The sequence below is a fragment of the Rhodonellum sp. genome, from assembly GCF_030656585.1.
Taxonomy (GTDB): domain Bacteria; phylum Bacteroidota; class Bacteroidia; order Cytophagales; family Cyclobacteriaceae; genus Rhodonellum; species Rhodonellum psychrophilum.
The window spans coordinates 1-57671 of sequence record NZ_JAUSPP010000053.1 but is presented as its reverse complement, the minus strand read 5'-3'; the positions used below and the strand labels follow the sequence as shown (position 1 = coordinate 57671).

The 57671-nt window shown below is 42.4% G+C and carries 34 protein-coding genes (1 of these 34 running past the window's edge); 18 read left to right on the top strand and 16 right to left on the bottom strand.

Annotated features, from left to right (window positions below; genetic code table 11):
* The 4 genes from Q7J63_RS12950 to Q7J63_RS12935 form a co-directional block, all read right to left on the bottom strand.
* On the bottom strand, positions 1 to 4627 hold the 5' portion of the coding sequence (locus Q7J63_RS12950; protein WP_304886696.1) for an ATP-binding protein. The gene continues 878 nt to the left of window position 1, outside the view; the window shows 4627 of its 5505 coding nt (coding positions 1-4627); the start codon lies at positions 4625 to 4627; the stop codon falls past the left edge of the window.
* Between the two features lie 40 nt (positions 4628 to 4667).
* Complete coding sequence (locus Q7J63_RS12945; RefSeq protein ID WP_026333761.1) at positions 4668 to 5228, bottom strand: AraC family transcriptional regulator; 561 nt, start codon at positions 5226 to 5228, stop codon at positions 4668 to 4670.
* 526 nt (positions 5229 to 5754) lie between these two features.
* Positions 5755 to 6669 carry a YihY/virulence factor BrkB family protein gene (locus tag Q7J63_RS12940; RefSeq protein WP_304886693.1) on the bottom strand — a complete coding sequence of 305 codons (915 nt, stop codon included), beginning with the start codon at positions 6667 to 6669 and terminating at the stop codon, positions 5755 to 5757.
* 108 nt (positions 6670 to 6777) lie between these two features.
* Complete coding sequence (locus Q7J63_RS12935; protein WP_019598996.1) at positions 6778 to 7230, bottom strand: PA2169 family four-helix-bundle protein; 453 nt, start codon at positions 7228 to 7230, stop codon at positions 6778 to 6780.
* Between the two features lie 182 nt (positions 7231 to 7412).
* Between Q7J63_RS12935 and Q7J63_RS12930 the strand changes: the two genes are divergently transcribed.
* From Q7J63_RS12930 to Q7J63_RS12920, 3 genes are all read left to right on the top strand, one after another.
* The gene (locus Q7J63_RS12930; protein ID WP_304886690.1) at positions 7413 to 9926 is read left to right on the top strand and encodes a cation-translocating P-type ATPase; all 2514 of its coding nucleotides are present in this window, start codon (positions 7413 to 7415) and stop codon (positions 9924 to 9926) included.
* Between the two features lie 371 nt (positions 9927 to 10297).
* The gene (locus tag Q7J63_RS12925) at positions 10298 to 10660 is read left to right on the top strand and encodes a hypothetical protein (protein ID WP_304886688.1); all 363 of its coding nucleotides are present in this window, start codon (positions 10298 to 10300) and stop codon (positions 10658 to 10660) included.
* Positions 10661 to 10833: 173 nt separating this feature from the next.
* A complete protein-coding gene (locus Q7J63_RS12920) occupies positions 10834 to 10992 on the top strand; it encodes a hypothetical protein (protein ID WP_304886686.1) in 159 nt (52 codons plus the stop codon).
* Positions 10993 to 11202: 210 nt separating this feature from the next.
* On the opposite strand, the gene Q7J63_RS12915 is transcribed toward Q7J63_RS12920, so the two are convergent.
* Complete coding sequence (locus Q7J63_RS12915) at positions 11203 to 14100, bottom strand: two-component regulator propeller domain-containing protein (RefSeq protein WP_304886684.1); 2898 nt, start codon at positions 14098 to 14100, stop codon at positions 11203 to 11205.
* A 244-nt stretch (positions 14101 to 14344) separates the two neighbouring features.
* Here Q7J63_RS12915 and Q7J63_RS12910 point away from each other — a divergent pair, with 244 nt between their 5' ends.
* The 6 genes from Q7J63_RS12910 (at position 14345) to Q7J63_RS12885 (ending at position 23023) form a co-directional block, all read left to right on the top strand.
* Positions 14345 to 17425 carry a TonB-dependent receptor gene (locus Q7J63_RS12910; RefSeq protein WP_304886682.1) on the top strand — a complete coding sequence of 1027 codons (3081 nt, stop codon included), beginning with the start codon at positions 14345 to 14347 and terminating at the stop codon, positions 17423 to 17425.
* 5 nt (positions 17426 to 17430) lie between these two features.
* Positions 17431 to 18900, top strand: a complete 1470-nt coding sequence (locus tag Q7J63_RS12905) for a RagB/SusD family nutrient uptake outer membrane protein (protein ID WP_019598988.1) — start codon at positions 17431 to 17433, stop codon at positions 18898 to 18900.
* 11 nt (positions 18901 to 18911) lie between these two features.
* Positions 18912 to 20405: a PKD domain-containing protein gene (locus tag Q7J63_RS12900; RefSeq protein ID WP_304886679.1), complete on the top strand. Its 1494-nt coding sequence runs from the start codon at positions 18912 to 18914 to the stop codon at positions 20403 to 20405.
* Between the two features lie 13 nt (positions 20406 to 20418).
* Complete coding sequence (locus Q7J63_RS12895; RefSeq protein ID WP_304886678.1) at positions 20419 to 21537, top strand: glycoside hydrolase family 16 protein; 1119 nt, start codon at positions 20419 to 20421, stop codon at positions 21535 to 21537.
* Positions 21538 to 22075: 538 nt separating this feature from the next.
* The gene (locus Q7J63_RS12890) at positions 22076 to 22726 is read left to right on the top strand and encodes a DUF4230 domain-containing protein (RefSeq protein ID WP_304886676.1); all 651 of its coding nucleotides are present in this window, start codon (positions 22076 to 22078) and stop codon (positions 22724 to 22726) included.
* A 147-nt stretch (positions 22727 to 22873) separates the two neighbouring features.
* Complete coding sequence (locus Q7J63_RS12885; RefSeq protein WP_304886674.1) at positions 22874 to 23023, top strand: hypothetical protein; 150 nt, start codon at positions 22874 to 22876, stop codon at positions 23021 to 23023.
* On the opposite strand, the gene Q7J63_RS12880 is transcribed toward Q7J63_RS12885, so the two are convergent.
* The gene (locus Q7J63_RS12880; protein WP_304886672.1) at positions 23016 to 24212 is read right to left on the bottom strand and encodes an esterase; all 1197 of its coding nucleotides are present in this window, start codon (positions 24210 to 24212) and stop codon (positions 23016 to 23018) included. The genes Q7J63_RS12885 and Q7J63_RS12880 overlap by 8 nt on opposite strands.
* A gap of 779 nt (positions 24213 to 24991) precedes the next feature.
* Positions 24992 to 25912 (bottom strand): IS1595 family transposase, encoded by a 921-nt coding sequence (locus tag Q7J63_RS12875; protein WP_304886670.1) that lies wholly within the window; start codon positions 25910 to 25912, stop codon positions 24992 to 24994.
* Positions 25913 to 26118: 206 nt separating this feature from the next.
* On the opposite strand from Q7J63_RS12875, the gene Q7J63_RS12870 reads away from it, so the two are divergent.
* Together Q7J63_RS12870 and Q7J63_RS12865 are read left to right on the top strand one after the other, a co-directional pair.
* Positions 26119 to 26550: a hypothetical protein gene (locus Q7J63_RS12870; protein WP_304886668.1), complete on the top strand. Its 432-nt coding sequence runs from the start codon at positions 26119 to 26121 to the stop codon at positions 26548 to 26550.
* A 332-nt stretch (positions 26551 to 26882) separates the two neighbouring features.
* Positions 26883 to 30515: a sensor histidine kinase gene (locus Q7J63_RS12865; RefSeq protein ID WP_304886666.1), complete on the top strand. Its 3633-nt coding sequence runs from the start codon at positions 26883 to 26885 to the stop codon at positions 30513 to 30515.
* Positions 30516 to 30755: 240 nt separating this feature from the next.
* Here Q7J63_RS12865 and Q7J63_RS12860 read toward each other — a convergent pair whose 3' ends face one another.
* The 9 genes from Q7J63_RS12860 to Q7J63_RS12820 form a co-directional block, all read right to left on the bottom strand.
* Positions 30756 to 31919 (bottom strand): ABC transporter permease, encoded by a 1164-nt coding sequence (locus Q7J63_RS12860; protein ID WP_304886664.1) that lies wholly within the window; start codon positions 31917 to 31919, stop codon positions 30756 to 30758.
* A 4-nt stretch (positions 31920 to 31923) separates the two neighbouring features.
* Positions 31924 to 32883: an HlyD family secretion protein gene (locus Q7J63_RS12855; protein ID WP_304886662.1), complete on the bottom strand. Its 960-nt coding sequence runs from the start codon at positions 32881 to 32883 to the stop codon at positions 31924 to 31926.
* 18 nt (positions 32884 to 32901) lie between these two features.
* Positions 32902 to 34272: a TolC family protein gene (locus tag Q7J63_RS12850; protein ID WP_304886661.1), complete on the bottom strand. Its 1371-nt coding sequence runs from the start codon at positions 34270 to 34272 to the stop codon at positions 32902 to 32904.
* A gap of 90 nt (positions 34273 to 34362) precedes the next feature.
* Entirely contained in the window at positions 34363 to 34929 is a 567-nt protein-coding gene (locus Q7J63_RS12845; RefSeq protein ID WP_019598975.1) for a Crp/Fnr family transcriptional regulator, read from the bottom strand.
* Between the two features lie 355 nt (positions 34930 to 35284).
* Complete coding sequence (locus Q7J63_RS12840) at positions 35285 to 36109, bottom strand: hypothetical protein (protein WP_304886660.1); 825 nt, start codon at positions 36107 to 36109, stop codon at positions 35285 to 35287.
* Positions 36110 to 36277: 168 nt separating this feature from the next.
* Positions 36278 to 37339 (bottom strand): hypothetical protein, encoded by a 1062-nt coding sequence (locus tag Q7J63_RS12835; RefSeq protein ID WP_304886658.1) that lies wholly within the window; start codon positions 37337 to 37339, stop codon positions 36278 to 36280.
* A 247-nt stretch (positions 37340 to 37586) separates the two neighbouring features.
* Positions 37587 to 38621, bottom strand: coding sequence for a RelA/SpoT domain-containing protein (locus Q7J63_RS12830; protein WP_304886656.1), 1035 nt, complete (start codon positions 38619 to 38621; stop codon positions 37587 to 37589).
* Positions 38622 to 38970: 349 nt separating this feature from the next.
* On the bottom strand, positions 38971 to 39771 hold the full coding sequence (locus Q7J63_RS12825) for an ion transporter (RefSeq protein ID WP_304886655.1): 801 nt from the start codon (positions 39769 to 39771) through the stop codon (positions 38971 to 38973).
* Positions 39771 to 40388, bottom strand: a complete 618-nt coding sequence (locus tag Q7J63_RS12820) for a hypothetical protein (RefSeq protein WP_304886653.1) — start codon at positions 40386 to 40388, stop codon at positions 39771 to 39773. The genes Q7J63_RS12825 and Q7J63_RS12820 overlap by 1 nt, the downstream gene beginning before the upstream one ends.
* Before the next feature lie 395 nt (positions 40389 to 40783).
* On the opposite strand from Q7J63_RS12820, the gene glgP reads away from it, so the two are divergent.
* The 7 genes from glgP to Q7J63_RS12785 all read left to right on the top strand — a co-directional run bounded on the left by glgP (position 40784) and on the right by Q7J63_RS12785 (position 57165).
* Positions 40784 to 42439, top strand: coding sequence for an alpha-glucan family phosphorylase (gene glgP, locus Q7J63_RS12815; RefSeq protein ID WP_304886651.1), 1656 nt, complete (start codon positions 40784 to 40786; stop codon positions 42437 to 42439).
* A gap of 835 nt (positions 42440 to 43274) precedes the next feature.
* Positions 43275 to 46424 carry a TonB-dependent receptor gene (locus Q7J63_RS12810; protein ID WP_304886649.1) on the top strand — a complete coding sequence of 1050 codons (3150 nt, stop codon included), beginning with the start codon at positions 43275 to 43277 and terminating at the stop codon, positions 46422 to 46424.
* A 12-nt stretch (positions 46425 to 46436) separates the two neighbouring features.
* A complete protein-coding gene (locus Q7J63_RS12805) occupies positions 46437 to 47927 on the top strand; it encodes a RagB/SusD family nutrient uptake outer membrane protein (RefSeq protein ID WP_304886647.1) in 1491 nt (496 codons plus the stop codon).
* A gap of 981 nt (positions 47928 to 48908) precedes the next feature.
* On the top strand, positions 48909 to 49298 hold the full coding sequence (locus tag Q7J63_RS12800; protein ID WP_026333757.1) for a response regulator: 390 nt from the start codon (positions 48909 to 48911) through the stop codon (positions 49296 to 49298).
* 234 nt (positions 49299 to 49532) lie between these two features.
* Positions 49533 to 50930: an oxygenase MpaB family protein gene (locus Q7J63_RS12795; protein WP_304886645.1), complete on the top strand. Its 1398-nt coding sequence runs from the start codon at positions 49533 to 49535 to the stop codon at positions 50928 to 50930.
* Between the two features lie 11 nt (positions 50931 to 50941).
* Positions 50942 to 51793 (top strand): cyclopropane-fatty-acyl-phospholipid synthase family protein, encoded by an 852-nt coding sequence (locus Q7J63_RS12790; protein WP_304886643.1) that lies wholly within the window; start codon positions 50942 to 50944, stop codon positions 51791 to 51793.
* 2 nt (positions 51794 to 51795) lie between these two features.
* Positions 51796 to 57165, top strand: coding sequence for an ATP-binding sensor histidine kinase (locus tag Q7J63_RS12785; RefSeq protein WP_304886641.1), 5370 nt, complete (start codon positions 51796 to 51798; stop codon positions 57163 to 57165).
* Positions 57166 to 57671: the final 506 nt, after the last annotated feature.

Sequence of the window (57671 nt, the reverse complement as noted above, 5' to 3'; positions counted from 1 at the left end):
AAATAAAGGAGAAACTTGATCCTTGTCCTATATGACTCCTTACTTGGATGCTTCCTCCTTGGGATTCCACAAGTTGTTTTGCGATGGCCAAGCCCAATCCCGTACCTCCATAGAGTTTTGAGGTGTCGTCCGATGCTTGTTGGAAGTTTCCGAAAACGGATTTCAATTTATTTTCGGGGATTCCGATTCCTGTATCATGGACATCAAATTCCAGTGTTGCATCTTGTTCGTTTTCATCCAACAAACGCACGCCAAGCGAAATCTCACCTTTGGAGGTGAACTTGATCGCATTGCTCAAGAGATTCAAAAGAATTTGATGCAACCTGAGTGGGTCACCCAGCAATATTTTCGGGATGTTTTTATCCAGTATTTTTTTCAGAACCAAACCCTTTTCAGCTGCTTTTGGCTCGAATAATTTGAGCATACTGGTCAGGGAGTCGCGAAGATTAAAGGCTTCATTGACAAACGTCATTTGGCCACTATTTACTTTTGCCAAATCGAGGATGTCATTGATTAGCTGGAGTAAAGTTTCCCCACTTGTTTGGATGGCATCCATATACTCTTTTTGTTCTCCAGACAAATCCGTTTTCATGACCAGATTGGTGAACCCGATGATTGCATTCATGGGAGTCCTTATTTCGTGACTCATGTTGGAAAGGAATTGTTGTTTGGCAATGACGGCAACCTCTGCTTTTGCTTGTGCTGTTTCGGCGATGGTTCTTGCAGACTCCGCAGAATCCTTTGCTTTGATCAGTTCTCTCTGGATTCTTTTTTGTTCGGTAATCACTCGGGCAATGACCACTGCCCCTACCACGCTTCCCGATTGGTCATTATAGGTGGAGCCATTGAAAAGTACATCTATCAATTCTCCATCAATCAAAATTAGCGGATAATTTTTCACAAACCCTTTATTAAAAACTTCCAGGTAAATTTCCTTGGCCTTTTGGGGTTCTGTGAAATAGTGTGCAAAATCGGAATTGATAAGTTGCAAGCGGGTCTTCCCTGTGATTTTGGCCATAGCTTCATTCACATCCGTGATTTTTCCATCGGGACTGATCGTAATCAAGGGGTCCAGACTGGCCTCGATCAGACTTCGAGAATATTCGGACATTAATTTTTCTTTGGCAATAATCAGTTCCTGGTTTTTTGATTTCAGTTCTTTATTGGTCCTTTTTAATTTTTTGGTTCTGATTTTCACTGTTTTTTCCAGGAGCCGGTTTTGGTCCTTTTGAAGCTGGATTTCAGAATTCACCCCGATCCACATGCTGATTGCTCCGTTTTCATCTTTTATAGGCCTTGCCCGACTCATGTGCCATTTGTAATGGCCATTCTTGTCCAACATGCGCGCTTCTACCTCGAAGGGCTTGCCTGTGGTCACAGCGACATTCCAATTTTCGATAGTGAGAGGCAAATCCTCCGGATGGATCCATTGTTCCCAGCCGTTTGTGACCAATTCTTCAATACTTGTCCCGGTATAATCTGCCCAACTTTGATTATAATAAATGACTTCTCCATTTTGGTTGGCGTTGGAAACCTTCTCTGGCATGAGGTTGATGATCTTTCGAAACTTCTCTTCGCTAGCCCTAATTGACTTGTTTAATTCGGCTTTGGGCGTGACTTCATTGGCGATATCAATGATACCTATGATGTTTCCCTCCAGATCCCGTTGGGCATAATAGATGAAATTGAAATAAAACAACTCGGGAATCCCATTTCTTACCAATGTAACGGGCATTTCATAGGCTGTAAAGACCTCTCCTGTACGGTACACATTTGCCAGAATCTCATCAAATCCTTGCTTTGCCAAATCCGGTAAAACTGAAAACAATGATTTCCCGATTACACTGCGGTCCTGGCCCCACTGTTCCAAGATGGCATTGTTGGCGATTTCGATGATCATTTCTTCGCCTTTAAAACTGGCGATCATAAAAGGGGAGGAATGGATCAATTCACGGTATCGGTTTTCACTCTCTTCTACTTTTTTCCGCATCAAGACCTGATCTGTAATGTCATCTACCAAAGCCATCACACCTGTGATCTTCCCTTCTCCATCGCGCATGGCTTCATAGATCAGCTTGATGTAAATGTTTTCAATTTTACCTCCCCTCATGTGAGTAATTGGCAATTCTGAGGCAATGAAGGGTTTTCCGGTTTCCAACACGTTTTTTAGTCGTTCTTCAAATCCCTGGTCTTTAAAAACAGGCATCGACTCAAAAACTGGTTTGTTGAGCACCTGTTCAACCTTTTTTCCCAAAAATTTGATCATTGCCTCATTTGCAAATTCGATGACATAATCTATTCCCCTAAAAATACAGATAGCCACTGGAGCTTGTTGGAAAAGATTCTTCAAATGCTGATCTGCCAATTGGAGGGTACGTTTTATTTTAAGCTGGGCCTTCATCCGCACGATCAGCTCTTTTGCCGAAAAAGGTTTGGTGATAAAGTCATTCGCTCCAATGTCGATGCCTTGGATTTTGGAATCCTCACCTGCACGCGCAGAAAGCAGAATGACCGGAATATGGGCAGTTTTTGGATTTTCTTTAATTTCCTTTAGGAGTTGAATCCCTTCCTTGATCGGCATCATGATGTCAGACAAGATAATGTCTGGATGGCTCTGCGCTATTTTTTCGAGTGCCACTTTTCCGTTTTCAGCAGTGTGCACCCTAAACTCCGACTCAAGAATTTTTTCCAGATATGAAAGCATATCTGCATTGTCGTCCACAATCAAGACCGACTCAAGGCTATCTTCTTCAAAAATCCCCGCCGGGTAAACCGCAGAGGTGTTTTTCACCATTTTCTCTTCCAATAGGATGCGGGACTCCTCAAAAAAACCAAGTGAAGGCTTTTCCAAATTGATCGTGTGGGCGCGGTAGATCTGATCTTCTGGCAAATGTTCTTTTCCTGTGGGAATGGAAATGGTGAAAGTGCTTCCTTTGTGTAAAATGCTTTCTACCTGAATGGTGCCACCGTGTATGTGCACAAGTTCCTTGATCATGGCAAGGCCAAGTCCAGAACCTTCGTGGCTCCTGCCCAAACTGTTTTGAACCCGAAAGAATCGATCGAAAATGTTTTCCAGCTCATGCTTCGGGATACCGATTCCAGAATCGCTTACCTTGATTTTTATTTGCCTACTTTCTACATAGGCATCCACTTGAATTGTTCCGGTTAAGGTGTTTTTAAGCGCATTGGATAGAAGATTGAATACAATTTTCTCCCACATTTCCTTGTCCAAAAATACAGGATCGGTTATGGGGTCTAAATTGACAATAAACTGGAGGCCTTCATTTTCGATGACAGACCGAAAGGTACTTGCCAGGTTTTTGGTGAACAATCCAATGTCCACCTGCTCGAAATTGGCTTTCTGACGGCCACTTTGAATGAGGCTAAAGTCGAGTAGATTGTTGACCAGTTTCAATAAGCGAAGCGCATTCCGATGAGTGGTCTTTAAGCTTTCGAGATGTTCTGGACTGAGTTGGTTTTTTGAACTATTGATGATGGTTTCCAAAGGGCCCAGGATCAAGGTCAATGGCGTTCGGAACTCATGGCTGATGTTGTTGAAAAAAGCGGTCTTTGCGATGTCAATTTCGGCAAGTGTTGCGGCTCGTTTGCGCTCATCTTCTATAATGGAAGCAGTAGCTACAGATGAGGAAATTTGGGAGCAAAGCAAGTCAAAAAAGCTTTTGTAATTTCCATCGAAGCGCAATCGCGAACTGATCCCCAAAACAATAAAGCCTGTCAATTCATTTGGTTTGTTGCTGCGCAGAGGAATGATGGCGGCACTTTTGGGAGCATCTGTCCAAGGTCCTTGAGGGATATCTTCAAAACAATCTTGCAAATCTTCCTTTAAATATTGTTTTTTGGCCTGAAGGACTATGGCCAAATTCCACTTTTCACAATCGGACGCACTTCCGATTTCAATCAAAAATGGACTGATTTCTTCACCCATTCCAATCCCGGCTGTAGCGACGAGCCTGGCTTCGGATTTTCCTGCCTTGAGCAAATAGATCAAGGCAAAAGGAATGTCTTTGGGGAAATTGACAATATTGGCAGCTGCGATGACACAGGCCTCTTCAGCGAGCCGCGCTTTGTTGGCGTTTGCCGCCACGTCCCTGAGCAACATCATCCTTCGCTCACTAATAACCTGCAATCCGATTTCATGGACCGTACCGATTACACCCCCCACACCATTTGGCGCAGTAAGGTCCGGTATGGGGCTGTAAGAGACCGCAAAGTGGGTTTCTTCCATGAAGTTGTTCCTGTTTATTTCCAACATCATGTCCTCTATCCAAGTAGACGGACCTCCGTTCAAAGGGGTTTCTACATGGTTTTTGACCACTTCCCAGACTTCTTTCCAGCATTCTCGCGCACTTTGTCCCAAGGCTTTTGGGTGTTTGATCCCTAGAATGTCAATGTAGGCGTCATTGTAAAACTGAATCAATTCTTTTCCCCACCACAATGCCATTGGGAAGCGGTTGGTAAGTACGATATTGAGGGTGTTTTGTAAGCTGACAGGCCAATTTTCAGGGTTTCCAAGCAGTGTTTTTCCCCAATCGAAATTTCGGATCAATTTACCCATTTCACCCCCTTTCATGTGGGATTCAAAAGGGTCAGATGGGTCTTTAGCCATATAAAGAGTTTTAAAAAGAGTGTCTTGGACAAAAAAAGATTTAAATTTCCTCTATCGGGAGGCGATTTTTGTTTTTCAAATTCTTAAAATGAGAAGGCGACAGGCCTGTCATTTTCTTAAATTGATTGGACAAATGGGCAACACTGCTGTAATTCATTTTATAGGCAATTTCCGTCATGTTCAATTCCCCGTAAATGATCAGTTCCTTGATTCGCTCTATTTTATGGCTGATGATAAACTGCTGAATGGTGATCCCCTTTACCTCAGAGAATACATTGGAGAGATAGTTGTAATCGTACTTTAGTTTTTCACTGAGATAATCTGAATAATTCGTTTTTAAGGGCTCTTCGGAATGATGAATCGTTTTGATGATTTCATTGATGATCCTCTCAATCAGAACCGCCCGCTTGTCATCCATTAACTCAAGTCCAGATTGGAGTAATCCCACTTTCAATTTTTCATGTTGTTCTTTTGTGAGCGTCTCCATGATTTCTACTTCACCCAATTCCACCACCATAAAATGAAGGCCAAGATTTCTCAATTCTTGTTTTACCGCCAATTTGCAGCGGGTACTGACCATATATTTAATGTAAATTTTCAATAGATTTTGACTGGGTTAAGACTTTGAAATAAGAAGAAATTTTCAACCGGATAAATTATTTGATTTTCATCAAAGCTTTCAAAAATCACTTATTTTGAAGGTTTTTAAGAGTGATTTTAATGCAGTGGTGAGTTTTTAGTAATAGTTTTTGTTTTAGAAGTTTTCAAAATGAAAATGATAGGTGATCATTCGCAATCAGTAGCCCTCTGGATGCTCCATGATTTATAGAACAGTGGTGTTTGGTATCCAATTTACGAAGTCATTGCAAATTCTTTACCAAGAAATTAAAAATAGCGAAGTTTTCTTTCGTGACGAAAAAAATCATTCTATTGGATCAAATCAAACAACATCTAAACAGGGTAAGGAAAAATTACCCTGTTTTCTTTTTGAAAGTGTGTTATTTTCATTGAAAACTGGATTTCCCACGACAAATCCGGTCCGTTTTCAATTGTTAATAGGAACTTGTTTTACGACTTTGGATATTTTCTGTTTTGAACAACAAAATCAACTGCTGACTTGATGTTTTTTATTTTTCCTCGACCATTATTGTTGTTTCCGGCACCACGGCCACAGCGATCTCTGTTGGTGCCACTTTCCCAGAGTACATCTTGGCGTAGGTGGCTGTAAATTCAGCACCAAAAAATAAAATCATTGCGGAGTAGGATACCCATAGCAGGATCAGGATTACTGTGCCTGCAGCCCCATATACGGATCCGGGGGAAGCGGTAATGAAATAGAATTCCAATGCGGTCTTGCCTAGGGTAAATAACAAGCCTGTCACCAGTGAACCCAGCCAAACATGTTTCCATTTGATCTTTGCATCCGGCAAAATCTTGAACATCAAGCCGAATAGCGTTGAGATGATCAACAATGAGAAAAGGAAATTAAAGATACCGAAAATAACAAAAAGAGAACCCGAAGTATCCATTTGGATCCAGTTGCTCATGGAGGCAAGGGCTGTCGACACCACAAGTGATATCAGCAGCAAAAAAGCAATTGCCAAAATCAAACCGAATGAAAACACCCTGGATTTAAGGTAAAGGATGATTCCTTTTTGCGGAACGGCTTCCACTTTCCATATCAAATTGAAGGTCTTTTGCATTTCTACAAATACGCCTGTGGCCCCTACAAACAAAATCAAGACCCCTACAATAGACCCAATCAGGGTTGCATTGTCCTTGGAAATATTGCCTATCATCTCACCGATCTGATTGGCTGTGTCCACGCCCATCGTTCCGGAGATCTGGGCAGTGATGTTTTTTGTTATGGTTTCCTTCTCAAAAAAATATCCAGTGATGGCAGTCACCAACACCAATAACCCGGGAATGCTGAATACCGCATAATAGGCAACGACTGCACTTTGGCGGAAGGGATCTTTTTCATTCCACTCCTTAAAAGTTGTTAAAAACAACTTACCCAGATTATTGACTTTTAATTTCATTCGGCAATTGTTGGTTGAATTCAATCCACAAAAATAGAAATTAAAAAGTGGAAAAAGCCTACAGGTTTTTCCACTTTTTATATTGGCATCTCAAAGAAATATAGGGATTTAGGAAGTTGAATCCCTAAGATCCCTTACGGTGTCATGATCCGCTTTGATTTTTAAATATTGTTTCTTGACAAGAGACTCCAGATCCAAGTCCAAATGCGCTACATCATCCTTCAAAGCATCTCTATAAGCTTTCACTGCAGCATCTTCTCCAAACTCGCAAGAGTTCAGGATTGCTTTTAAGTCATTTCCCGTCAATGCTGCTTTCACATCCATCCAGACCCTAAAAAATTTACCGGTTACCCTAGTGCCTTCTTCAGGTTCTCCACCGAGTTTGGTGACTTCCCTCCTCAGTTCTGAATTGCATTCGTGACTTGTGTTGGCAAGTTTTGCAAACAATGCCTTCAAATCCCCCTGTTCTGTCTCTTTGGCGGCAGTTTCGTATCCCTCGATTCTGTCGTTGTTGATTTCAATAAGATTGTTCAAAACGGTAATTGATTTTTTAGGATCCATTTTTTCTAGTTTTAGTACATTACAAAATTGCTCATGTTTATTCTTAATATATTACACAATTACACATTTTGATTACATAAAAATCAGGTGAGAATTTGATTTGTTATTGAAAAAATATCCGGTTTTGGATTTCAAATCAATGATTTTAAAGGTATCTTGTCATAAATGACGTCCCCACCTAAATGGAAAATTTTTCTTTTACCGGCTTATCCGACGAAGAGGTAATCGCCAATAGAAATGAATTTGGCACCAATAAATTAACTTCAGAGCAAAAGAGTCCATTTTTGGAAGTTTTAAAGGAAGTCATAGCGGAGCCGTTATTCATTATTTTGGTGCTAGCCGCCACGCTTTATTTTTTATTGGGGGAATACAGTGAGGGAATTATTATGTTGGTTGCTTTGACCTTGGTGGCCGGGATCTCCCTGTTTCAGGAAAACAAAAGCCGAAATGCTGTCGAGACGCTCAAAAAACTGTCGAGTCCCGAGGCCAAAGTGCTCAGAAACGGTATTCTACGCAGCCTTCCTGCCGAAGAATTGGTGGTCAATGACGTCATTTTGATCGAGGATGGTGATTTGGTTCCGGTAGATGCTTCGGTCTTGGAGCCACACGATTTTTCTGTCAATGAAAGCATGCTTACGGGCGAATCCCTGCCCGTGACCAAAGAGGCCGGTTCCGGAAAGGACATGGTTTTTCAGGGGACTTTGGTGATGACGGGGAATTGTATCGCCAAGGTAACCGCCATTGGTCAGGAAACCGCTTTGGGCAAAATTGGCAGAAGTCTTCAGGAAATAGAAATCACCAAGACACCCTTACAAATTCAGATCAAGAATTTTGTCCGGTCCATGGTCGGATTTGGAGCGATTGCTTTTCTCTTGGTTTGGGGGATCAACTATTACTTGTCACAGAGTATTTTCGATAGTTTGTTGCAGGGGCTGACATTGGCCATGTCCATTTTGCCGGAAGAAATCCCAGTGGCTTTCAGTACTTTTATGGCATTGGGTGCCTATCACTTGTATAAAAAGAAGGTCATCACCAGAAGTCCCCATACCGTGGAAACTTTGGGCGCGGCCACTGTGATATGCGCGGACAAGACAGGGACACTCACCGAAAACAGGATGGAGCTGTCCGCCATTTATCAATGGGAAGGGGACAAGACAATTGATTTTACCCATAACCCTTTTTCTTATGGCGAGGTGCTGGAATATGGAGTCTGGGCCTCGGAGATCAATCCATTTGACCCGATGGAAAAATCCCTCCATCAAGTTTATGGACAAGTATGTCCTGTGGATGAAAGGCCGGACTCGGTGATGATCCATGAGTATCCCTTGGAGGGAAAACCACCAGTGATGACCCATGTTTTTCGAAAAAAATCTGGAGAAGTAATCCTCTCCGTCAAGGGAAGCGTGGAGGGCGTTTTGAACCAGACAAGTTTGAATGGGGATGAAAAAAAACTTATTTTAGATAAGGCAGAGGCCTTTGCAACCAAAGGTTTTCGGGTACTTGCCGTCGGCAAATCCGAGCATGATCCTGCCCATCTTCCCAAAAGTCAGTTTGATCTTGATTTTCTTTTTTTGGGGCTTTTGGCTTTTTATGACCCGCCCAAACCCAACATAGGACAAGTGCTTAAGTCGTTTTACCAAGCAGGGATCAAAGTCAAAATGATCACCGGAGACCATGCCCAGACTGCCCTTGCGATAGCCAAACAGGTTGGCTTGAAAAATGGAGGAGCGGCGATGACAGGGGAGGAGGTCATGAAAATTGAGTTCGAGGAGCTTTCAGAAAAAGTCAAGGAAATCAATGTTTTTTCGAGGATGTTTCCCGAGGCCAAGCTTAAAATCATCGAAGCACTCAAGGCCAATGGAGAAATCGTCGCCATGACTGGCGATGGGGTCAATGATGGGCCAGCCCTGAAATCTGCTCATATTGGCGTTGCCATGGGCATGCGGGGAAGCGAATTGGCGAAAAAAGCAGCAGCATTGATTTTGATGGATGATGATCTTGGGCACATGACCGATGCAGTGGCATTGGGTCGGCGGATTTATGAAAACCTGAAAAAAGCCATCCAGTACATCATCTCCATCCACATTCCGATCATCTTGATCGTGGCGATTCCCTTGGTCTTGTTTTGGAAATACACGAATATCTTTTCCCCCATCCATGTGATTTTTTTGGAGTTGATCATGGGGCCGACCTGCTCCATTGTGTTCGAAAACGAACCGATAGAAGCCAATTCCATGCAAAAGCCACCCCGAAAAATGAGCGATACCTTTTTTTCCTGGAAGGAGCTTTCGCTGAGTGTTTTTCAAGGCTTGGCCATCACGTTGGGATGTTTGGGCATTGGTTTTTATTTCATGGACCATGGGCACAGCGAATCCATGGTGCGTACCGTGATTTATACGACCTTGATTTTCAGTAATTTGTTTTTGACATTGGTCAACAGGTCTTTTTACTATTCCATTTTTTATACGCTTCGCTATCCCAATCGATTGATCCCCATTGTGTTGTTGGCGTCTCTCTTGGTACTGGCGCTATCCATCACCTTTCCACCTGTCAGGGAGGTCTTCGACTTTGAATTGATTTCAATGGGGCAGGTGCTGATGGCATTGGCGGTGGCTTTCCTGTCGGTCATTTGGGTGGAAATTTTGAAGTTTTGGAAAAGAAAAAAGGGCTCTGCTGCTGAAAAAGCCCTTCCTTGATCGACTTTTTTTCCTTGATGGATTGTTTGCACCTCTTCTGGTTTTCCTGGATAATTTGTCAGGGTTCGATTCGCTTTTTAACCCTAACAATGCTTTAGACTTCCTAATGGGAGTTGAAACCGAAAGAAAATCAGACTATTGGGAGACTAATTCCTGACACCAATAGGATGAAGTCAAAAATAATCAACAACTAATTAAATATTAGATAATTAACATTTTGATTAAGTTCGTGTTGCACCCTATGGGTTTGATGGAAGAGATGATCAAAATCATAAGAAAATACGTTTGATATATCGTAAATTAGACTGAAGTTTTTAGCATTTAAGGTGTTCAGTTGATTCGATTTTATTTTCCACAAAACATACTTTCAAATGAAAAAGAAAAGAAAAGTCACAAATACAAAAGGGATGGGCAAATCCCCAGATACTCCCTCAACTGAAGTTGAAAAAACCGAATTTCCCGGCTATCCAAGATACCCTGCGGTGGAGGATATTTATATTCAATACAAGGAAGAGATGGACATCGATCCAGAAAGGCCGACCCGAATGAAGGTTCCCATGGAAATTGAGGATCGTCGAAAAAAGAAAGATTTTGAAGACGAACCATATGGAGGAGACTTGGATATCCCCGGTGCCGAATTGGATGATGATATGGAGGATATCGGCAGTGAGGATGAGGAGAACAACTATTACAGTCTTGGCGGTGAAAATCACAATGACCTCGAAGAGAACTGATGCGATCGATGATGAAATGGCCGGTCAGTTCCTGACCATGCAGATAGGATACTCTGGACAATGAACAAATTACTGTGGCGAGAGTTAGCTATTGTCTGCAGGAAATGGTTTTGATTGCTTTTTTAGGTGTTTTTTAAGACAATTGAATTTAGAATTGTTTCAAACAGCTGTTTATGAAATCAAAAGTAGTTTCCCTGATCGTGGCCCATCGGGTGGATGAATCCTTGTGGACGGTGGGAATGATCTTGGATCGTTCTGAAAGGAATTGTTTTGTCATCAGTCTTTGTCGGGAAAATGACACGGATCCGGTCCTCTGGACATGCTACATTTGAATGGACAATGCATAAAAAGGGATTTATTCCCGATACAACAGGGGTTAAACCCGAAATATCCAATTGGTTTCTCAATAGGTGTTGAAACCGCAAGAAAATCAAACCATTTGGGGAATAAGGCATTGAGCCAAAATGGGGGAGTCATGAACTGTAGACAAGCGACAGATTTTGAATCGTTTTTAGGGTGGGATGGGATTGCATACAAGGAATTTAAAATTTCAGGATAAATTCCTGTAGGTTTTCCGCCCTGTTGAGGTTGAGTTTTTTGCGAAGTCGGTAGCGTGCGATTTCGATGCCTCGCGTGGAAATGTTCATCAAATGGGCGATTTCCTTGGAAGAAAGGTTCATTCTCAGGTAGGCACTCAATTTTATTTCCTGAGGACTGAGGTCTTCGAATTGATTCTTGAACCTGTTGACGAAATCTCCATGCACTTGGTCAAAATGGATTTCGAACTGCTCCCAATCGTTGTCGCCAGCCATATTTTTGTCAATGCTTTGGATGACTTTTTGGAGTTCGTTTTTCACCTCCTGGTTTTTGCTTTTCTTGACCACGGTGGCGACATGGTCTTTGACATGGTCGATGAATCCGTTCTTGTTGATCAGGTGCATCGTAGCGGAAGCCAGTTCTTTGTTTTTACTCTTGATTTCAGCGTGCAGCTGTTCATTTTTCAGTCTTTCAATCTCTTCATGGGAGTCTTTGAGCGCAGTTTCTTTTTGCTCTATCACCTCCCTTTGGATTGAGGTGATTTTTGCGGTTTTTTTCTGGAATTTTTTATCCATTCGTTTTTGGAACAAAACCAATAGTCCTCCTACCAAAAGAACATAAGTCAAGTAAGCAAGAATCGACCTGTACCAAGGCGCTTGGATGCTGAAAGAATACCTGTCTTCTTCACCGATCTGACCATAGATGTTTTTGCTTTTGACATGGAAGGTATACGCTCCTTCCCGTAGGTTGGTATATCCTCTATCCCGTTTGGTGGTCCATTCCCCGAAGTCTTTTTCCAAACCCTCCAACCAAAATTGAAATTGCGTGGTGTTTTCATTGTTGGGTATGGGGTTGCTGAATTCAAACCTGATGTTTCTAGCCGAATAGGGGATGGAGATGTTTTCTTTTTCCAATTCCTCGGAGGATCCCGTTCCTTTTTTAGGATAACTTCCGTGGGAAATCAATGAATCCGTAGCACCGGTCAGGTAGACCGATCTGATCATGGTGGGGAAAGTAGGCGTGTTTTGGTTGTTGTTGTCGAGGCGATACCAGATAAAACCTTCTTTGGCGGCAAATAGAATTTCATTGGCTTTGATCGGGGAGATGTTTTGGAGATCATCATTCAACAAAGGGATGATTTTATTGAAGATCTGATGTTTTTTGAGGTAGGTCCCATTGATTTGTTTTTCCAAAACACCGACCTCCCCTTCCCCGATATAAAAAACATTGCCCAATGGATCTTCGATGATACTGGTGAGCAGAAAGTCTTGGGGAAAGTACTGTGAGAAAAAAGGGTCTTTTTCAAAGCGGTCCGTCTGAGGGTCAAAGGAATACATTCCATACTCGGTGGTGAAAATCAACCTATTGTTGATCTTGTAAACGCTTATCAATAAATTGGTGGGCAGTCCGGCCTCTGTCCCGTAATACGAGACTTCCACGGCGTCCAATGTTGCATTTAATTTTAATTTATAGACGCCTTTATAACCATGGGTCATCCAAATGTGGCCATCGTTGTCCTGCTCAATTAGCCTGGAGGATTCGTTGAAGCCCTTTATTTTTCGGACAAATTTGAGTTTGTCATCCTTGAATTCGAAGAGTACCAGTCCATTGTAGCTTCCTCCTATGACCATATTGTGATGGTCCCGCAAAGGTTGTAATTTCCAGATCCCTGTCACGCCATCAATTGATTTGGCTTGCCCGTCGATGATTTCATAGGCGCCATCATTATGGCCTAGAAAAAGCTTGTTGTGGATTTCGGAAATCGAATATACCTGGCCTGAGGAATGCTCAATCTTTTGGATTTGGCTAGCGGTGTTTCCATTCATTTGCTGAACAGCTAAGCCATTGTTGGTGCCGTAATAGAGTTTTCCATCGAAAAAATCAGCATCATATCCACTTCCGGAAAGCCCCGAATATTGATCGATTTCCCTAAATGGCAAACTGAGTTCAATCAAAGAAATGCCATTGTTGTGGCCCACCCATAGATTACCGGAAATATCCTCGAATAGGGAAAGTACAGCCTTGTTTTGAAGTCCGGGATTGTTGTTCATCTTCAAGATGATTTCCCCGTTTTCATTCAGGATGAAAATCCCATCACTTTGGGTGCCGATGGCAATGTTTCCATTTTTCAGCCGAATGGCCTTGTTGATCCTTGTCTTATTGCTGAGTTCGGTTTGCCATGGGAGCATTCCCACCGAGTTGAGTCTGAAGATTCCCTGATCCCTTGTAAAGAACAGTTTCTGGTTGCTGGCGAAGGAAATGATTCCCACGATCAGGTTGTTTCCCAGTGACTTTCCAAAATCCAACGGCTCCAATTTGTTTTTTTCTATCAGCTGCAATCCGCTGTCCAATTGATTCAAAAAGAGCTGATTGTTTGTAGAATGGAAACTTTCGAACGCCGGATTTCCTGAAATGATGTTGAGCAGTTGATGGTCTTTTGAGAAAACGAATACATTCTCCAGTGTGAAAAAATAGACCCGATCATGCAGGAGTTGTATTTTCCAGATTTCCTCCAAGTTACGGTTGGCTTCCGGAAGCTGATCCAAGAGGGAATGAAAACGTAAAATACCTGTCTGATCTGCCTGAAAATACCCGAATTCGCCCTGTCCACTGGTGTATATAATTCCACGCTCATCCAAGAGCACATCCCTAACCTTGGTGCTGTTGGGCAGAGGATACCTTCTCCAACCGGCGCCATCGTATTCCAGTAGTCCAAAATTATTGGCCACATAAATGAGCCCTGAAGAACTCTGCGTGATGGCAAAATTCTGCGTTCCTCCATTGTAATCTTTGCTGGAGTAGTATTTAGAGAAAGGCAATCCTGGAGTCTGACCAAGACATTCGTTTAAACTCAGAAAGGACAAAAGGAGAATGAATCGGTACAGCATTTTGGGTGGAATCAAGGGTATTTTTTTTCAATATAATAAATTCCTTTGTTGTGTTAGAAAAATAGGTTTGAAGTAATAAATAAAGAATTTAAAAACATGCGAAATTTCCCTTTAAATGGCTTATTAAGGTGTGCTTGTTGTGTTTTTGTGAAATTGAATTTTGGTCCTTGATGTATTAATGTTGTATTGGTTTTTTTTGATGTGATTTACCTTATGTCGTGTTTTATGTCAGTTAATAATTAACCCCAAAAATTTAAATATGAAAAAACTTTTATGGTTGTGTTGTGTCATGGTCCTCAATTATTCCCTCATGGCGCAATCGATTTCGATCACAGGAAAAATAACCGGGTCTGATGGCGAACCCATTCCCGGAGTCAGTGTATTAAAGGTAGGTTCCACAGTTGGAACAATTTCAAATTTGGATGGCATTTACTCCATTTTAGCAGCGGAAGGCGATCGTCTCCAATTCAGTTTTATCGGCTTCAAATCCCAAACACTCAATGTGGGAAACAACCGAACCATCAACCTCATCCTTGACGAAGAAATTACTTCACTGAATGAGGTCGTGGTCATCGGGTATGGGACGGCCACCAAAAAGGAGCTGACTGGAGCCACTTCACAGGTAAAAGGAGATGCAATCAAAAAGATGAACATGCCTAGGGTAGATCAGGCCTTACAGGGTCAGATTTCAGGGGTTAACATCTCGACCAACTCAGGTGCTCCCGGGGGAACTTCCAATATCAGAATCAGGGGAATCGGTACTTTTGGGGACAATGATCCTTTGATTTTGGTCGACGGTGTGATTTATGATGCCGCAGGTTTGAATGCATTGAATCCCAGTGATATTGAATCGGTCAATGTACTGAAGGATGGAACGGCAGGTATTTATGGTGTCAGGGCAGCAAACGGTGTCATTCTAATCGAAACAAGAAAGGGAGCCCTAAATTCCAAACCGACTTTGGATTTTAGTGCATATTATGGTGTACAACAAACCGCCAGACAATTGGACTTATTGAATGCCCGAGAATATGCGATCCTCAAGAATGAGGCTTTCGCTGCAGGTGGTCAGCAGGCTCCATTCAACAACACCAACATTGGTGAAGGAACGGATTGGCAGCGGGCGGTTTTTCAAGAAGCGCCTATCCAAGAATACAACATGACCGTCACAGGGGGTTCTGCCAAGACATCCTACTCCATTGGTGCTTCCTATTTTGCCCAAGAGGGAATTGTGGGTGGTCCCAAAGCAAATTTCGAACGCTATAGCGCCAGGGTGAATTTCACCACGGAAATCGCTCCGAAATTGACGTTGTCGAACGTTCTATTGTTTACCCGTGAAGAAAGCAGTGGTATCGCACAGGGAGGCATTGGATCCGTGCTTTACAATGCCATCAATGCATACCCAACCGAATCTGTTTTTACCGACGGGAGGTATTCTTACCTCGCCAATGTCAATGACATCATCAATCCCGTTGCTCAGATCGAAAACACCTATAACAATGCATGGGTGAACAAACTCGTCGGGAAAGAAGAGCTTTCTTATAAGATCAACAATCAGTTTACACTTGTAGGAAGAGCCGGATACAATTATGCATTGGTGGACAGCAAGTCTTTCAATCCCTTGGTTTGGTACGGTGCCGGCAAATTTGCCAACAGTGCCCGAAACGCCAATTTGGATCCAGTGATCTTGAATCTTGGCGGATTGGAAATTGAAAGAGGAGCGAGTGTAAGCGAAGGCAGAAATACCTTTTTGGATTATAACCTTGAAGCTTTCATGAACTACAATGAAACCTTCAATGAAGTCCATAGAGTCAAAGGAACTGCGGGTGTCTCCTATGTAGGTAACAGAAGCCTTGGCCTCAACGGAATAGGCTTCAATATCCCCAACAATTCACTGGATTTGGCTGATATCTCCGCCAATCAAGCGGGTGGTGGGTATCTGAACAATGTTGGTTCCTTCCAATCCCGACAAAGGTTGACATCGGTATTCTTAAGGACGGAATACGATTACAAGCAGCGTTATTTTATTTCCGGAATCGTCAGAAGGGATGGATCCACAAATTTTGGTGAAAACAACAGAATTGGTTACTTCCCCTCTATTTCCGGAGCATGGATACTTTCCGAAGAGGATTTTTTCGGATCCAGTGCTGTTGATTTTCTGAAATTCAGAGCCAGTTTTGGTTTGTCTGGAAATGATCAGATTGGACTGTTTCGCTACAGAGGATTGCTCAACGGGGAGGCTACTTATGTATTCAACAATGCATTGGTCAACGGAGCTGCAATCGGCGCCACAAGCAATCCGGATTTGAAGTGGGAGACCACACGACAGACAAATTTGGGCCTGGATCTTACTCTTTTTGGAAAGGTGGATTTCACGGCCAACTATTTCATCAAAAACACTCAGGATCTTCTTTTTCAGCCTGAAGTTTCTGCTTTGCTCGGTTCATACGGCGCTGGGGGATCGGCTCCGGTGATTAATGCGGGCAATGTATCCAACAAAGGTCTGGAACTTGAATTGAGTTACGGAACGCAAAGAACTTCCGGGGTCAATTTCAGGATGGATTACAATGTGACATTCTTGAAAAATGAGGTGACCAAAGTTCCCGATGGATTTGATTTTATCCCAGGAGCTGGTTTCAGCGTCGGAGGAAATGTGGCTACCAGATTTGAGAAAGGCTTTCCAATCGGATATTTTATCGGCTATAAAACAGATGGAATCTTCCAGACTGCGGAGGAAATCGCTTCCAGTCCGGTCGCTCAGCCCGGTGCACAGCCTGGGGACTTGAGATTTGTGGATCAAAACGGCGATGGTGTGATCAGCTTTGGTGATGATTCGGACAGGACCATGATTGGTTCTCCTATTCCAAACGTAGTGATGGGATTTAATTTTTCCGTGGATTTAAAGGGTTTTGACCTTTCGGCCAATGTTTTTGCCGCACTGGGTCAAGACATCATCCGGAATTACGAAAGACAGCAGCCCTTCGCCAATCAACTGACTTACAACCTCGACAGATGGACGGGTCCGGGATCCTCCAATGAAATCCCAAGATTGACCACAGGATCAACAAGGAACAATGTGTTCTCGGATCTTTATGTGGAAGATGGCTCATTTATCAGGCTGAGAAACTTACAGCTTGGTTACACTTTGCCAAAGACTTTGAGTGAGAATTTGAGAATCGGCTCCTTGAGGGTCTATATCGCCGCCAATAATTTGGTGACACTGACCAAATACCTTGGTTTTGATCCTGATGTGGGGTCTGGGAATCCATTGTTTGCAGGTGTTGATGGAGGAATCTATCCACAGGCGAAAACGATCATGGGAGGTTTAAACGTTAGATTTTAATCATTATGAAATATATATATACTGCGTTACTGGTTGCAATGGGAATGTTGGTTTCCTGTGACCAATTGCTTGATATCGAGCCGGAATTCACCCAGGATGCGGAGAATTTCTTCAACACTCCGCAGGATTACGATCGGGCTTTGATCGGAGCATACGATTTGTTACAAACTTCCTACCTCCAAATCTGGATTGGCGAAATCGCCTCTGACAATTCAATAGCGGGTGGTGAAAGTGTGAATGATTCTCAAGGATTGCACGAGATCGAAAGCATGACACATGGCGGAGTCAATGCGGAATTGAGGAACGTAATGCGCTTCAATTATGCCGGGATCGCAAGAGCGAACTATATCTTTGAAAATCGGGACAAGATCCAATTTGAAGGGAAAGATCAGATTTTGGCACAAGCTGCATTTTTGCGTGCCTACTATCATTTTACTCTGGTCACTTACTTTGGGGATATTCCATTGGTGGTGGACAAAAGGTTGGCGCTTTCTGAGGTGACTTCCAGTCAAAGAACGCCAAAGGCCCAAGTGTACGCGCAGATTGAAAAGGATTTGAGGGTAGCCGTTGAAACGCTTCCCTGGACAAATCCTGAAATCGGCAGAATCACCAAAGGTGCTGCGATGGCGCTTTTGGGCAAAGTACTGCTTTACCAGAATAAAAATTCAGAATCTGCTCAGGTTTTGGGTGATTTGATCACCAACAATCAGGCAGGTTACGGTTTGTTCAGCGATTTTAGTTCTTTGTTTTACACGGCCAACGACAACATCAATGAAGACGTTTTTACCGTCCAATACTCAGGTTTGGAAGGTGGAGGCTATGATTGTTTCGTTTGCCTGGAAGGAAACCTTGCCGTGGGATTTCATGGAATCCGATTGTACAATGGCCCTTTTTACGGAGATGGAAACAGCTACAATCTCCCTACCAGAAACCTTTACAATGCTTTTGCCGCCAACGATCCAAGAAGAGATGCAACGGTTTTGGATATTGATGCATTTATCGCCCGTCAGCCCAATTCAGATCAAATTTCCTATGCAGTAGGAGGTGGTGGGCACACTGGGTATTACAATAACAAATACATAAAAAGATTGAACGAGAGAGGATTGCCGGATGATGACCTTACCAGTCCATTGAATTACAGGGCAATCCGTTTTGCAGATGTGTTGCTGATGGCTGCAGAAGCTTTCCAAAAATCCGGTGATGACGGAAGGGCAAGGACCGAACTCAATAAAGTGCGGGCAAGGGTTGGGATGCCATTGATCAACAGTTCAGGAGGCCAATTGCTGGAAGACATCTACAGAGAGAGAAGGCTTGAGCTATCGGGTGAAGGATTCAGGTTTTTTGATCTGGTCAGAACTGGAAGAGCAGCGGATATCATTGCCGGTTTTCAACCCGGTAAGCATGAATTGTTTCCAATACCACAGGTTGAAATAGATTTGGCTGGCGGAAACTGGCAACAAAATCCTGGTTATTAAATTTTAAAAAGATGAAAAAATATATAAAGTATTTCATATTGATGCTGCCCGTCGTGTTTTTGGCGGCCTGTATTGAGGAGTATTCCCTCACGGACGAAGCCCCTACGGCTGAGCAAGCTGCTTTTAATTTCCAAGCAACTGCAGATAGTGACAATATCCTGAATTTCACAGCGGACCAAGAGTTTTTCCTGATGAATTGGGACCTCGGCAACGGGGCAACTGCCACTGGTAAAACAGCCCAGGGAATCTATCCTTCAGCTGGCACCTATACGGTCACGTTGACGGTTTTTAGTAGAGGAGGAAGTGTTTCCTCAAGCCGTGAGGTAGTCATCGAAAAGACAGATCCCTTGTTGTTGGATAGACCGATTTTTAATTTCCTAACAGGTGGTGTGGAAGCTTTGAACGGCAAAACATGGGTTTTGGACTCTGCGGCTACAGGACATTTCGGGGTTGGACCTGATCCTTCACAGGCGGGAGACTTTCCGGAATATTACCAAGCCGGGCCAAATGAAAAAGCCGGTGGTGGGATGTATGATGACAGATACACCTTCGTTTTGAATAATTTTGGGTTTATTATGAAAACCAATGGCAATGTGTACATCAATGCTGCGCAGGGAAGTAATTTCTCAGGGGCGGTGGATTCTGGAGTGGGTGACTTGAGAGCGCCTTACAATCCGCCTGCCGGATTGACCTGGAACATCGTGGAAGCTGATGGAGCCTATCCGGAATTGACCATATCAAACGGGGGATTCATTGGCTATTTTGCCGGGACCAGGACATATCAGATCATCAAGATTGAAGAGAATCAGTTGTTCCTGAGATTTGTTGATCAAGCGAATGAAGGGCTTGCTTGGTATATCAGATTGATTCCTGCCGGATTCCAAAGTGGTGGTGGCAATGAGCCTGCTCCAGTACCGCAGCCAGAACCCGAGCCAACACCAGGTGAAGTCAATATTACCTTACAGAATTTGGTAGGGGCCAATCAAAAGGCTTGGAAGTTAAAGCCTGCCGTCAAGGCATTTGGAGTAGGTCCAGCACCTGGAAGTGATGCATTTTTCCCAAATGGACTGGATATATCCGCGGATAGGGCCTGTCTATTCAACGATGAGTTTATCTTCGGACAAGATGGGTTTTTTGCCTATGATGCCAAAGGAGACGTCTATGGAGAAGGTTATTTGGGAATCAGTGATGGCTGTCAGGAGGAATCCAAATTGACGGGGACTGCCGGTGCCGCCTGGGCTTCGGGAGAGCATAAATTCTCTTTTACACCGGGAACATCTTCAGCCAAACCCAAAATCACGGTGACAGGAACAGGTGCGTTTATCGTGCTTCCCAAGGCGTTTAATGGTGGTGAATATACGACTGGACCACCGCAAGCCAACAGATCTGTCACTTATGATGTTATTGGGTATGTAAATGAAGGCGATAAAGAAGAACTGACGATCACCATCGACATTACCAACAATGGAGGCGTATTCTGGACCTTTGTCCTGATCCCTGCATAAAACATCAATGATTATGTTCTACAAATTCAAAATCTTAACCATTCTCCTGCTCGGCCTTTGGGTTTCCTATGGCTGTCAGGAGGATGTGGCAGAGAATCAAGTGGTACTTCCAGAAAACCTGGCAGTATCACTGAATAAAAATCCAAATGGATCGGTGACCGTGTCCTTTTCCGCCACCAATGCGAATTTCTATAAGGTGGGTTTTGGGGTCCCTAATCAAACGCTGGAGCGGGCAATCGGAAACGAGGCGGTTTATGCGTACAGAAACCCTGGAGAATATAAAATCATTGTTCAGGCACACGTGACGGAGGAATTGTTTATCTCCAAAGAAACAGCTGTGACGATCACTGAGGAAGAACTGGGCTTGGGAATTCCCATGGACGGCTATGAAAGCCCTTTGACGTATGCCGGCTATAACCTGGTTTGGCAAGATGAGTTTTCAGGAACCAGCCTGTCCGAGGATTGGGTTTTTGAGATCGGAGACGGTTGTCCCAATCTCTGTGGTTGGGGAAACAACGAGCTGGAATATTACCGAAGGGAAAATACCGAGGTCAAAGACGGTTATCTTACCATCACGGCAAAGCAGGAGAGCGTTGGAGGTAAAAATTATACTTCTTCCAGGATCAAAACCCAAGGAAAGAAATCTTTCCAGTTTGGAAGGGTTGATATCCGAGCGGTCTTGCCAAAAGGGCAAGGCGTTTGGCCGGCCCTCTGGATGCTGGGGGATGCGATATCGACAATCTCATGGCCAGCTTGTGGTGAGATTGATATCATGGAAATGATCGGTGGAAATCCCAACGGCCGTGACAATACCGTTCACGGAACCGTCCATTGGGACAATAATGGAGCTTATGCCTATTATGGAGGAAGCACCAGTCTGCAAGAGGGGATCTTCAATGACAAGTTCCATGTTTTCTCCATTGTTTGGGATGAAAAGAAAATCGCTTGGCTATTGGATGGCGTACAATACCATGAAATAGACATCAGTCCTGCGTCCTTGGATGAATTCAGGAAATCCTTTTTCTTTATCTTCAATGTGGCAGTAGGTGGAAACTGGCCGGGAAGTCCCGATGGCAGCACAGTATTCCCACAACAGATGGTGGTGGATTATATCCGTGTGTTCCAAAAGTAAGGGTGAAGAAACAAATCTTTGAGAGTCAAAAAAGCCCCGGATTTCCGGGGCTTTTTTTTGGGATTGGGAAATGTTGATTCTATCCGTCTAAAGCATTACCAGTTCCATTCTAGCCTGAAATCGCTTGATTATCCGACTTTGTTTGTTCCTTTTGAGTTCACCTTATCGGCATTATGCGTTGATCCCAACAAAGTCTGATTTCCTTGTAGTTTCAACCCAAATAGGAAACCCAAAGGATATTTCGTGTTCAATCCTACCATTCATGTTGGTTTTGGTTTTTAATTGAGTAGTTTTTTTCGAAATTATTAGTTTGGTGATTGAAAGATATTCTATGGTTTCATATGAATTGATGTTCTGAAATTTAAGAATGGTTTTATGGGACTTGGCCAAGGATGAAAAAACAGATATTAAGGCTTTGCAAGAATACTCCCCAGTGGAGTTGATGTTTATTTTACATTTTTACAAAATTCTTAATTTTTTTGGCCTCCAAAAGATGATATTGTAAGCCCTGAGAACCTTGCTCAACTGATTTCGGTTAATGGGGACAGGTATTGTAAAAGACCCACAGAAAACCATGGTAAGATTTGTTTTTGGATTTATGATTGCGCTTGGACTGTCGCTGACGGTTTTTCTTTGGATGAACAATAAGGAATCGAAGGATGAAATCAAGTCAAGTTCTGCCATGATCCAACAACGAATCGAGAATGTGGGAAAATTGATCGTTACAGAGGGATATTTTTCAGAGGTGTTTACCTTCAAAAACTCCAAGCGCTTCTATCTCGACATGTTCAGCTCCGAAAAAAAAGCACTCGTGGTCGCCAATGCCAAGGCCACCGTGGAGTATGACCTGCGACAGATGACGTTTGAGTTGGATGAGGCCAATAAGACATTGACGGTGACCAATATTCCAGAGCCAGTCATCAATATCTACCCAGACATTGAATATTACGATGTGAAGCAAGAATATTTGAATAAGTTCGAAGCCAAGGATTACAACAAAGTAAAGGAAAGTGTCATGATCAGGTTCAGGGCTATGATCGATAAATCAAGCCTGAAGGATAATGCCAATGAGCGGTTGCAAAGTGAGCTTTTTGATCTCTTCTTTTTCACCAAGTCCATGGGTTGGACGCTGATCATCCAAAATAAGGTTATCGAAGATCGGGACCAATTGAATGAATTGAATCGATAATCGCTGCTAGGCGTAGTGTTGACTATGCCTTTCTCTCCTTAGAATTTGTAATTCGAGTAGGATGAATTTTATATCCAGGTCGTTACCTGCCTTAGCCAATGGAAATGACCTTTTGCGAAATGCTTTCCATGGTGAATCTGTTCATATTTGCGTGTAGTAGAAACTACACTCAGTGGTGGTAAAAACTACACCCAGCGGCGGATAAGTGGCGATTGGCCTGAAAAGCAAAAAGCACAACCCCGAAGGATTGCGCTTATTGCTATTTTTATCAAAGGCTTTCATCCAGCCATCAATTGAATAGCCTTGGCGCGAATTGGCTGAGATAGATTCTCCAGTTTCTCCAGATGTGTCCACCTTCACTTTCCACGTATTCGTAGGGCATCTTCATGGCGTCCAGTTTTGCGATGTACTCTTTGTTGGCATCGTATAGAAAATCCGTTTTTCCAATCGCGATCCAGTAAAGCTTGTAGCCATTGTCCATTTGTGCTTTTAAGGTTGCATCAAAATCATTGTACACTTTTCCAGTGGCATCTTCCCTCGGCATGATCGCAGCGGAGAATAGCCCCATATAATCAAAAGTATTTGGATAGTATCTGGAAATATGCAAAGTGTGGTATCCTCCCATGGACAGCCCCGCAATGGCTCGGTTGGCTTTGTCGGCCTTTACCCGATAGCTGCTTTCCACGAACTTGATGATGTCTTCAAATGCACCTTCATAGGTTCCATCCATTGTTTTTGGGATCATAAACTGCGGTTTGTAGAAGTTTTTGCTGCCTTCACCCGGTGCGCCGTCTTGGATGACGTTGCCGTTGGGCATCACCACGATCATCGGTTTTGCCTTGCCTTCCGCGATCAGATTGTCCATAATCTGAGCGGTACGGCCCAAAGCAATCCAGGCTTCTTCGTCACCACCAGCGCCGTGTAGAAGATAGAGTACCGGATATTTTTCGGTGGAATTTTCATATCCTGGAGGCGTATAGATGGTGATTCTGCGATCCATGCCCAATCCCGGAGAATCGTACCAGCGACGGGAGACTGTTCCGTGGGGGATGTCATTGGTCTTGAAAAGATCCGCATGTCCACCTCCGACGATAAAGATATTGGTCGCAGAAGCCACATCACGGATAAGAAAGGGGTTGCTTGGATCTGTAGTGGAGAATCCATCAACGATAAAAGAGTAATTGTAAAGTTCGGGTCCCAATGACTGGGTTTTGAATTCCCAAACGCCGTTTTCACCTTTGGTGAGGTTGGCCTTTCCGGGGCCGTCCATTTCGCCCATGGGAGTTTCCATTTTCATTGTGGGCAGGAAATCACCTGTCACTTGCACGGCTTTCGCATTGGGCGCGTGAATACGGAAGGTAACAGTGTTGTCCGCCAGGATTTCAGGGGAAACGATGTTTTGGGCACGGAAAAGTGCTTCCTGTGCATTGGAAGAGAATCCAAATGCCATAAGGAACAGAAGGGGTAAGAAAAGGTTTTTTTTCATTGGTTATTTTTCTATTGTCTCAAAGTGTGAAAATAGAAAAAAGGAAAATGAAAACCTAAAAATCGATCGAATGATGGTTGTCTGATGGTGCAGTAAGGTGATGTCCCAAGTCAAATGTTGGTTCATGTCAATATTGGTTCAAGTCAAATATTGGTTCAAGTCTTCAGACTTGGACCTCTGAAGCCTTACCTGGAGATTGAACCGGGTAAATTTTCAGGTGCTTTGGGACAATAAAAACCTATGTTCATCCTATTCAGGTTTCAATAAATCTCCAATTTTTTAAATTGACCAAAATCTAAAAAGCAATTGGGTCCCGGTAATTCCTGTGAATTCAAGGATTAAAATCTTGCAGCCATTCTTCACCACTAAAAAAGGGGCCGAGGGCAGGGGCTTCCGGTGGAGTATTGTCCATGACCTTGTAAATATGGATGGGTGGGGAGTTATTAAGCGGAATCCAAATTGAACCCCAAATATGCAATAGGTTTCCAAATGGGATTGAAACTGAAAGAAAATCAGACCGTCGGGAGAATAATTCCTGACACCCGTAGGCTGAAGTCAAAAATAGTCAACACCTAATTGATTATCAGTAAATTAAGATATTGAACTGAGTTCGGAATGCATAAAATGGGTTGAAGGATGAAAATGATTCAGCAAACCAACAAAACAGATGAAAATCAGAAAAAACTTGTTGAACGGTGTGCTTGTGTCAATTGCATTTCTACCAATTTAAATTACAAAATACCTATATTGAAATGAGAGGATTGATTATATTTATATGATTATCCGCAATCATACCAGTAAGGATAAATTGAAGCAATGATGAGTCGGTCAAAAAGCTTTTGACCAAAATATCTTCTGTTGAGCTTATAACAAAACTCGTCAAGATAGTTCTGCATCATCCTCTCTGTTATCATATGGTATGTTTGCAAGTGTTTCTTTAAGTTACTAATGGCAATATGAACCCATTTGAGGTTGAATCTGCCTTCATCTGTTCCAGAGATTTCTCTGACATGAACATCAATACAGTCACTCAGATCTGAGAAGGTGGTACTCTTATCTGTTTGAAGCACAGTGTTTTTGTCAATAAATTCTTTGATTAAAGCCTGTGCTGTTTTAGCCTCCAAGTTCTTTATCTTCTTCATCTTGAAATATCTACAACTCTTGTCAAGTTTGCCCGAGTCAGTATCCTCCAATACTGTTGATTCAGCCATGACAGCAACTTTAGACTGTTTTTGGCTTCCTCTGCCTCGTTTAAGCTCGCTCTTGGTTTTATTATTGACAGCCTTTCCAACAAAAGCTTCATCATATTCAACCATATCTTCCAACTTGTAGATATCATCACGTTTTCCCATTACAACCCTAATTTTATGGTACATCCTAAAAACAGGCTCGTAACGCTTTAAACCAAGTTGCCTTTGTAGCTCTGCTGCACTAAATCCCTTCTTGGTAGCAGATATGAATGTAATAGCAAGCATCCAGACACGAATTGGAAGGTTACTGTTTTCCATTACAGTCCCGCTTTTGATACTGGTTCGGAAACCACAAGAGGCGCATTGGAAAGCCTTTTTGTTTTCAAGCCAATATTGCTTGGAACATGAACACCTTTTACAGATTACTCCTTGTTGAAGTCTTTGATTCTTAATGAATTCAATACAAGATGATTCGTCTGGAAAGCGATTGATGAAGTTGATAATATTCATGGTCAAAATCGTTTATTTTGACCCAATTTATATAGATAGAATGATCACAAATAAAAATTGTCACTAACTGTCACTTTATATTTATTTGGCCACTGGTGTCATTGCGGATATACATATATATTTATTAGGATCATTGAAATCGCTGCTGTCAAATTGGATTGTTTCTTAGAAATAAAAAAAGCTAGACTAACCTAAATACACAAATTATGTACTTCAAAAAACTATTGATTTTCGTCTTATTAAGCCCGCTACTCTTTTTTTCAGGCCAAGACCATCAAAACTTCAGCGACCCGATTCAGACTGATCTCGAACAGGGGAGAGTGGAATATAGAGTTGTCGTCAAAATCATAGAAAATGAATGGCGAGTTGTCCTGGAAAATGATGAGTCGAGGAGTGATGTCACTTTGAGGAGAGGGGATCGAATCCGCTGGGTGGTCGAAGGCTCCGATGCCTCTTTTGCATTTCCCGATATGCGTATTTTTGGCCAAGAAACCAGGGAAGTAAGAGACGGCAATCCCTTGGTGATGGCCGTTTCGGCAGATAGCCCCAAAGGCACTTTTGCCTACACCGTTTTTATTCATGAATCCATGACTTATGCCCGTGGTCAATCTCCTCCAAGAATCATCATTAGGAATTGATCAAAAAAACTTGCTCAGTCAGATGTTTTCAACGGGACAGCTGAGAATTAGAAAAGATTTCTGTTTGAATTTACCAATCAAATCCGCTGAGCCTTGGCAGAAAAATGCTGAAAAATGTCAATATGGGATTCAACTTGAAAGAAATGCTTGCTGAAAAAAAAGCAATTGGTTTTCCGACCAAGGTTGATGTAAATAAATTTAATCATTCAACTTTGGGCTTCATCAGCTTTCTGATTTTTTTGGGGGCATGTCAGGAAATTGATAAAAAAGCTGATGATCGGAATCAAAATCATGACCAACGAATCAGTGTTTCCTTACCAAAAATCACTTTTTTGGACAGCCTGACAGATTCACTACAAGCCCATAAGACTTGGCTAAAAGATTTTTCCCAACCAAAGAATAGGCTTGTGCCTCAAAATCAGCAAGAGGAATACACCTATATAGACGATGAAAACCAAACCCGGACCATTTCATTTCCGCCAACACTTCAAAGGCCTTTTCTAAAGAATGAAAAGGGGGAAGCCATTTTAGATCCAGAAGGGAATCTTTATTATCTGGGTGATGGTGGGATTTCCCATTTCACCACATTTACAACTGATGATGGTTTGGGCTTGGACAATATTACCTCTTCCTTGTTGGACAGATTTGGGAATTTATGGTTTGGCACTTGGGGAGGAGGGATTTCAAAATTTGACGGCGTTTCCTTCACCAACTTTACAACTGCCCATGGGCTTTCCAACAATTTGGTGCACTGTCTCACCGAGGATGCTGCTGGTAATCTTTGGATTGGAACCGATGGAGGAGGGATATCGATATATGACGGTCATTCTTTTACAAATAAAACCAAGGACCATGGGCTGGCAAATGATGTTGTCTATGGGCTGACCAAGGACCGAAATGGAAATATCTGGATAGCAGCAGGAGATGGGGGTGCTTCAAAATTTGATGGCGAGCATTTTACGAGTTACAATCAGGAAAATGGTTTGCCGGGCAATTCCATTATAAAAATTGCAGAGGACAGCAATGGGTTCATCTGGTTTGGAACAGGGAATAATGGCATCTCAAGGTTTGATGGGAAAGCCTTTATGAATTTCAACACTGAAGATGGTTTGGCCGGGAATGCGATCAATTGTATCACCAAGGATAAGGCCGGTAATCTATGGTTTGGAACCAAAGGCGGTGGTGTATCCAAGTATCAGGAGAGTGCTGATTTAACAGGAAAGGGGACTTTCACCAACTTCAACACAGCTGATGGACTTGGGCATGATGATGTTTGGGATATTGAAGAAGACCTTCGTGGGAATTTGTGGTTTGCGACCGATGGGGCTGGGGTTTCAAAATTTGACGGGAAAAAATTCACAAATTATACCACTGCGCAAGGATTGCCCATCAATGTGGTGTACAGCATTTCAATTGATGGGGCAGGAAATCCCTGGTTTGGAACTGCGGGAGGAGGGCTTGCGCTGTACAAGGGTGCTGCATTTACCAATTTCACGGTTGATCTTGGACTTGCCAAAAACAGTGTTTATGGCATTATAGAAGACAACAATGGCAACTTATGGTTTGGCACAGATGGGGGTGGCGTGTCAAAATACGATGGCAAATCATTTACAAATTTCACTACTGAACAGGGATTTCCACATCCACTTGTCATCAGTGGCGTCAAAGACAAAAAGGGTCAACTTTGGTTTGGGACTGGTGGAGGAGGTATCGCGCTTTACAAAGAAAGCCCTGATGCTGGTAAACGCACAAGTTTTACGACTTTCAACTCCAAAAATGGCTTGAAAAACGACATCATTTATGCAATCAAAGAAGACCGATTTGGCAACCTCTGGCTAGGGACTGATGGGGCCGGTTTGATAAAATTTGATTGGAATATCCTGCCTGTGGAGCAGGCAGGCTTCACGGCATTCACCACGGACCAAGGCTTGGCCAGCAATGCTGTTTATAGCATTCTTGAAGACAGGAAAGGAAATCTATGGGTTGGCACTGGTGGAGGAGGGGTTTCCAAATTTGATGGGAAATCCTTCACCAATTTCACCACTGCGCAAGGATTGTCCAACAACATCGTCTGGAGTATTCTGGAAGACAAAGTGGGGAATCTATGGTTTGCGACCCAAGGAGGAGGTGTTTCCAGGTTCGATGGTCAATCATTCAGCACCTTCACCAAAAGAGAGGGATTGGTGGATGATACCGTTTATGATCTTTTGGAAGATGAAGTTGGGAACATTTTTATTGGGACCAACCGAGGATTTACTGTTGTTCCCGGGCAGGTCGCTGCCCTTCCCTTTGAGGAGATGAGAGGGAGTTTGGAATACTACAATACAGCATATGGCTATCCGGTCAAAGATGTAAACAAGGGCATCTACCTTGACAGCCAAGGAAATCTATGGGCAGGCAATGGGAGTGACAAAACAGGCTTGGTGAAATTTAACTACCAAGCGTTGAAAAAGAAGATAAAAAAGCCCGCCATAAAAATCAAAAACATCAGCCTTTATGAAAAACCCATCAGTTGGATTTCCCTTCAAAGAAGCTTTGATGCAGAAGAGACTGTTGATAGTTTGAAAACCTTGGCGTATATCACAGACGAAGTGAGGGTCTTTGGTAGGGTACTCAGTGCTGAAGAAAGAAAATCACAACTAAACGAATTCTCTAAAATACAATTCTCAGAAATCAAAAGATTTGAAACTTTCCCTGAAAAACTAAAGTTGCCCTACTCCCAAAATCAGATTACCATAGATTTTGGAACAGATGAATTGGTAAGACCCAATTTGATGGAGTACAGGTATATTCTAGAAGGGTACAAAAAAAGCTGGAGTCCTGTAACCAAAAACAGCAGCGCTACTTTTGGCAATATCAGGGAAGGGGATTATGTGTTTAAGGTAATCGCAAGATACACGGGACCGGCCGAATCCGCCGGAAAAGAGTGGTCGGAGGAAGCTGTATATCGATTTTCTGTTCTTCCCCCTGGGCACAGAACCTGGTGGGCTTATCTGATATATTGTGCCATTCTTTTGGTGGGCATCAAAAGGGTACATGTATTTCAAAAAAGTAAAACCATCCGTAGAGAAAGGGATCGGATCCAACAAAAGGAACTGGAGCAGGCCAAGGAAATCGAAAAGGCCTATATGGAGTTACAAAAAACCCAAGCCCAACTCGTCCAGCAAGAAAAACTCGCTTCCCTTGGACAGCTTACAGCCGGTATCGCCCACGAGATCAAGAACCCACTGAATTTTGTCAATAACTTCTCGGAAGTCAGCATAGAATTGATCGAAGAGGCGAAAGAAGAAAGAAGTAAGTGTCCGGAAGCAAGAGACGAGACTTTGGTGGATGAAATAATGGAGGATATCAAGTCCAACCTCCAAAAAATCCATGAACACGGATCCCGGGCCAATGGCATCGTGACCTCCATGCTGCAGCATTCCCGGGGAGGTTCGGGAAAAAAAGAACCCACAGACCTGAATGCCCTGGTCAAGGAATACACCAATCTGAGCTATCATGGAATGCGGGCAGGAAAGAACCCGATTTATGTCGACATAGCCTTGGATTTTGACCCTAAAATCAGCCAAGTCTTGCTGATCAAGGAGGATTTTACCAGGGTGGTGATCAATCTTTGTAACAATGCTTTTGATGCGATGAAGGAGAAGTTGAAAAGGGACGATGTACGAAGTACCAAGTACGATGATGGAGCAGTGCTTGATGAAATCTATGTGCCAAAATTAGCTGTTCGAACCAGACTTGAAAACAGGAAAATCCTGATATCCTTTGAAGACAACGGTCCCGGTATTCCCGATGAGATCAAGGACAAAATCCTACAACCTTTCTTTACCACAAAAAAAGGGACTGAAGGCACAGGACTTGGTCTGAGTATCACCAATGATATCATCAAAGCGCACGGAGGGGAGTTGAAGGTGAGAAGTGAAGTTGGGAAAGGAACGAAATTTATCATTCAATTACCCGCTTAAACCCGTTTGATGCATTTCGGACGCAATTCATTAGTATAATTAACTGATATTCAATTAAGGGTTGATTGATTTTGACTTCACCCTATTGGTGTCTGGAATTTGTATCCCAATAGTCTGATTTTCCTGCAGTTTCGATCTCATATGGAAACCTAATGCATATTTCGGGTTTAAGGTTAGCTCACCATTGTGAAAACGTGGATCCTTCAATGTAGTGGAGACAACAGATCGCGGTGACACCCATCAAGCCATTGACCGTCTTCTGGTTCTGTTGATTTTAATTTGCAGTATCAGTGCCATCACAGTGAAGGTTATTGCGATGATGACCAACAGCATTTTTATTTCCGGAAGAATATCGGCAAAACTTCCTCCATAATAGGCCACCTTTCTGAAGGCGGAAAGAAAATGCGTTACCGGTATTGTTTGGGCGATCCCATTGATAAATGGTGGGATGGCAAGGCTTGGCCAGGTAAACCCGCTAAGGACAAATGCAGGAGTAGACATCACCATTAAAAGTTCTGTTGCCTTTAACTGATTGGGAATGGCGATCGAGAACAACATGCCCACGCCTATGGAAGCGAGACTTAAGAGGCTGACCAAAACCAGCATGGGTAAGTTGAAAATATTGGCCTGTACATTAAAAAACACAAATAGGCGGCTCATTATCAACCACATCACAGGCAAGAACAATACAAACGGCATCGTCTTTAAAGCGATTAGATAAACCGAAGATTTTCCTTTTTTGACCAGTTCCCCAAAATACCCGTCTTCAAAATCCCGGGCAAATACGAGCGCCATCGCCAGAAAAATCACTTGCTGCATGATGGCGCCTAACAAACCTGGCAACATAAAATCAAGGTAGTTTCCGGTCGAATTGTAAAGTTTATTGAAATTGACCTTAAAACTCTCGTACGAGGCCATGGCTACAGCTGGCGGTAAACCCTGTTTCTTAAGGCCTTCAATCTCTATCCCTGCATTGAGGGTCATCAATACCTGTTGGATGTTTTTGCTGGCAGTGTTGGCATTCAAAATATTGGCCATGTTGAGGTCTACCCTCACTTCAGGATATCTTTTTTGCAGTATATCTGCCTCAAAACCAGTAGGGAAGGTCACCACAGCGGCATACTGTTCTATGGGCATTTCTTCCATGATATTTCCTGGATTATACCGGCGGTCTTTCACAAGCAGCCCTTCACTGTCTTCAAAAGCATCAATGATCCTGTCTGTCAAGGGACTGTTGTCCTGGTCTATGATCACAATGGGTAAATTCACAACCTTGGCCTGCTGGTATACAAAGCCAAACAGCACCCCATAAAGGACCGGAGCCCCAAAAAAGATGGCGCAGAGTACACTGTTGGAAAAGATCCGTGCAAATTCTGTTTTGAGTAAATTCAAAAATTCTTTCATCGGGTTACTCTTTTAATAATATGGTGGCGTTGGTATAGAAAGTGCTTCCGGAGATATTGGAAGTTGGGATCACCTTGAGTTCATATACCGATTCTGATAAATCATAAAGCGGTGCTGTACTCGTGATGTCGGCATATTGCGGCAATTGTTTTATGGTCACAAGCCTGCCGGTGTATTCCTCTTTGGTATAGGGATTAAGCATCACCAATTCACTTCCTTCCTTGAAGCCATAGATTCTGGATTCATTTACCGTAAACCTGAAATAGAGACTGTCCTTTTTGTATCCATTGAACAGCGCATATCCGGGACCAAGCAATTCCCCTTCTTTAAGGCTGATGGTTTCGATGGTCATATTGGCAGGGGCGATAAGGTACATTTCACCCGAGGCCACAAGCACTTCTTCCCTGGCACCCCGAGCGCGGTCCAATTGTCCCTTTGCCTGGTCCAATTGTTCGGTTCTCACACTTTTGCCGGCCTCCTTGCGTCCTGCTTCCAGGGCAGCCACCTGGGCACGGGCCATTTGAAGTTTCATATTGACCTCATCCAGTTGCTGGCGGGTCACCAGGGAATCCCGGTACATATTCTCCAGCCGTGAATAGGATTCTCCGGCAAATTGCAATTCCGCTTTTGCCGCATCCAGCTTTCCTTCTATTTGTATGAGCTGTTCTGCAGTTGCACCGACATTGGCCATGTCGAGTTGCCCCTTGGCGGCTTTCATCGCTCCATCTGCCTGGATCATTTTTGCATGGATCTCGGGAATGTCCAGAAGCGCCAAAGTGTCCCCTTTTTGTACTTCATCTCCCTCAGCTACATATAGCGTATGGATGCGCCCGGGCAGTTTACTGCTCACAGAAATGGTTTCAAATTTTACTTTTCCCCTGTAAGGAGTAATCTCCTGTTCATTGCTACAGGAAGCCAGTACCAACAGGCTTAAAAGGCTAATTCCAATCTTTATTGTTCTCATTTTTTTTCGATAGTGGTTTTAATAATTGAGTAATCCTTTTGCATGCAGCAGGGTTGTGACAGCTCTTCGCTGGCCGAAGTAAGATTCCTGCAACTGAAAATTTGCCCTTTCCAGGTCTTTCAGTGCATCCAGTACTTCGGTGATGGAAGCCAAGTCATTTTTATGCTGCTTGTTTACCAATTCAAAAGTGGCTTCGGCCAGTTCGATCTCTTTTTGTGCAATGCGCGAATTTTGAAGGGAAGCTTCGTAAGAGAGTTCTGCCTTTACAATGCTCAGCGCTATAAGTTCTTCGGCTTCCTCGATTTGTTCCCGGTATTTTTCGCCTTCCAGTTTAGATTTTTGGCTTTTTAGACGAGACTGGCCTCCGTCAAAAAGTGTCCATTTAATGCCTACACCGGCATACCACCGCGGGTCAAAAAGTGACAGGTCATTTTCCCGGAATTCGTAATGACCCTTTAGGGCTACTTTTGGGACGGTATGATTTCTGTCCATTTTTGCCTTATAGGCAGTGGCTCGCTCCGCTTCCTCCAAAGCCTTAATCTCATTTCGCTTTTCAGTAGCCATTTCATTGGAGGGCAAAGCGGTAAGGTTAGGAGCAAGTGCCTGTAAAATTTCTTTTTCTTCTCCGGTAAGCTGCTGCAAAACCTCGATAAGCAAGGTTTTATTATGGCTGAATTCCAGTTGTCTGGCAGCCAGCTGCTGCTGGGCAAGTTCTATTCTTTTGCGGTGGATAGGGGTTCCCAACCCGTTCTCGATGGCTTTTTTTACGAAGTATTCCTGGTCGCGCAGATAATCTTCAGATGCCGCCAGAACCTGTTCTGAAGCATTTACCAGAGCCAGTTTGTCATAGGTTTCAATGATATTGACAACTATGCGGTCTTTTTCAGCCATGCCCGCATAATTTAATGATGCCTCCTTATGTCTTGCAGCTTTGATGGCATTGGTCGCCTCAAACCCGCTGAATAAAACCCAGTCAACATCCACTGAGGATTTGAGGATGTTTTTATTCTGAAGGGGATTCACTTCCTGAAGGGGGATATTTGCGGGAAATGCAGCGTTAAAAGGGATACCTGCCGCTTCTTTGATAAGAAGCTTTTGAGTCGCTAGCAGAAGATTTTGGGTGTCATCGTCAAAAGTGATGTCATCATTCAGGCGGGTGTAGCTTCCGTTGAGCGTGATTTTTGGGAGAAAGACGGCTTTTGCCAGATTTTGGTCTACCTGTGCCTGTTGGGCATTCAACTGGTTGATATTGATGCTGCGGCTTTTCTCCAGCCCCTTTTGAATAAGGATTTCCAGCGCAGGATCCAATTCCTGGGCCAGGGAAGGGAGGGGTGCCAGGACTGCATACAAAAAACACAGGATGCTTATTTTGAGAGAATTTATTTTCATTGCAACTATTTTTTAGAACAGTGCAAATTTCCCTACTATGGAAGCGGTTTCTTTTGACCTATGTCAAATAATTCAAATCGGTAATTATTTTTAAGGATTTGCCCTTCGGATGCGGCTAAGGGTTTCCTGGGTCATCCCCAAATAGGAGGCAATGTGGCCAAGGGCTACACGGTTTGCGATATTGGGAAATTCGGCAAGCATATAATCATGCCTTTCCCGGGCGGTTTGGAACTGGATGGCATTTAATTTATTTGCTACCCGAGTGAGCATTTCGGTAGAAAGAAGTCGCCCCAGTTTTTCCATATTGTGGTATCGGGCAAACAATAGGTCGAGTTTTTCCCGGGTGATACTGTATAGGACGGCATTTTCCAACATCTCCAAATAATACAAACTCGGGTTCTGCTGAAAAAAACTTTCAATGCTGGACATAAATTGTCCTTCCACAAAAAACCACTGGGTAACCTCTTTCCCGGCTTCTTTGAGAGAATAACTTCTTCCAACACCTTTCTCAATGAAGTAAAGCTTGGCACAAACCTGTCCTTCCCTTACCAGCGGCTTGTTTTTTTGAACAGATTCTCTTTCAAAATGCGAAATGATATCCGCCAATTCCTCAGCGGGAAAGGGGACAGTGTTTTTTAAATAATGGGTTAGGCTCATGGAAAGGTTTCAGAAGGGGCATTTCAAATTGGCTATAAAGTTAATTAAATCAAACCAAGGATGATCAGGAGTGGATGATGCCAGACTTTTTATTTCTTTTTTTACCTGATGCTTGGGCAGATTTAGGGGGAACCAATGGTTTTCTGGGTCTAAATTAAATGTTAAGAGGGAGGGCAGGATGACTCGGAAGGTGAATCACCAAACGGAGAAGTCGAAAACAGTAAAAAACGGATTGCTTATCAATCAATTTCAGGATGGAGTGGAATTGGGCATGCATCATGTAATCCAACTTGGAGCGCTGCTCTTCAAACTTACTCGGTTCTGCCCGCTGTATCCAAGGGGATGTGTGTGCATCTTAGAATTGTATTGTTTTGAATGCGATTCTTGATTTTGGATTAAAGAAAACATATAGCTTTCCCATATCCCCAAATTTTAAAAATTCATCAGTTTTCTTGAGGCCCCAAATCCCCTTTTTCAATATTTGAATATTCCTGTCCGATGAAATGGAGCAAACAAACTTCATCAAATCTCCGGTTTTTGGACATCTTGGCAACTCTGGATATTGGTACCACAGTGGTACTCCACACTGATGGATTGGGTTTAGTTCATTTTCAAGTTCTTCAATCTTTACATTTTCAGATACTTCATATTTCAATTGACTTAAAAATAGTTTAGGCTCAAATTCAACTTTAATACCTTCTTTAACAATTTCTGGCCTGTCTTCAAGGGAGTAGTCTATGTAAACCGATTCCGAATAAAAATCCAGCGGATAAAAAATAGGGAACCTATTCATCCCTAGCCAATTAAATTCATCATCAGTACAATCAATAGATCCAATAAAAAAAGGCTTGAAGGTTTCATTACATAATATTTTCAAATTTTTAGGAGGAAAGCCTCCTAGTAGATGATTTCCATTGGTTGAATGCTTCAGCCAAAAAAGTTTGTTCGCTTCTGATTTAGGGATTTTAAATTCCAAAGGCCCAAAAACCCTTTCATTTCCTGGTTGATTCAATACTTCTATGATTTTTCCATTTTCTGTAATCATCTCTAATCCACTTTGGATTTTAGTGAAAACATCAAAATCTTTCTTACTCAACCGATGTTGATGGATAAAATGTTCTAATTCCTCCTTGTCGTTAAAATTAACTTCCCAACCCCCGAGATGGATATTTTCCTTCATCTGTTTATCTTGTGCATTAAGGTTGGCAGATTTGCGATTTGGCGTGGATGTATTGGACTAAACTTCATTGGAAGCAGAGCGCTTTTAGCACTTCACTTTTTTAAAAGGCCGATAACAGCCCCGCTTTTGCAAAACGGCTGTTATCGGCCTTTTCATTTGGCTTCTTCCTTAGGGCTTTTTAAATTTTGTTTTCTTCTTATGTTTTTCATAAAGGTCCAAATCAAATAGGAAAATGCCTCTGCCATCTCCAGCGCCCTTCTGAAAACCAAACTGATGGGCAATCCTATTGCCTTTATTATTCACCACCGGATTGTCTGACTTGATCAAGTTCAAATACCGAGTCGAAAAATCAGCCAAACGTTCGACTTCCCCGCTGCCATCCAGTTTTAGTTTATAAATGTCGAGTTTGTATTTGTTTCTTTCTTCCATGGGTTGATGACGGTCACTTTCAATGACCATGTAATTTCCATCATGGAAAATGCCTTCCGCTTCATTGTAGCTTTTCGGTAAATCAGTATATTTCGTTGTCTTCTTCGTGTTTAAGTTAAATCCGAAAACCTGAGAATTGTAATACTGGTCTTTTTCATCACCCCAATAATGGGTATAAATCAGTTCCTCGTTTAATGGTGGCCTAAAATCCTGTGTTTCCAGTCTAACATATTCTGATGAATCCGCATAGGATATAATCGTTTCCACATCTTTTAAGTAAGGAACACCCTTTTCATAATTAATCTCCCCTGCTTTAATTTCCCTTTGTCCTTCGATAGTCCATGCGATTTTCATCGTGTTTTTTGAGACGGCAGGACCTTCGTCACAGTAAACATTCAAGGGGTAAGGGCTATTGGGCTTGTCTTTGGTAAGGACGTATAATCCCAGTCCAGCATGTCTGTCTTTTTCGGGGTTGGCAGCATCAAAAATAGCTGAACCCATTGCCAGAAGTAGATCGCCATTGGACAAGCACAACACACGATGAATGCCACCATGATAAAAGCCAGCGGTGACATGAGATACCTCACGGGTAGCGATATTGATCTTAAAAACATCCCCAACCAGTTTATTTAAAAAATAAATATTTTCTGATTTTTCGTCCCATTCCGGCCTTACTCCCCAGGTGGTAAGAACTGAAAAATAAGGAGGCAGTTCCTGTATCAATGATTCGATCGTTTGTGAATTTGCCGAATTCATGAATTGAAGAAATAAAATTGCAGTAATAAGGACTGTTTTTTTCATTCTATCAGTTTTGTTTAAAATCATCACTTTCGTATTGTCCATTCAAATTTAATAAGCCCAGTTTCATTTCCAAACCTGTTCTATCATTGGGGATTGGGATACAAGTGAATCCAACGGACTAAAATCGAAGCATCATAAGCACCGTATGAATCGAGAGATTCACAGCCTGTCCTGAGAATCGGGATGCGGTTCTGGGAGAGGTGAAGGGGTGGAATTTCGCTTTTAATTACTTGACTGTGATGAGTTCTTAGGGAAGTTCTGGGGCACCGAATCCTGAAAGTTCATGACAACCAGTTTCGATAGAGTCTATAAAATCTTGGGCATCAGTAAAATAATTTTTAAAAGCCATTCTAACTTCCGAACTAGTATCTGCACGAACTAGAACAATATCAAGTTCCGGATTTTCTTTTTCTAATCTAAATAATTCTTTCAAAGCGTCTGTTGCATCACGATAGTCTTTAACTTCTAAGCTACCATCTGGTCTAAATATCAAGATAGAATTTTTATTCTCTGTGATTTTTGTATTCGGCGCAGCGTTCAGACTTTTTAATGTTCTAATTAAATGTATTTCACTATCAATAGAAATGAATTCACTTACTAATTCTTTATTATTTAATTCAGGACAAGGACCAGTTGAATTTTCAAACGTTCTAGATAGAATTTCGCTGGCTAAAACCATAGCTCTTTCATATCTCTTATCTCCTCTTTCGAATTTGGGTTGATTTTCAGTTATGATTCCTATAATTTCAACTGCGGTTGCCCATGCATGTTGAATAAGAGTTCTATATTGAACTTCGATTAAAAGACCTTGTAAGCCCTTACCAACTTCTGATTTAACATTGTAGCTGTAAACGTCATGAATTCCTCGATAACCAGTTCTTTTAGGATTTTTTATATAATCATATTTATCGACATCATTTTTTCTTCTATGAGAAAACCTTGCTGCATGGAGTTTTTCTCTAAATCGATACATGTCCTCAGTATTTGAAAAAATCAATCTACAACCGGCAACATCATCCATTCGAGACAATTCCATATCTGGAAATCGGAATAGTTTATCAATAATTGTATTTCGCCTTTTATGACGCTGAGCAACAATAATTCCAGAACCTTTTGTGCGAGTTCTTAAAATAGCTTGAAAAGTATTTAAAACTGCCCGATGCGCTTCTCTCCATTCATCAACAATTGCATATTGTTCGAAGTCGACAACATCGCTTTTTATACTGTCTCCGGCTTTATTTACTTTTGTTTTGGATCCTCCAGGAAATGTTTTATATTCCATATTGATGTCTCTGTTTTTTAGAATTGCTCATGACGTGATTCAGCTTGGAGCCGGCGGGCTATCCTAGCCGTATGTTCTAAGTTACATGGTTACGCCCGCTGGATCCAAGGTGATGTGTGTACCTTGAATGGTGAATATAGTTCAATTAAATGAGCGTTCCATCGGATTAAGGGCCTTAACCGATTTTTCGGTATCCCTTACGTTCGGAGGTAATCCCGTTCTGACAGGATAGGGTTCGAATCAAAGCAAGTGGTAAGTCCCTGTATGCCAGTATGAAGTAAGCTAGACTATACCCACCTCGTCAGAGGGATCTAGCGGGGCCGTCTACTCGACTACAAGCTGGGATTTATTATTTAATCGTTTTCCCACAATACGAACATGTTTGTTCTTCTTCATTTTTATCACTTTTTAATCTGTCAATAAATCCTGAACCTATAATTCCAGTTGGTAAAGCGACTACTCCAATACCCATCAATGCAATTACTCCGCTTATAAATTTACCTAATCCTGTTATAGGATATACATCGCCATATCCAACTGTCGTAAGAGTTGCAACTGCCCACCAAAATGAAGCTAAAATATTAGGGAATGCATCAGGTTGTTTGTCTCCTTCTATATTATACATTACAAAAGACGCGAAAATAAGAAGTAGAAGAGTTACAAAACCAGTAACAGCTAATTCAGATTTTTTGTCTTTAAGTACTGACCAAATTAGATTTAATGATTTAGTATATCTATTGATTTTCAATATTCTCATGAATCGAATTAATCTTAGAGTTCTTAAAAATCTTAAATCAATCTTTATCAGCAAAGGAAGGTAGAATGGAAGAACTGCAAATAGATCTATTAAACCATTTATTGAGAAAACAAACTTTAAAACTGATTTAAACTTATTACTAGTGGGATGTGTTAGGTCTGAAACATAAAGTCTCATTAAATATTCAATTGAAAATACAGTCACAGAAAAAATATCAAACCATTCCAAAAATATTTTGAAATCAGAACCTATTTCCTTTATTGATTCTAAGATTATTGAAATTATACTCAGTACAATAAGGCTCATAATTACATAGTCAAAAATCAAGTTGATTTTTTTGCCATGCGAACCTTTTTCAACAAGTCTATAAATTGATTTTTTAAATTTTATCATTATAAAAGTTTTGGGTATTTTTTTAATATTGATTCCCAGTTGATTTTAATATAATCTATTGATATTTTTGTAAATGATCCTCCAGTATTCTTAAACTTAATTTGTTTATCATACTCAGAATAATCCAGAACCTTTATTATATCACCATTTTCCATCATTGAGCCACCTGCTTCAAGGTAACCGTCTGGATGATTTAATATAACCTCTTGTCCATGAAGTGCTTTCCATTTTGAAAAAATAGTTTTCTGAATTTTATATGTGTATCCTAATTCACTATCATTATAAAAATTATCCTTAAAGAACAAAGTGTCATCACCGACTGCTACTTTCAACCAATCATCACTCATTTCACTAATTAATGTAAGGGAGTCATTCATTTCCAGAGTGATTTTTGTATTACCAAATGGCTTATCTAAAAGTTCTAAAGTATTAGTATTCACGTAAAATGTTTTTCCTGTGTCATCTAACATTAAACTGATTGAAAATACTGTTATAAATATGATTAGTAAGATAATTAGTATTCGTTTAGGTTTTGAAAATAGCCATATAACTATACCCCATAATCCTAAAGCTACACCAGTTTCTCCAATTCTTTTAAATTGTCTTCCAACACTCATATTGTCGATTTTAAATTTTTAAATGCCCTGCCGTTCTTAATGCTTTCTTGTAACATTTCTCTTCCCCCAATACACTAGAAAGTACCCCATTAAGGTATTCTCTCTACAATATAGGGAAAACATGGTCCATAAAACTAATCTATTTGGTGAAAATCCAGATTGTCCAATGGGTATATTCCATATTTCATTTATTTTGAGGCACGCCGTTTCTTCCAATTCATTTCATTTGAGCTGCTATTGGGTTTGGTGACCGTGCCTCCGGCTGCTTCCAGGGCTTGTCCTTTGGGACTTTTTCATAGGGATGGAAAAAATTAAAGGATCAGCATCCTTTTTATTAAATAATGGGGACTTTTTTGAGCATTTGTTCTACCTTTTCGCACTCAAAACTTGTAACCATGACCGACTTTAGAAACTACAAAGTTCCTTATGAACCTGCGGCTGAATATTCAAAATCAGTGGCGTATTTCTCGATGGAATTTGCCATCCATCAACCTCTCAAAATCTACAGTGGGGGCTTGGGCTTCCTTTCCGGTTCCCATCTGCGAAGTGCCTATGAACTCAAGCAAAACTTAATTGGCATCGGGATTCTTTGGAAGTATGGCTACTATGATCAAGGCCGTAATCAGGACCAAACCCTGAAAGCCGAGTGGTATGAAAAAACGTATAGCTTTTTGGTGGATACCGGAATCAAGTTTACCGTACCTGTGCACAATCAGCCCGTGTGGGTAAAAGCATGGTATCTTCCTCCAACGACTTTCAATAGTGCGCCACTCTTCCTTTTGAGTACGGATCTTCCTGAAAATGACTATCTCAGCCAGACCATCACGCACCGCTTGTATGATGCGGATACCGCTGCCAAAATCGCCCAGATGATGATCCTAGGAATAGGAGGTGCCAAACTGATTGATGAGTTGAACTTTAATCCAGAGGTCTATCATCTCAATGAAGCCCATGGATTGAGCAGTGTTTTCTACCTGATGAAGAAATTTGGGAGCAAGGAAGAAGTACAGAAGCGACTCGTGTTCACTACCCATACTCCTGAAGAAGCAGGGAATGAGAAGCATGACTTCACACTTTGTGATAAAATGAGCTACTTCTATGGACATTCCATAGATGAGGTACAATCGCTGACCGGCATAGGAGGCGATCAATTCAACCACAGTTTGGCTGCTTTGCGGTTTGCAAGAAAAGCCAATGGCGTGAGCAAGCTTCATGGAGAGGTGAGCCGGATCATGTGGGGACACTATCACAACATCCCCAAAATCCAATCAATCACCAATGCGCAAAACTGGAATTATTGGGCGGACAAGCAGCTTTTCCAATTTGCGGAAGCAGCAGACCCACTCGGATTTGACGATCGCAAGCGCTATCTGAAAAAGCGGGCTTTTGAGATTGTGGCAGATCAAACCGGAAAACTATTTGATCCAGACGTATTGACAATTGTTTGGGCAAGGAGGTTTGCGGCCTACAAAAGACCAGATCTGATTGCTCGGGACATGAGAAGATTCGATGCCTTGATGCGGAATGCAGATCGGCCGATCCAGATCATTTGGGCTGGAAAACCCTATCCAATGGACTACGGTGCAGTAGGTGTATTCAATCACCTGGTTCATTTGAGTAAAAACTACAAAAATGTCGCCGTATGCGTAGATTATGAACTGACGCTCAGCAAACGACTGAAGCAAGCCTCAGACATCTGGTTGAACAATCCGCGAGTACCCCGCGAGGCTTCCGGTACTAGCGGAATGTCTGCGTCTATGAATGGTTCAGTCAACTTCAGCACTTATGATGGATGGATTTGTGAGTTTGCCAAACATGGTGAGAATTGTTTCATCATCCCACAAGTGGACTACAAAAATCTCGGCATCCAAGATCAGGATCAGGAGGATTTGGACCACATGTATGATATCCTTGAAAACCAGATCATCCCAACGTACTATGACAACAAGTCAAAATGGAGAGCGATGGTCCAAGAAGGCATGCGCGACGTACGTTTTGATTTTGAAAGTAACCGGATGGCAAAAGAATATTACGAGTTGATGTACCTATAAATCAGACAAAATTTTGAATTTTCCGAAAGCCCGGCCAGTCTGGGCTTTTTTTATTTTTACCCGGAATAGGCATTCCATATCGAAATAAGGCTTGAAGCAGCAAGAAAATCAGAATATTGAAGTAAAAGGAAGCGTACCGATATGATGAAGTCAAAGACAGAATGCAAAGCCTGCTTATTAAGAAATTCCGTCGGGAATGGGATTGGCAATGTATAAAATGGGTTTAATGCAGCTTTTCATTTCGGAAACCGGAATTCTTTTTATGAACTTTACCAGTCTCAATCCAGAAATATAAGCCTCCAAGTTTCAGTTTGATTTTATCATGAGGGGTGCAGGTTTGGCAGGCTGTGTCTCTGCCATTCGACTTTCGGATAATGCCCACTCAGTTTTGTTTTAAAAGCTGGTGTCCTATGAAAAATTTGAAATCAGGATTGCCACTGGAAGTGGAGAACTTCCCCGGTATGAAGTGGATTGGGTCCACTGGACAATAAACACAACATTGGAAATGAGCTCTTGCTCCCCTGCTTTTAGGCCTTAAAAAGAGCATAATATTTTTGATATAAATGTAATTTACCTAGTATATCTGATGAATCACCAGTCAATAAATACACCTGATTTAAATGAGGAGAAACAGTTTGAATATTTAAAATTTATACAGGGGTTAGATTATTAACCGGTTTTTAAAAATTTTATGCCATTTATATAAAATTACCCTAAATTTTCTCCCTATATCTTAAAAAATGTGAAATCTCTAAAACCTCCTCTTATATTTAGACCTTATTAAAGAATTGGTCGAGTGGTCAGTTCTTGTTTAATCAATTAATTCCACATATTTATGAGAAAAGGTTTACTAAGTTTTGTCTTAGTGCTCTTCACGATCTCAATGGCATGGTCGCAAACGCGAATCGTAACCGGAAAGGTAACATCAGAGGAGGAGCCACAAGGATTGCCAGGGGTCAACGTTGTTTTGAAAGGAACAACTACTGGTGTGATTACAGATTTAGATGGAGAATACTCCATCGCAGTACAAGGATCCAATGCCACCCTTGTGTTCAGCTTTATAGGTTATACTCCCTCCCAAGTGGCTTTGGGTAACCGTTCTATTGTTAATGTTAATTTGAATCCTGATACACAAAATCTGGAAGAAGTGATCATTACTGCCTATGGAACTGCAGATAAAGGCAATTTCACTGGTTCTGCCGTAGCTTTGAAGCCCGATCAAATTGCAAATAGACCTATCAATAACGTGATAAATGCGATTGAGGGTCAGGTAGCTGGGGTTATTACCACATCAGCCAGCGGTCAGCCAGGTTCCACACCTGCTGTCAGAATTCGGGGCGTGGGTTCAGTTAACTCATCATCAGCGCCACTATATGTAGTAGATGGAGTTCCTTTTGACGGTGACTTGTCAAACTTAAACCCTGAAGATATTGCCGACATGACAGTATTGAAAGATGCATCTTCTTCGGCACTTTATGGTTCAAGGGCTGCAAATGGTGTGATTATGATCACCACCAAAAAAGGTACTAAAGGTAAATCAAACTTCAGCTTCAAAGGTCAGCAAGGGACTTCTTCAAGAGCATTGCCGGAATATAGCAGAGTAAATGGGGATCAATACTATCCACTTCAGTGGGAAGCTTTGAGGAACTCCCAAATAGGTCAGGGTATCGAACCCGGAGCAGCATCTCAGTTTGCCTCCAATGAATTGATTAACGTATTGGGTTATAATATTTATAATGTACCAAATAATCAAATTGTAGGTGCAGATGGAAGATTGAATCCAAACGCAGTAAATAATTTTGAAGGCCTGAATTGGTGGGACGAAATCGAGCGCACCGGTATCAGAAGTGAATACAACATGACTTATTCAGGTGCTTCTGATAGAACGGATTTCTATACTTCCATCAATTACTTGAAAGAAGATGGATACATTCAGAAATCTGATTTTGAGCGATTTACAGGTCGTATCAATATCAATACACAAGCTACAGATTGGCTGAAAACGGGAGTCAACTTATCAGCCACCATGAGTGATGGCAATAACGCACGTGCGGATGGTGGCTCCTCTTTTGTGAATCCATTCTTTACCGCTCGCTCAGTGGGGCCCATCTATCCTGTGTATGCCCAAAATATGCAGACTGGAGGGTTTATCCTTGATGCTGATGGAAACAGAATTTTCGATACGGGTGACTTGACTCAATTTGGATTACCAAATAGAGGTTCAGGTTCATTCCCAGGAAGACATGTAGTGCAGGAGACCTTATTGAATGATGATTTGTTTGACAGAGATGCTGTTTCTTCAAGATTCTATGTTGAAGCTACTTTCTTGAAAAATTTCAATTTCAGAGTGAACGCTTCCAACGATTTCACGCAATTGCTAAGCATTGGTTATGACAATACGATCGTTGGTGATGGTGCACCTGCTGGTAGGTCAAGGAGATCAAACCAGAGGACAAATTCATATACAGTCAATCAACTCTTGACTTACACCAACACTTTCAATGACAAACACTTTGTGGAAGCATTGGCAGGTCACGAGAATTATGACTACACGTATTCAGTACAGGCAATATCTAAGCAAGATCAGATATTAGCGGGTAATACCGAATTAGACAATTTTGTTACGATCAGTAGTGCAACCGGTAGAGTGGATAGAGACCGTATCGAATCTTACTTCTCTCGGGTAAATTATGTGTATGATGATAAATATTCATTCTCAGCTTCTTTGAGAAGTGATGGTTCTTCCAGATTCGCTCCTGAATCAAGATGGGGGACTTTCTTCTCAGTAGGTGGCGCATGGAATATTGACAAAGAAGAATTCTTCAGTTCTGATTTTTTTCAAATGTTGAAATTGAGAGCTTCTTATGGTGAAGTTGGGAATAACAGAATTTTGTCTGGTAACAATCAAGATTATTATCCCTATCAAGCATTATATAATTTAGGCAACAATAACGCAGGAGAACCAGGTATTCTACAAGCATCCCTATCTGCGAGACAGCTAGAGTGGGAAACGAATGCTACCTATGATTTGGGTATTGACTTTGCCTTTGGCAGAAGATTTACTGGTACTTTGGAATTCTTCAGCAGAGAATCACGCAATTTGTTATTCTCGGTACCTTTGTCCTTGACTACAGGTTTGACAAGTGTGAACCAAAACATTGGTACTATGGCTAATCAGGGATTTGAATTCAATATTCAAGGTGAAGTAATGAGAAAAGGCGATTTCAGTTGGAATGCGAACTTCAACGCTTCATCTTACAAAAATGAGTTCAAAGAACTTCCTTTCGAAGAGCAAATCACGGGTACCAAAAAACTTGTTGTTGGGAAAGGTATCTATGACTTCTGGTTGAGAGATTGGTATGGAGTAGATCCAGAAACTGGTGAAGGGCTATATAGAGCAGATGCTTTTGATGCAGATGATGCAAATATCAAAATAATTGGTGCGGATACCCTGACAACAAGATTCCAAAATGCGAGATTCCACTTCAATGGAAACTCAATTCCTAAGCTATTTGGTGGAATTGGAAATACATTCAGATACAAAGCATTCTCTTTAAATGTCTTATTAAGTTATTCTATTGGAGGTAAAATCTACGATGGTGCTTATGCAAGTTTGATGAGTGCTGACCCTAATGGAAGAGCATCCCACGTTGATTTATTGAATAGATGGCAACAGCCGGGTCAATTAACGGATGTTCCAAAAATGGATGTAACTGGAGCTGCTCAAACAGATGTTGCTTCTGACAGATGGTTGGTATCTTCCTCTTACCTCAATTTGCGCTCGGTGAATTTATCCTACAATGTGCCAAAGCCTTTGTTGACTAAATTAAAAATGAAATCAGCAACAGTTTACCTAGCTGGTGAAAACCTCGGTTGGTGGTCTGCTAGAAGTGGAATGTATGTTTCTGGTTCATTTGCCGGCACTACTGGGAACGTTTATACCCCCGCCAGAACATTTACCTTAGGCGTAAATCTGAACCTTTAATTGATAAAGATCATGAAGAAAATTTTAAGTAAAATATTCCTATTGGCCGCATTCCTGAATTTTGGATGCGCGGAAGATTATTTGGATACGCTACCTACTGATGCAGTATCCGAAGCGTTGGTATTTACAAATACCCAAAATGCAAGAACGGCCTTGAATGGTATTCATAGAGCCATGTATCTTCGTTGGGATAGCCAGGGCCAGCCAGGTGAGGGTGGTGTAATGATGGCGAGTGACGTTCTTGGGGATGATATGGTAATGACTACCCAAGGTAACGGTTGGTTTATATCCTATTCCAGATGGTTAAACCATGTGAACGAAAATAGTGGTGATGTCCGCTTCGTTTGGAGATTCTATTATGCGATCATCGGAAATGCAAATATGATTATTGCCAATATTGACGATGCAGAAGGCCCACAAACTGACAAAAATGAGATCAAAGGTCAAGCTTTGGCATACAGAGCTTGGGCGCACTGGCAGCTCGTTCAATTGTTCGCAAAGCGTTTTGAAGCTGGAGGCGCAAATACACAATTAGGTGTGCCAATTGTGCTGGAACCAATTATAGTAGGTGGAGCAAGAAATACCGTTGCTGAAGTTTATACACAAATCAATACCGATATTGATGCTGCGATAGCACTACTTGGAACCAACAGGGTAGCGAAATCTCACTTAAACATCAATGTGGCTTACGGGATTAAATCAAGGGTAGCAATGACCCAAGGCAATTATACCGTTGCTGCTCAGCAAGCAAAACTGGCTAGGGATGGATATCCTTTGATGTCTCAAGCGCAGTTGTTTGAAGGATTCAATAATGTGGGCAATCCGGAATGGATTTGGGGGAGCAAGCAGCAGGATGATCAGCAGACTTTCTTTGCTTCTTTCTTTGCATACCTTTCAGTAAACTTTAACTCTACCAATATCAGGGGGAATCCTAAAGCAATCAACAGCTTGCTTTATAACCAGATTTCTGATTCTGATGCAAGAAAAGGTTTATGGGATCCCAATGCATCCAAACCTGCATTGAGAGATCCATTTATTGATGAAGTCACGGCATCTAACTTCTCAAAAAGAGATTATATGAACAGAAAGTTTATTGCTCAAGGTGGCGCATCATCTGTAGGTGACGTTCCTTACATGAGAGCTGCTGAGATGTATTTGATTGAAGCAGAAGCGCTGGCAAGAGCAGGTCAAAATGGTCCTGCACAAGATGTTCTTTTTGATTTAGCGTCTGCTAGGGATAGTGAATATACCAAATCAACAAATGTTGATGAGGCGCTAATCAATGAAATCATGATACAAAGAAGAATTGAGCTTTGGGGCGAAGGATTCAGATTCTATGATTTGAAGCGTTTGAATTTACCTTTGGATAGAACTGGTGCAAACCATGTTTCTACTGTCATCAACGGTAAATTCGAGGAGCCAGCAAATACCAACAATTGGCAGTTCAAAATCCCAATTTCGGAATTGAATGCAAACGAAAAGATGGTTCAAAACCCTGATTAAGGTTTACACTTATATCTAAGTTACATTTTAAATAAAAAATCAGGCCAGTTCAAATTTATTTTGAGCTGGCTTTTTTTAATTTTTGTTCCCAATTGAAGACCGTAAAATCTTTGTTTGCACAGGATGGTGCAGTTTTGCTCCAAAAGATGAAATATTGGATGAACATGAGGTGCTACGGAGGAAGGAATAGTCACATGATATGAAAATTTTTAGGTTTACTATGCCGTTTTACCCTTTGAAATTGTGATTCGAAAAGGAAGAAAATTTATTTTAACCAGGATTCAGTTTTACCATTGGTTTTGAAGATGTCAGGGCTTTTACATAAATCCCGGAAGTCTTCTCATGGGAATGGATAGACATTTAAGGGTAGCGAACAATAAATGCGTGGTTGAAGGGTGGAGGCGTTGTGAAGGGTATGTCTTTCTACCTATTAAATTTGGGTAAAGTGGATGTCAAATCGAGTTAAGAAAAGTTAAGATATGGTTTGACGCCCTATTCCAACCCAAAGTGGAACTCACTCCCCATTCAAAAAGAATTTTTACCCGGAATAGGCAATCCATATCGTAATAAGGCTTGAATCGGCCAGAAAATCAGAATATTGAAGTAAAAGGAAGCGTACCGATATGGTGAAGTCAAAGACTGAATGCAAAGCCTGCTTATTAAGAAATTCCGTCGGGAATGGGATTGGCAATGTGTAAAATGGGTTTAACGGGGATTTACCAATAATTTTTACCCTAAAAATTGCTTTATATACTTAAATAAGTGAACTTAAATACCGTATTGGCAGGTCGTACACAAATGTTCAGCTACCTATAAGATAGCGCAAATAAAAGGGGTAAATAAGAAGCCTTTGAGCATCTCAAAAAATAGAAGTCGGATGCTGGGTTGAGTTCCTCAAATGCCTTAATCCTGGATTTTTGAGATCGATTCATGGAACATTGGACGCAACCGGACCAAAACACTGATTCAAAAAACAGCAGCATGAAATTCTTAATCGTTGACGATGAAAGGGATGTGGAAATGTTATTTCGGCAAAAACTCCGAAAGGAAATCCGCAGTGGGTCCATTGAGCTGGAATTCGCCTTTTCGGCAATGGAAGCATTGGAAATGCTGGACAGCAAAAAACCTCCGGAAGTCATGTACATTTTTTCGGATATCAATATGCCAGGAATGTCTGGGCTCGAACTTTTGGATATCGTCAAATCCCGGTATCCCCAAATCAAGGTGAGCATGATCTCGGCCTATGGCGACAGCGATAATTACAACCGGGCGATCAAATCCGGAGCCAAACAGTTTTTCACCAAACCCATCGATTTTGATAGCCTGAAATCAGAATTGAATGCAGTGATAAGTTCAAATCTAGACGCTTGATTCCCAATGAGAGATACAATGGACCGATTCCTACCTGAAAATTCCAAAGAGAAAGAGACCACTGTCGATCACCCAAGCCTATTTCGAAAATAGGCTTTTCATTTTGCAATGTTGGTTTTAAACAGTGTTAAATGGTACATGAAAAGGAAAAAGAATGGGGTCTAAATACCTTATGGATATACGTCGAATGCATTGATGGCCTTAAATGAATCTGATATTTAAATAGGAAAGGAAATGGAAAACAACTCTACGGAATTTGAATGGAATGGAATTGATTTGGAGTCCTTGCGGAAGGTGATGGACCAACCTGCAGACGATGCGGTACAGGCGGTTTTTGAATCCCATTCGATGAATCATTTGCGGGAAATGTTGATCCAAATGGCAGAAAATGACAGTGCCATTTCCAGTGCGTATCCCCAGCCCATGCAGGATCTTGTCAAGAGCGAGTTAACGCTTGCTTTTACCCCGCATGACATCAAGATGTTTGAACAGACGCATCATATCTGGAAAAAACACGGGATGAATTTCATCTTCATTCTATTTTTCAGGGCCTTGCCCTATACCTACATGGCCGAAAAACCCGCCAATGTTCTTAAGATGACAAAATTGCTCACGGAGCATCCAGAACGCCGGATTTTTGAAACCGCTCAATTCGTTTTTGACGTGATGGACAAGGATTGGTGGAAACCCCACAAGCGGGGGGTTTTGACCGCGCTGAAAATCAGGATCATGCATTCGGCCATGCGGCATGCCCTCCTGAATAGCAGAGATGGAGAGAAATGGAATCCTGTCTGGGGAAATCCGATCAGCCAGGAAGATCTCATTGCCACCAACCAGGTTTTTTCTCTTGAATTTTTTAAGGGAATGGCCATGATGGGGGAGGAGTTGACCCAGGAAGAACAGGAGGCCTGGTTCCACACCTGGAAAACCATCGGTAAAATAATGGGTGTTCAGGAGGATTTGATTACCGAAAATGTAGCGGATGCATGGGACTTGCAGCACAAAGTGTACTGCCATTTGTTCAAGGATGAAACCGTGGCAGGGATTCTCCTAACCGAAGCCTTGGTCAAGACCCTGCACCATTTCCATTTGCCTACGCCGCTGATCCTACTCATGATGAGAAAACTTTTGGCTGACGAACAATTCCCGGATTGTTTTGAAAGGATGTTAGGACCGACCTACCGTAGGGATTATCCGGAGATTTTCGCAAAACCCGAAACACATCAGGAAAGAGCGCAGCATGAGGAAGTTTTGAGGGGACATTTTCACAAGCACCTAGGGGCGTATTATTCTACCATCAAAGAAAAAAGGGAAGACATCCTAAAAGACAAACCCGATGCAAAACCAAAATTGGGATTTATCCAAAAACTCATCCTTTGGATCAAGGGATTGTTTGGAGGCTCACCCGACAAAAAACACCTGATCGATCACCACATTGATTTTTTGCACAATATTCTTCATCATAAGACCACAGGAAAACCAGTGGAAAAACTCGAAGAGGATATGATTTTGGAATCCATGAAAAAATTCGGGGGTATTATGGTGGGGATATTGTCGCTTCATTTTAGAAAAGGAAAGCAATCCGGGTTCAGGATTCCGGAAAACCTGAAGGAAATTTGGTCATTAACTTGAAAATAAGATAAATGGATAGGGAATACAGAAAATCAATTGTAAATTATTACGATGCTACCCAGTTGGATTACAGGATTTTATGGTTTGGGAAAAAAAACAGATCCGTCCATTTCGGTTATTATGACCAAGAAGTAAAAACCCACGATGAAGCCCTCTTAAACCTAAACAAAGTCTTGGCGCAGAAGGGTGAGGTGAAGGATGGAGACATCATTCTGGATGCAGGTTGCGGTCAAGGTGGAAGTTCGGTTTGGTTGGCCGAAAACTATGATGTCCAGGTTTCTGGGATCACGCTGGTACCCCATCAGGTAAAAAAGGCAAAGAAGAACGCCTTGAAAAACGGAGTCGCTCACCGGGTGACGTTTTCCGAACAAGACTATACCCTCACCGATTTTGAAGATGAATCGTTTTCCGTGATTTGGGCTTGCGAAAGCATGTGCCATGCAAGCGAAAAGGTGAATTTCTACAAAGAGGCGTTTCGCTTGTTGAAGCCCGGTGGTCGATTGGTTTGCGCGGATTATTTCAGGACCGAAAGACCATTGGCCCCTGAGGGAGAGAAACTGCTGCATGCATGGCTCAATGGCTGGTCGATCCACGACATCGACACCATTCAGGAACATCAAAGTCATGCCCAGGAATGTGGATTTGTGGAATTCAAGGCAGAAGACGTCACCCAATTCACCAAGCCCTCGCTCAGGCATTTGCATTCGATGTCGAGCAAGCTTTGGAAATTCGGGACATTCCTCAAAAAAATCGGCCTTCGCAACAACATCAACCATGGGAACCATTACAGCTCGATCAAACAGTACGAGGCCCTTGAAAACAACCTTTGGTTCTATGGAATTCTCTCTTTAAAGAAAAGTTAATCATGAATCCGTCAGCGCAAAACAGCCTCTACAAAGATTATTTGGTCATTAAATCACTTGTGAAAAATGAACTGAATGAGATTATTCTGGCCAATCGCATTGCTGACGACAGGAAGGTGATTATTAAAAAATCCGATTCATCTAAAACGGATTTTTTGAGGATTTCACAACTCGGGCACGAATACCATATCTTGAAAGGACTCAGCCATAAAGGCTTGCCTTTGGTTTTTGATTTTTTATATGATGGCAAATCCGCCGCTCTCGTCCAGGGGTATGTAGAGGGGATGGATCTCAGAAACGTGATTTTCAAGAATAAATTGACCTACAATGAAGTCTTGGATTTTGCCATCCAACTCGCGGACATCCTTCACTATTTGCACCTGCAAGGCGTCATCCACAAGGATATCAATCCTGGGAATGTCATGGTAAGCCGAGACGGAAGTCTAAAATTGCTCGATTTTGGGATTTCTTCCAATCTTCATTCGGAGAAAAAGGAGATCCTAAACATCGATAGGATAGAGGGAACCCTCAATTATATTTCGCCCGAACAAACGGGAAGGACAGCATATTCGGTGACCCATAGCTCGGATTTTTATTCCATGGGGATCCTGCTGTACGAATTGCTGGCGGGCAAAACGCCATTCGATTCGATCGATCCGCTTGAGGTCATTCATTTTCACCTGTCCAGAAAACCGCTTCCCTTGGCTTCGGCTTTACCGGATTTGCCCAAGGGTTTTGATCAGGTGGTGGCGAAATTATTGGAGAAGAATCCTGACGAACGCTACCAAAGTGCTGCCGGTCTCAAGGCCGATTTGCAAATCTTGAAAAAGCACTACAATTCCAAAGAACCCCTCATCGACTTCAAGGCGGGAGCTGCCGACATCTCCGAACAATACCAACAAAGCCAGAAATTGTATGGGAGGGAGAATGAAATCAAGGAATTGTTGGGCCACTACGACCGCTTGCAGCAGGTGAAATCGATGCTGGTCTTGGTGGCGGGGTATTCCGGTGTGGGGAAATCCGCGCTGATCCGGCACATCAAGTTTCCGATTATCCAAAACCGAGGGACATTTATCAGTGGGAAATTCGATCAGTTCAATAAGGAAATCCCATATTCAGCCTTTATCGAGGCGATCAGAGAATTTATCCAAAACCTCCTTGCAGAGCCTGAAGAGAAAATCCGGGAGTGGAAACAAAGGATATCTCAGGTGCTGGGGGAGAATGCCGCACTGATCATCGAGGTCATTCCCCAGCTAGCCAGGATCATCGACAAGCAGCCACCAGTTGTGAAGCTTCAGCCGGCGGAGCAGGAATCGAGGTTCAACATGGTGCTGCTGGATTTTATCTATATCTTCAGTACAGCCGAAAGTCCATTGGTCATTTTTCTCGACGATCTTCAGTGGGCCGATTTGCCATCCCTAAACTTGGTCAAAAGGATTATTGAAAATCCGCGCAGGGACAGCATTCTGATCATGGGTTCCTATCGAGACAATGAGGTCGAGCAGGGCCATCCGCTCCTCATTACCCTCAATCAAATTTCAGAAGTCAATGGTTTTGTGAAATCCATTTACCTACGACCTTTGAACCTGGAAACTACCATCCAGATTGCAGCAGATTCCTTTGGGATGAAAAAAGATCAGGCCGAGGAATTGGGACAGCAGGTATTCACCAAGACCAAGGGAAATCCTTTTTTTATCCACAGCTTTTTGAAATCCCTTTTTGACAAAAAATTGGTGAAAAAGGACCCTGAAAAAAACTGGGTTTGGGACCAAATGGAGATCAACAATCTTGGATATACGGACAATGTGATTGACCTGATGACTGAGGGTTTGGCCGAACTCCCCACTTTCACACGAGAGGTGTTGCAATATGCCGCCGTGTTGGGAAATACCTTCAATTTTTCGGATCTCTCCAATATGATCGGCAAGTCCGAAGTCAAGGTCTTTGCCGACTTGAAGCCAGCCATCAAGGGTGGTTTCATCAATTCTACGGACACGAATTACCGGGCACTCGCCTTGAAATCCCTGCAAGTCGAGAATGAAATCGAAAACAATCTTGAGTACAAAAACTTTCAATTCAAATTCACCCATGATAAAGTTCAGCAGGCCGCCTACAACCTGATTTCTGCCTCCGAGCGAATCTTCCTACATCTCAAAATCGGCCGCCTGCTCCTGCAAAGCCGCGACCGTACCCAATTGAATGATGATATTTTTGAGGTGATGAATCACTTTGTTTTGAGTGCGCACCTCATTGAATCCAGAGACGAAAAGCTGAAAATTGCGGAACTCTGTTGGGTTGCCGGGAAAAAAGCCAAAGATTCCACCTCCTACAACCTGGCGGTCAATTTTTTGAGCCTAGCCAAAAACCTGCTTGGCAGCGATGCATGGTCAGAAAACCATGCATTGACCTACAATGTGTGGATTGAATTGGGAGAATGTGAATACCTGAACAACAATCCGGATCAAGCGGAGGTATACTTCAGGGAGATTTTGAGAAAATCAAAGACCAACTTCGAAAAGCTAAAGGTCTATTACATCCACTCTTCCCTCTATCTCAAAATCGGGAATACTTCCGAATCCCTGCGCCTTGGCTTGGAAGCTGCGAAATTGTACAACATCCATTTTCCAAAAAACAAAAAAGCGATCCAAATCCAAGCCATGGTGACGATGGCGAAGTATCTCTTTCTGTTTTCCACCAAATACAAAAATCCTGAAAGCCTTTTTCACCTCAAGGAATGTACGGATGAAGAAATCATCGCACTCAACAAATTCCTGATCGACCTGGCTACCAGTGCCTATCAGCAGGATCAAAATTTGATGATGCTCGTGATTTTCAAGATTATCAAATATTACATCAAGATGGGCTTCACGGATGCCAGCGGTTGGGGGTTTTCGGGGTTTTCCGTGGTGGTCCTTTCTGCCCTGAAAATGCAAAAAAAAGGGTTCAATCTCTGGGACATCACCATAAAATTGCATCACCGGACCAAGTCTCCGCTTATCAAATGGCGCCTGAATTACACCGTTCTCTGTTTTCACAATCACTGGCGAAGACCGATTCGGGAAGGCCACAATTCCATCATGGAAACCATCAAGGCTTGCGTGCTGAATGGAGACCAGATATTCACCAGCTACACCATCGCCTTGTACACCAGGTCCATGGTGGCCGCAGGTGAAAACCTGAAGGAGATTTTGGACAAATCCGAAGACCATAAGAACCTCATCAAACATGTCAAAGGTGGTTTGGATTTTTTCGAATGCTTCTACCAGTTTGCCAAGGCGATGAATGGGCAGACTTACGCCGACAGTTGGGATGATGACTCCTTTTCCGGCGCTGAAACCTTGAATCGGCTGCAGAATGAGGGGAACAAAACCAAACTCTCCTTCTTTCACTCCGCCCATTGTACCTTACTGTATTGTCAGGGGAAATACCGGGAAGCCCTTGCCGAAAGCCAGGTGGTGGCTGAATATGCAGACAATTTTCTGGGGGATTTGCAGGAGTTTTCACATGCTTTTTATACGGCCCTTTCCATCGCTGCTTGTTACGAGGAGTTGGATGAGGTGGAGCAAAAACAGCAATTGAAGGTTTTCAAAAAATACCTGAAAGACATGAAGCACTGGGAAACCGGTTGTCCCGAAAATTTCGGTCAGCATGCCCAATTGCTCGAGGCAGAAGGGTATGCAATGGCCAATCAATTTGGGAAAGCGCAGCTATCCTACGAGCGATCTATACAAATGGCAGCCCAAAATAAGTTTACCCATGTGGAGGCCATTGCCAATGAAAGGGCGGCAATACTTGCTGCAAAAAACCAAATGGGCAAACAAAGCAGGAACTATATGGAGGAAGCCTGGGATGTCTATGCACGATGGGGCGCACACGCAAAATGCTTGCAATTGGAAGTCTCTTATCCTGAATTGTTGAAATCAAGATCACTTCCTGAGGAATTAGAAGGGAGGGCGATCGGTTTCCAGACGACTGGCAGTTCCAGTAAAACAGCATTGGACCTTGCCTCTGTCTTGAAAGCTTCACAAAGCATCGCCAGCCAGGTGAAATACGAAGATTTGCTCAAGAAACTGATGCACATCACCATTGAAAATGCCGGAGCGGAAAGAGGGTGTTTGTTGAGGATCAAAGATAATCGACTCTGTGTCGAAGCCATCGGGATCTCCGGATCGGAGCGGATCGATATTTTACCTTCGGTGCCCCTATCCGAATTGAAGACCCTTCCTGAATCCATCCTGAACTATTGCTGGCGAACGGAAGAAAATATTGTTGTGGACGATGCCTTGCGCGAGCCACGCTTTGGTTCAGATGTTTATATTCAGGAAAACAAGCTATCGTCGGTGATGTGTCTTCCGATTTTTGCCGTAGGCAAAATGATCGGGATGCTTTATTTTGAAAATACCCTGATCAAAGGCGTTTTCAACAAAAACAGGATCGAGATTTTAAAGATGCTGCTGGGCCAAATCGGCATTTCCATCGAAAATGCGATTCTTTACGGAAACCTGGAAGAGAAAGTCCTCGAACGGACCAAGGAGATCGAGAAAGCCTATGCAGACCTGAAATCCGCCCAATCCAAACTTATCCAATCCGAAAAAATGGCTTCCCTCGGAGAACTCACAGCAGGCATTGCCCATGAAATCCAAAATCCACTGAACTTTGTCAACAATTTCAGTGAGGTAAGCGCCGAGTTGGCGGAGGAAATGAATGAAGAGATAGACAAAGGCAAATGGGCGGAAGCCAAGGAAATTGCCATTGACCTGATCCAAAACCTGAAGAAAATCAACCATCATGGCAATCGTGCCGGAGCCATCGTCAAGGGAATGCTGGAACACAGCCGCACCCGAACCGGAGAAAAGGTGCTGACGGACATCAATGCCCTTGCGGATGAATACCTGCGATTGGCTTACCATGGTCTTCTGGCCAAGGACAAGTCGGTCCAGTTAAACTTTCAGACTGATTTTGATCCGAGTTTGCCAAAAATAAAAGTTGTGCCGCAGGATTTTGGAAGGCTGCTGTTGAACATCATCAACAATGCTTTTTACGCCTGCGGTCAAAAAAGCCCCACAGAGATTGCGGTTGGGGAAAGTTTGATTCTGCCTGCTACGGAGGCTTCCAAGCCGATGGTCACCGTGAGTACCAAGAACCTTGGAAATACCATCCGGATTGCAATTTCCGACAATGGACCCGGCATTCCCGAGGACATCAAGGACAAGATCTTCCAACCCTTTTTCACCACCAAACCCACCGGCCAAGGTACCGGTTTGGGATTGTCCCTGAGCTACGACATCGTGAAAGCCCAAGGAGGAGATTTGAAGGTCGAATCAACGTTTGGGAAGGGAAGTACATTTATCATTGATTTGCCGGTTAGGTAAGGATAATCTAATTGATTTAAGCTTTCCATAGCGAAGCGACCGATATTTGGGTTGTAGTAGAAACTACACCGTGCTAGGTGCAGTCTCCACTACTCCTTCTGGGGCTAGGCGTAGTTTCGACTACGCCTTTCTATCCTTCGAATTTGCAATTCGAGTAGCAAGAACGTTCAATTTAATCCGGTATTCATTTTTGCCTTAGCCATTGGAAATGGCTAATTGCGAGAAGCTTTCCATTGGTAAATCACCAATATTTGGGATTAGTCGAAACTACACCCAGTACGCTAGGTGTAGTTTCGACTACACCTTCCTATCCTTCGAATTTGCAATTCGAGTCGTAAGACCGTTCAATTGAATCCGTTATTCATTTTTGCCTTAGCCATTGGAAATGGCTAATTGCGTGAAGTTTTCCATGGTGAAGCCACCGATATTTGGGTGTAGTAAAAACTACACCCAGTGCGCTAGGCGTAGTTTCCACTACGCCTTTCTATCCTTCGAATTTGCAATTC

What these genes read in the sequence shown, in the direction of transcription:
- Q7J63_RS12940 (WP_304886693.1), bottom strand. Translation starts at nt 6,669, where the DNA reads ATGAAATTAAAAGTCAATAATCTGGGTAAGTTGTTTTTAACAACTTTT.
- Q7J63_RS12935 (WP_019598996.1), bottom strand. Translation starts at nt 7,230, where the DNA reads ATGGATCCTAAAAAATCAATTACCGTTTTGAACAATCTTATTGAAATC.
- Q7J63_RS12930 (WP_304886690.1), top strand. Translation starts at nt 7,413, where the DNA reads ATGGAAAATTTTTCTTTTACCGGCTTATCCGACGAAGAGGTAATCGCC.
- Q7J63_RS12925 (WP_304886688.1), top strand. Translation starts at nt 10,298, where the DNA reads ATGAAAAAGAAAAGAAAAGTCACAAATACAAAAGGGATGGGCAAATCC.
- Q7J63_RS12920 (WP_304886686.1), top strand. Translation starts at nt 10,834, where the DNA reads ATGAAATCAAAAGTAGTTTCCCTGATCGTGGCCCATCGGGTGGATGAA.
- Q7J63_RS12910 (WP_304886682.1), top strand. Translation starts at nt 14,345, where the DNA reads ATGAAAAAACTTTTATGGTTGTGTTGTGTCATGGTCCTCAATTATTCC.
- Q7J63_RS12905 (WP_019598988.1), top strand. Translation starts at nt 17,431, where the DNA reads ATGAAATATATATATACTGCGTTACTGGTTGCAATGGGAATGTTGGTT.
- Q7J63_RS12900 (WP_304886679.1), top strand. Translation starts at nt 18,912, where the DNA reads ATGAAAAAATATATAAAGTATTTCATATTGATGCTGCCCGTCGTGTTT.
- Q7J63_RS12895 (WP_304886678.1), top strand. Translation starts at nt 20,419, where the DNA reads ATGTTCTACAAATTCAAAATCTTAACCATTCTCCTGCTCGGCCTTTGG.
- Q7J63_RS12890 (WP_304886676.1), top strand. Translation starts at nt 22,076, where the DNA reads ATGGGGACAGGTATTGTAAAAGACCCACAGAAAACCATGGTAAGATTT.
- Q7J63_RS12880 (WP_304886672.1), bottom strand. Translation starts at nt 24,212, where the DNA reads ATGAAAAAAAACCTTTTCTTACCCCTTCTGTTCCTTATGGCATTTGGA.
- Q7J63_RS12875 (WP_304886670.1), bottom strand. Translation starts at nt 25,912, where the DNA reads ATGAATATTATCAACTTCATCAATCGCTTTCCAGACGAATCATCTTGT.
- Q7J63_RS12870 (WP_304886668.1), top strand. Translation starts at nt 26,119, where the DNA reads ATGTACTTCAAAAAACTATTGATTTTCGTCTTATTAAGCCCGCTACTC.
- Q7J63_RS12860 (WP_304886664.1), bottom strand. Translation starts at nt 31,919, where the DNA reads ATGAAAGAATTTTTGAATTTACTCAAAACAGAATTTGCACGGATCTTT.
- Q7J63_RS12855 (WP_304886662.1), bottom strand. Translation starts at nt 32,883, where the DNA reads ATGAGAACAATAAAGATTGGAATTAGCCTTTTAAGCCTGTTGGTACTG.
- Q7J63_RS12850 (WP_304886661.1), bottom strand. Translation starts at nt 34,272, where the DNA reads ATGAAAATAAATTCTCTCAAAATAAGCATCCTGTGTTTTTTGTATGCA.
- Q7J63_RS12845 (WP_019598975.1), bottom strand. Translation starts at nt 34,929, where the DNA reads ATGAGCCTAACCCATTATTTAAAAAACACTGTCCCCTTTCCCGCTGAG.
- Q7J63_RS12840 (WP_304886660.1), bottom strand. Translation starts at nt 36,109, where the DNA reads ATGAAGGAAAATATCCATCTCGGGGGTTGGGAAGTTAATTTTAACGAC.
- Q7J63_RS12835 (WP_304886658.1), bottom strand. Translation starts at nt 37,339, where the DNA reads ATGAAAAAAACAGTCCTTATTACTGCAATTTTATTTCTTCAATTCATG.
- Q7J63_RS12830 (WP_304886656.1), bottom strand. Translation starts at nt 38,621, where the DNA reads ATGGAATATAAAACATTTCCTGGAGGATCCAAAACAAAAGTAAATAAA.
- Q7J63_RS12825 (WP_304886655.1), bottom strand. Translation starts at nt 39,771, where the DNA reads ATGATAAAATTTAAAAAATCAATTTATAGACTTGTTGAAAAAGGTTCG.
- Q7J63_RS12820 (WP_304886653.1), bottom strand. Translation starts at nt 40,388, where the DNA reads ATGAGTGTTGGAAGACAATTTAAAAGAATTGGAGAAACTGGTGTAGCT.
- glgP (WP_304886651.1), top strand. Translation starts at nt 40,784, where the DNA reads ATGACCGACTTTAGAAACTACAAAGTTCCTTATGAACCTGCGGCTGAA.
- Q7J63_RS12810 (WP_304886649.1), top strand. Translation starts at nt 43,275, where the DNA reads ATGAGAAAAGGTTTACTAAGTTTTGTCTTAGTGCTCTTCACGATCTCA.
- Q7J63_RS12805 (WP_304886647.1), top strand. Translation starts at nt 46,437, where the DNA reads ATGAAGAAAATTTTAAGTAAAATATTCCTATTGGCCGCATTCCTGAAT.
- Q7J63_RS12800 (WP_026333757.1), top strand. Translation starts at nt 48,909, where the DNA reads ATGAAATTCTTAATCGTTGACGATGAAAGGGATGTGGAAATGTTATTT.
- Q7J63_RS12795 (WP_304886645.1), top strand. Translation starts at nt 49,533, where the DNA reads ATGGAAAACAACTCTACGGAATTTGAATGGAATGGAATTGATTTGGAG.
- Q7J63_RS12790 (WP_304886643.1), top strand. Translation starts at nt 50,942, where the DNA reads ATGGATAGGGAATACAGAAAATCAATTGTAAATTATTACGATGCTACC.
- Q7J63_RS12785 (WP_304886641.1), top strand. Translation starts at nt 51,796, where the DNA reads ATGAATCCGTCAGCGCAAAACAGCCTCTACAAAGATTATTTGGTCATT.